Source organism: Flavobacterium sp. M31R6, assembly GCF_013284035.1.
Taxonomy (GTDB): Bacteria; Bacteroidota; Bacteroidia; order Flavobacteriales; family Flavobacteriaceae; genus Flavobacterium.
In genome coordinates, this window is record NZ_CP054141.1 from 2422202 (window position 1) to 2479872 (window position 57671).

Annotated in this window: 37 protein-coding genes (1 of these 37 cut by a window edge); 12 read left to right on the plus strand and 25 right to left on the minus strand. The window is 34.8% G+C overall.

What is annotated here, in order from left to right; genetic code table 11:
* Window positions 1–280 precede the first annotated feature (280 nt).
* The 7 genes from HQN62_RS09920 to HQN62_RS09950 all read left to right on the plus strand — a co-directional run bounded on the left by HQN62_RS09920 (window position 281) and on the right by HQN62_RS09950 (window position 7723).
* Entirely contained in the window at window positions 281–1135 is an 855-nt protein-coding gene (locus tag HQN62_RS09920) for a fumarylacetoacetate hydrolase family protein (protein ID WP_173504245.1), read from the plus strand.
* An 83-nt stretch (window positions 1136–1218) separates the two neighbouring features.
* Window positions 1219–2046 carry an amidohydrolase family protein gene (locus HQN62_RS09925; protein WP_173504246.1) on the plus strand — a complete coding sequence of 276 codons (828 nt, stop codon included), beginning with the start codon at window positions 1219–1221 and terminating at the stop codon, window positions 2044–2046.
* 30 nt (window positions 2047–2076) lie between these two features.
* Window positions 2077–4005, plus strand: coding sequence for a glucosamine-6-phosphate deaminase (gene nagB / locus HQN62_RS09930; RefSeq protein WP_173504247.1), 1929 nt, complete (start codon window positions 2077–2079; stop codon window positions 4003–4005).
* 38 nt (window positions 4006–4043) lie between these two features.
* Window positions 4044–5681, plus strand: coding sequence for a beta-N-acetylhexosaminidase (locus HQN62_RS09935; RefSeq protein WP_173504248.1), 1638 nt, complete (start codon window positions 4044–4046; stop codon window positions 5679–5681).
* A gap of 198 nt (window positions 5682–5879) precedes the next feature.
* Window positions 5880–6509, plus strand: a complete 630-nt coding sequence (locus tag HQN62_RS09940) for an MCP four helix bundle domain-containing protein (protein ID WP_173504249.1) — start codon at window positions 5880–5882, stop codon at window positions 6507–6509.
* Between the two features lie 25 nt (window positions 6510–6534).
* Window positions 6535–7098 (plus strand): DUF6642 family protein, encoded by a 564-nt coding sequence (locus HQN62_RS09945; RefSeq protein WP_173504250.1) that lies wholly within the window; start codon window positions 6535–6537, stop codon window positions 7096–7098.
* Window positions 7099–7162: 64 nt separating this feature from the next.
* Window positions 7163–7723 carry an AraC family transcriptional regulator gene (locus HQN62_RS09950; protein WP_173504251.1) on the plus strand — a complete coding sequence of 187 codons (561 nt, stop codon included), beginning with the start codon at window positions 7163–7165 and terminating at the stop codon, window positions 7721–7723.
* 104 nt (window positions 7724–7827) lie between these two features.
* On the opposite strand, the gene HQN62_RS09955 is transcribed toward HQN62_RS09950, so the two are convergent.
* From HQN62_RS09955 to HQN62_RS10040, 19 genes are all read right to left on the minus strand, one after another.
* A complete protein-coding gene (locus HQN62_RS09955) occupies window positions 7828–8085 on the minus strand; it encodes a DUF6952 family protein (RefSeq protein ID WP_077378508.1) in 258 nt (85 codons plus the stop codon).
* Between the two features lie 75 nt (window positions 8086–8160).
* Window positions 8161–8469: a thioredoxin family protein gene (locus HQN62_RS09960; protein ID WP_173504252.1), complete on the minus strand. Its 309-nt coding sequence runs from the start codon at window positions 8467–8469 to the stop codon at window positions 8161–8163.
* 101 nt (window positions 8470–8570) lie between these two features.
* Window positions 8571–9209, minus strand: coding sequence for a peroxiredoxin (locus HQN62_RS09965; RefSeq protein WP_077378516.1), 639 nt, complete (start codon window positions 9207–9209; stop codon window positions 8571–8573).
* Between the two features lie 115 nt (window positions 9210–9324).
* Window positions 9325–10923: a glycoside hydrolase family 3 protein gene (locus HQN62_RS09970; protein WP_173504253.1), complete on the minus strand. Its 1599-nt coding sequence runs from the start codon at window positions 10921–10923 to the stop codon at window positions 9325–9327.
* Window positions 10924–11060: 137 nt separating this feature from the next.
* Complete coding sequence (locus HQN62_RS09975; RefSeq protein ID WP_173504254.1) at window positions 11061–12323, minus strand: MFS transporter; 1263 nt, start codon at window positions 12321–12323, stop codon at window positions 11061–11063.
* A gap of 98 nt (window positions 12324–12421) precedes the next feature.
* Complete coding sequence (locus HQN62_RS09980) at window positions 12422–13975, minus strand: glycoside hydrolase family 10-like protein (RefSeq protein ID WP_173504255.1); 1554 nt, start codon at window positions 13973–13975, stop codon at window positions 12422–12424.
* A gap of 455 nt (window positions 13976–14430) precedes the next feature.
* Complete coding sequence (locus HQN62_RS09985) at window positions 14431–14874, minus strand: guanylate kinase (protein WP_116795385.1); 444 nt, start codon at window positions 14872–14874, stop codon at window positions 14431–14433.
* A 666-nt stretch (window positions 14875–15540) separates the two neighbouring features.
* Window positions 15541–15771 carry a hypothetical protein gene (locus HQN62_RS09990; RefSeq protein WP_173504256.1) on the minus strand — a complete coding sequence of 77 codons (231 nt, stop codon included), beginning with the start codon at window positions 15769–15771 and terminating at the stop codon, window positions 15541–15543.
* A gap of 173 nt (window positions 15772–15944) precedes the next feature.
* Entirely contained in the window at window positions 15945–16775 is an 831-nt protein-coding gene (locus tag HQN62_RS09995) for a hypothetical protein (protein WP_173504257.1), read from the minus strand.
* Between the two features lie 237 nt (window positions 16776–17012).
* Complete coding sequence (locus HQN62_RS19115) at window positions 17013–17330, minus strand: hypothetical protein (RefSeq protein ID WP_371811602.1); 318 nt, start codon at window positions 17328–17330, stop codon at window positions 17013–17015.
* A 4-nt stretch (window positions 17331–17334) separates the two neighbouring features.
* Window positions 17335–17661: a transposase gene (locus HQN62_RS19120; RefSeq protein ID WP_371811603.1), complete on the minus strand. Its 327-nt coding sequence runs from the start codon at window positions 17659–17661 to the stop codon at window positions 17335–17337.
* A 482-nt stretch (window positions 17662–18143) separates the two neighbouring features.
* Complete coding sequence (locus HQN62_RS10005; RefSeq protein WP_173504258.1) at window positions 18144–18527, minus strand: hypothetical protein; 384 nt, start codon at window positions 18525–18527, stop codon at window positions 18144–18146.
* Between the two features lie 142 nt (window positions 18528–18669).
* Entirely contained in the window at window positions 18670–18918 is a 249-nt protein-coding gene (locus HQN62_RS10010) for a hypothetical protein (protein WP_173504259.1), read from the minus strand.
* Window positions 18905–24829, minus strand: a complete 5925-nt coding sequence (locus HQN62_RS10015) for a deaminase domain-containing protein (RefSeq protein WP_173504260.1) — start codon at window positions 24827–24829, stop codon at window positions 18905–18907. Before HQN62_RS10015 ends, HQN62_RS10010 begins: the two co-directional genes overlap by 14 nt.
* A gap of 171 nt (window positions 24830–25000) precedes the next feature.
* Window positions 25001–27454 carry a hypothetical protein gene (locus tag HQN62_RS10020; RefSeq protein WP_173504261.1) on the minus strand — a complete coding sequence of 818 codons (2454 nt, stop codon included), beginning with the start codon at window positions 27452–27454 and terminating at the stop codon, window positions 25001–25003.
* Window positions 27455–27552: 98 nt separating this feature from the next.
* Window positions 27553–33306, minus strand: coding sequence for a T9SS type A sorting domain-containing protein (locus tag HQN62_RS10025; protein ID WP_173504262.1), 5754 nt, complete (start codon window positions 33304–33306; stop codon window positions 27553–27555).
* A gap of 4 nt (window positions 33307–33310) precedes the next feature.
* The gene (locus HQN62_RS10030) at window positions 33311–35380 is read right to left on the minus strand and encodes a fibronectin type III domain-containing protein (RefSeq protein WP_173504263.1); all 2070 of its coding nucleotides are present in this window, start codon (window positions 35378–35380) and stop codon (window positions 33311–33313) included.
* An 80-nt stretch (window positions 35381–35460) separates the two neighbouring features.
* A complete protein-coding gene (locus HQN62_RS10035; protein WP_173504264.1) occupies window positions 35461–36825 on the minus strand; it encodes an IPT/TIG domain-containing protein in 1365 nt (454 codons plus the stop codon).
* A gap of 92 nt (window positions 36826–36917) precedes the next feature.
* Window positions 36918–41450: a hypothetical protein gene (locus tag HQN62_RS10040; RefSeq protein WP_173504265.1), complete on the minus strand. Its 4533-nt coding sequence runs from the start codon at window positions 41448–41450 to the stop codon at window positions 36918–36920.
* Window positions 41451–42244: 794 nt separating this feature from the next.
* On the opposite strand from HQN62_RS10040, the gene HQN62_RS10045 reads away from it, so the two are divergent.
* The gene (locus HQN62_RS10045) at window positions 42245–44176 is read left to right on the plus strand and encodes an amino acid permease (RefSeq protein WP_116795376.1); all 1932 of its coding nucleotides are present in this window, start codon (window positions 42245–42247) and stop codon (window positions 44174–44176) included.
* Window positions 44177–44632: 456 nt separating this feature from the next.
* Window positions 44633–46036, plus strand: a complete 1404-nt coding sequence (gene lpdA, locus HQN62_RS10050) for a dihydrolipoyl dehydrogenase (protein WP_173504266.1) — start codon at window positions 44633–44635, stop codon at window positions 46034–46036.
* A gap of 509 nt (window positions 46037–46545) precedes the next feature.
* Here the strand turns inward: lpdA and HQN62_RS10055 are convergent.
* Both HQN62_RS10055 and HQN62_RS10060 read right to left on the minus strand, forming a co-directional pair.
* The gene (locus HQN62_RS10055; RefSeq protein ID WP_116795374.1) at window positions 46546–46941 is read right to left on the minus strand and encodes a DoxX family protein; all 396 of its coding nucleotides are present in this window, start codon (window positions 46939–46941) and stop codon (window positions 46546–46548) included.
* A 338-nt stretch (window positions 46942–47279) separates the two neighbouring features.
* Window positions 47280–48170, minus strand: a complete 891-nt coding sequence (locus tag HQN62_RS10060) for a DUF4349 domain-containing protein (protein WP_173504267.1) — start codon at window positions 48168–48170, stop codon at window positions 47280–47282.
* 206 nt (window positions 48171–48376) lie between these two features.
* Between HQN62_RS10060 and HQN62_RS10065 the strand changes: the two genes are divergently transcribed.
* From HQN62_RS10065 to HQN62_RS10075, 3 genes are all read left to right on the plus strand, one after another.
* On the plus strand, window positions 48377–49663 hold the full coding sequence (locus tag HQN62_RS10065; protein ID WP_173504268.1) for an anthranilate synthase component I family protein: 1287 nt from the start codon (window positions 48377–48379) through the stop codon (window positions 49661–49663).
* Window positions 49664–49817: 154 nt separating this feature from the next.
* On the plus strand, window positions 49818–51131 hold the full coding sequence (gene tilS, locus HQN62_RS10070; protein WP_173504269.1) for a tRNA lysidine(34) synthetase TilS: 1314 nt from the start codon (window positions 49818–49820) through the stop codon (window positions 51129–51131).
* A gap of 37 nt (window positions 51132–51168) precedes the next feature.
* Window positions 51169–53199 (plus strand): protein-disulfide reductase DsbD family protein, encoded by a 2031-nt coding sequence (locus tag HQN62_RS10075; protein WP_173504270.1) that lies wholly within the window; start codon window positions 51169–51171, stop codon window positions 53197–53199.
* 77 nt (window positions 53200–53276) lie between these two features.
* Here HQN62_RS10075 and HQN62_RS10080 read toward each other — a convergent pair whose 3' ends face one another.
* The 4 genes from HQN62_RS10080 to HQN62_RS10095 all read right to left on the minus strand — a co-directional run.
* Window positions 53277–54044 carry a slipin family protein gene (locus tag HQN62_RS10080; RefSeq protein WP_116795369.1) on the minus strand — a complete coding sequence of 256 codons (768 nt, stop codon included), beginning with the start codon at window positions 54042–54044 and terminating at the stop codon, window positions 53277–53279.
* Window positions 54045–54119: 75 nt separating this feature from the next.
* Window positions 54120–54965: a class I SAM-dependent methyltransferase gene (locus HQN62_RS10085; RefSeq protein WP_173504271.1), complete on the minus strand. Its 846-nt coding sequence runs from the start codon at window positions 54963–54965 to the stop codon at window positions 54120–54122.
* Window positions 54966–55204: 239 nt separating this feature from the next.
* Entirely contained in the window at window positions 55205–56530 is a 1326-nt protein-coding gene (locus tag HQN62_RS10090) for an ammonium transporter (RefSeq protein WP_116795367.1), read from the minus strand.
* A 614-nt stretch (window positions 56531–57144) separates the two neighbouring features.
* Window positions 57145–57671, minus strand: the end of a protein-coding gene (locus tag HQN62_RS10095) for an ammonium transporter (RefSeq protein ID WP_173504272.1). 790 nt of this gene lie beyond the right edge of the window; the window shows 527 of its 1317 coding nt (coding positions 791–1317); its start codon lies off the right edge, out of view — the gene reads right to left on this strand; it ends in the stop codon at window positions 57145–57147.

A 57671-nucleotide genomic window follows, 5' to 3' on the forward strand; every position in this document is an offset into this window, starting at 1 on the left:
AAGAATAGGTTGAGGTAAAATAGATTCTGCCAGTAGTTTTGATTGAATCGAATTGTTTTTATGCCAATATCCATGTAATTTTAGGAATTATTTTTTAGCCTCAATAATGATGGAAATAAATAGGAAAAGAGAGAGTAAATTTTAAATAATTTTCTAAAACGATTTACTAAAATTTATAGCTTTCAAAATAAAGCTTCTTGATTGAAAGGGCGTATAAAGAGTGATTGATTTACAGTATAATATAGGCAACAACTAAGTATAATATAATAATAGCAAGAAAATGAAACTAATACGTTTTGGAGAAGTCGGAAAGGAAAAACCAGGTATTTTAATCGGTGAAAAAAGATTTGATGTTTCATCAATTGTAACTGATTACAATGAAGCATTTTTTGAAAATGATGGATTGGAAAAATTAAAGAAAGCGTTGGAAAGCAATCCTGTTTTACCGGAAGTAGATGCAGCCGTTCGATTGGGATCTCCGGTAGCCAGACCTTCAAAAATTATATGTATCGGGTTAAACTATGTGGACCATTGCCTTGAAACCAATGCTCCAATTCCGGAAGAACCGATAATTTTCTTTAAATCAACTACTGCTTTGTGTGGTCCAAACGATGATGTTATTATACCAAAAAACAGCGAAAAAACAGATTGGGAAATCGAATTGGCTTTTGTGGTAAGTAAAAAAGCGAGCTATGTGGAAGAAGCCGATGCTTTGGATTATGTGGCTGGATACTGTTTGCATAATGATTACAGTGAAAGAGCTTTTCAAATAGAACGTGGCGGACAATGGGCCAAAGGAAAAGGATGTGACACATTTGCTCCACTTGGACCCTTTTTGGCAACACAAGATGAAATTGCAGATGTCAACAATTTACGAATGTGGTTAACGGTTAATGGAAAAATATTCCAAAGCAGTAATACATCTAATTTGGTTTTTAAAATTCCTTTTTTAGTACATTATTTAAGCCAGTTTATGACTTTGCTTCCAGGCGATGTAATCAGTACGGGAACTCCTCCAGGAGTTGGTTTGGGAATTAAACCAGAGCCTATTTACATCAAAGCAGGAGATGTGATTGAATTAGGAATGGAAGGATTAGGGTCAAGTAAACAATTGGCTGTAGCTTACAGTAAATAAATTACGGTTGTAAAAATACATTCTTGTATTGGAAATTATAGTAGACGCATTTCATATTCATTAAAATATAATTGTAGTTATTTATGAAAATTGACAGTCATCAGCATTTTTGGAAATTTCATCCAGTAAAAGATTCTTGGATTAATGACGATATGAAGATACTTCAACGGGATTTTTTCCCCCCAGATTTGCATTCATTACTAAAAGAGAATAGTATCGATGGCTGTGTGGCTGTTCAGGCAGATCAAAGTGAAGAAGAAACTCATTTTCTGTTGGAATTGGCCTCCGCAAATGATTGGATCAAAGGAGTTGTGGGATGGATTGATCTTAGATCTAAAAATTTAGAAGATCGATTACAATATTTTTCACAATACAAAAAGCTGAAAGGTTTTCGTCATATAGTGCAGGCAGAACCCGAAGATGATTTTTTGTTAAGAGATGATTTTTGTGCGGGAATATCAAAATTGGCACAATATAATTTAACCTATGATTTATTGATTTTTCCCAAGCATTTGCCTTATGCTGTTGAATTGGTAAAACGATTTCCACAACAGTCTTTTGTAATAGACCATTTGGCAAAACCAGATTTTAAGCAATTTGATTTTTCTCTTTGGGAAAAAGGAATTCGTGAAATTGCTAATTGTCCGAATGTGTTTTGTAAGGTATCCGGTTTGGTTACCGAAGCCGATTGGAACAACTGGAAAGAATCGGATTTTACCTATTGTCTGGATGTCGTTACAGAAGCTTTTGTAATGAATCGTTTGCTTTTTGGTAGTGATTGGCCAGTAAGTTTACTTGCGGCATCCTATGAGCAATCTTGTGGTATTTTAGTGCATTATTTTTCGAAATTTTCAACGGAACAACAAGATAAATTCTGGGGAGGAAATGCAATAGAATTTTATAATTTATAAATAAAAAACAGTAACATAATAAATCAAAAAATGTTAAAGAGCAATATAGATAAGTCAACAGGATTTGAAAAAAGATTTGAGAACATCAACACCGTAGTTTTTGATAACTCAACTTCGGCTTCGGTGGCTGTCGCAAAAGAAATAGCAAATCTTATCCAGCTAAAACAGGAAAGCAATGAATCTTGCATATTGGGACTGGCAACGGGTTCTTCCCCAAAAGGGTTGTACGCTGAATTGGTGCGTTTGCACAAAGAAGAAGGCTTGAGTTTCAAAAACGTAATTTCATTCAATTTGGATGAATATTATCCAATGGAACCGGATTCCATAAACAGCTATGTGCGATTTATGAAAGAATTGCTGTTTAACCAGGTTGATATTTTACCTGAAAACGTCCATATTCCCGACGGAACTTTGTCAAAAGAAGAAATCGCGGATTATTGCGCCAATTATGAAGCCAAAATAGAGGCTTTGGGAGGTATTGATTTGCAGATTCTCGGAATTGGTGGTAACGGCCATATTGGATTCAATGAATCGGGATCTTTGCAGAATTCCAAAACAAGATTGGTAGCTTTAGATCATATTACAAGAGTGGCAGCAAGTGGCGATTTCAAAGGGTTAAGCAATACTCCAAGAACAGCAATCACATTAGGTGTTAAAAAAATAATGGAAGCCAAACAGGTTATTCTGATGGCTTGGGGAGAAGGAAAATCGAACATCATAAAAGCCTCTGTAGAAGGTACAGTGACCAATCAAATACCGGCTTCCTTTTTGCAGGAGCACAAAAATGCCCTTTTTGTTTTGGACAAAGAGGCTTCCTCAAAACTGACCAGAATCAACACTCCTTGGTTGGTGGAAAAAATTGTGTGGACCGACAAATTGATTCGAAAAGCAGTTTTAGGATTGGCGCTTCATTTGAAAAAACCAATTTTAATGCTTACCGATGCGGATTATATCGAAAATGGAATGAGCGATTTATTGGCCGATTCAGGTCCGGCTTACGATATTAACATTAAGATATTCAATAAATTACAAAATACGATTACCGGATGGCCTGGAGGGAAACCCAACGCAGATGACTCCAACAGACCCGAAAGAGCAGAACCTTCAAAAAAAAGAGTGCTGATTTTCAGTCCGCATCCAGATGATGACATTATCAGTATGGGAGGTACTTTCATGAGGCTGCAGCAGCAGGGACATGAAGTACATGTAGCTTATCAAACCTCTGGAAATATTGCCGTTGCCGATGATGAAGCCTTGCGATTTGCACGTTTTGTTTGTGATTACAATGAAAAATTTGCAATACAAAGTGCTGAAGCGGAGGACATCTATAAAAAGGCGGAAGCCTTTCTTAAAAACAAAAAAGTCAGTAAAATAGACATTCCAGAAGTTCGATACTTGAAAGGGCTAATCAGAAAAGGAGAAGCCCGAGCAACGGCTCACTTTGTAGGTTTGCCAGACGAACAAATTCATTTTATGGAGCTTCCTTTCTATGAAACGGGAACCATCGAGAAAAAACCTTTGGGAGAAGCAGACATTCAGTTGACGATGGCGCTTATCGAAAAGATAAAACCACATCAAATCTATGCGGCCGGTGATTTGGCGGATCCTCACGGTACCCATAAAGTGTGTTTGGACGCCATTTTTGAAGCCACCAGACGCCTCAAACCAAAAGATTTCATGAAAGATTGCTGGGTTTGGCTATACAGAGGCGCTTGGCAGGAATGGGGAATCGATGAGATCGAGATGGCCGTGCCGATGAGCCCGGATCAGGTATTGGAAAAAAGACAGGGAATATTCAAGCACCAATCCCAAAAAGATGGTGTGGTTTTCCAAGGATCCGATGCTAGGGAATTCTGGCAAAGGGCCGAAGACAGAAATAGAGAGACCGCCATGTTTTATCAACAACTGGGACTTGCCACGTACGCGGCTATGGAGGCCTTTGTTAGATGGGAATATTAGTAAAAATTCAATAGTAATAAATAAATTAAAATATAATCATGGTTAGATCATTTATCGTTTCACTTCTTTTATGCAGCGCATTGTCGTTTGCACAGGAAGTAAATATCATTCCCCAGCCAGTACAAGTTACCAGAAACGCAGGGAATTTTGTAATTAACACTAAAACAAGTTTGGTTGTAACCAGTAAAGAGGATAAATCCACAGCGGCTTTCTTGAATAAATATTTATTGGATTACTATGGTTTTGAATTGCCGATAGTTAAAAAAGCTGATAAAAACTCCATTAAGTTGAAAAGTGGTAAGCACATCGAGGGACTTCAAAGTGAAGGCTATAGCCTAAAATCAGATGATAAAGGTGTTGTAATTAATGGAAATTCGCCAATTGGTACTTTCTATGGAATGCAAACATTGATTCAATTGTTGCCTGTTGAAAAAAGTAATAGCCTTACAATTGCGTCTGTAGATGTGAAAGACGAACCTCGTTTTGTATATAGAGGTGCTATGCTGGATGTTGGGCGTCACTTTTTTCCAGTTGCTTTTGTTAAAAAATACATCGATTATTTGGCTTTGCATAAAATGAATTATTTTCATTGGCATCTAACCGAAGATCAGGGATGGAGAATTGAAATTAAAAAGTATCCTAAACTTACTGAAATAGGTTCCAAAAGAAATGGGTCCATTATTGGGAGATACCCAGGTACAGGAAGTGATAATACTCCAGAAGGAGGATTTTACACTCAGGAAGAAATTAAAGATATTGTAAAGTATGCTTCTGATCGTTTTATTACGGTAATCCCAGAAATCGAAATGCCGGGACACAGTAGCGCTGCCATTGCCGCATATCCACAGTTGAGTTGTTTTCCAGAAGAGAAAACCCAACTCTCAGATAAGATGATTTCGGATAAGAGCAAACAAGAATTGGCAAACGGAAAAACTAAAATTGTTCAGGAAACATGGGGTGTTTTTACGGATGTGTATGCTCCAACTGAATATACATTTAATTTTTTGGAAGATGTTATCGATGAGGTGGTGACATTATTCCCTTCAAAATACATTCATGTGGGCGGAGACGAATCTCCTAAAGATGACTGGAAAAGAAGTGAGTTTTGTCAAAAGATGATAAAAGAAAAAGGATTGAAAGACGAGCATGAACTTCAAAGTTATTTCATCCAAAGAATGGAAAAATATATTAATGGCAAAGGAAGAACATTAATAGGCTGGGATGAGATTTTGGAAGGAGGACTTGCACCAAATGCAATTGTAATGAGTTGGAGAGGAGAAGCTGGCGGAATAACAGCAGCAAGAGATAAACATCAAGTAATTATGACTCCTGGAAGTCACGTTTATTTAGATCACTCGCAAACCAAAAATGAAAAGGAAGTTACTATTGGTGGTTTTACGGACTTAGAAAAAATCTACAGTTATGAGCCAGTTCCAAAGGAATTGAATGAACAAGAAGCTAAGTATGTTTTGGGAGCCCAAGGAAATGTTTGGACAGAATACATGCAAAATCCAGCCAAAGTGGAATATATGATTTTTCCGCGTTTGAGTGCATTAAGCGAAGTTTTGTGGTCTCCAAAAGAAAATAAAAACTGGTCTGAATTCCAGACAAAAATTGAAACACAGAAAAAAAGATACAGTTTGTGGGGAGCAAATTACTTTAAAGAAAAAGAATAATGTTGAATAAATAAAAAAGAGCATTATTTTATAAGTTTGTTAGTTAGAAAAAGGGTTTGACATTTAAAAAGTCAAGCCCTTTTTTGAATTTTGTCATGTAGATAGTTTTTTTATGGACGCAATACTTTTCAGAAATCATTTTCGTTACTGTATTAAATTCAAGCCAATGGTTTATATTGCATACTAAAAAAAAGGGATATGAATGATTTAAAAAAATCCAGCAATAAAACCAAAGCTGCAATTGTTTTGCTGATTGTTATGGTTATTATATTAATTAGCAATTTTATCAGACTGCAAAACTCCCAAAAAGCAAACGAAAATATCAATGCAATCTATAATGACCGATTGGTTGTTGCTCACTATATCTTTCAGTATGACAATGAACTTTATTCCATAAAGGCAAAAGCTTTACAAATTGAACTTAATGACTTGGAAAAAAATGCTGCTATCGCGTCTGCCATGCAACGCATTCATAAAATTGATAAATTATATCTAAATACATTTTTGACTTCCAAAGAAAAAGCATCCTTTGTGTCCTTCTTGGCTTCTTGCTCTGCTATTGAAGTTCAGTCGCGAAACAATAACTGGGACCAAGTAACCGAATCCAGTAATCAAGCGCTGAAAACGTTGAAATTGTTGTCTCAAATCCAGATTAATGAGGCTAAATCCAAAATGGAAAGCTCCAATTCCATTCACAGGGATAACACGACCTGGGGTGAACTTCAAATTGCATTATTGGTGGTTTTAGGCGGTTTCGCGTTATATTTGCTAATTGCAAAGAAAACCAAGATTAAAATTAAAATACCAGAAGCACCAAGCATGAACTAATAGCAACTGAAAAAAACATAATTTCATGGATCGCGACCAATTCATTTTCTGCCTCGAAGCTGTTCCCGATGTAGAGATACGTACCACTACCGAAGTGGTTAAAAATCTGGAACAGTTAGCGATAGAACAAGGTATAGCAAGCATTTATAAAACCTGTGACACCATTGAAGGATTAGAAGACAGTTTGAATGCATTACTTTATCATGACCATAATTTTACCGATTACGAAATCATATATTTGGTAATGCCTGGAAAGGAAAACAGCATTTGCCTTAATAATTATTACTACAGTATAGAAGAAATAGCCGAAATTTTTGAAGGCAAAATGAAAGGCAAAATCATCCATTTTGCCAATGCAAAAATATTGGACTTAGACGCAGAAGAAGCACAATACTTCTTAGATATTACGGGAGCATACGCTGTTTCGGGTTATGGTGCGAAATATAATAAAATAGCTAGTTGCAGTACGATAGACAAGGCTTTCTTTAGTTTATGCCAAGAATATGATGATGTAGTGGAAATTGTGGAAAAATTATATCAAAAGCACTATGCTCTATGTAAGTTGTTGGATTTTAGGCTGTATTATTAGTTAATGACTTCGGAAAAATGAACATCCCTTTTGAAGTATCTTTGTATTATAAACTTCAACAATAATGATTCTTTATATCAAAAATATGGTTTGCAACCGTTGCAAAATGGTTGTCAAAGCAGAATTGGAAAAACTCGGCATAACTCCACTCAATATTGAATTGGGAGAAGTAACCATTGAAAAAGATTTGGATGCCTCAGAAAAAGAACGATTGGATCTTGTACTCAAAGAATTGGGTTTTGAATTAATCGATGATAAAAAAAGCCGATATATTGAAAAAATAAAATCCTTAATCATTGAATTGATCCATGAGCAAAACAATGACTTAAAAATAACTTTATCGGATTACTTGGTGCAAAACGTGTATCACGACTATTTTTATCTTTCCAATCTTTTCTCCGAAATTGAAGGAACAACTATTGAGAAATACTTTATCGCCCAGAAAATCGAAAGAGTAAAAGAATTATTGGCTTATAAAGAATTGTCTTTGGGTGAAATTGCTTTCCAGTTGAATTATTCCAGTGTTGCCCACTTGAGTAATCAATTTAAGAAAGTCACAGGGCTTTCGCCAAGTCATTTTAAAAACATACGATTAGGAGGAAGAAAATCTTTGGATGAAGTTTGATGTTGTTAATGAAAGTTTGCGGCAATTTTTTATTCTAAATGTGTTTTAAACAAAAAAAACGCAGCCCATTACGGAATGCGTTTGTATCAACTTAAGAAACGATTTTATTTATCGATTGACCCGAGAACTCTTTTCATGAAAGTGTTTAGGGCTTCTTTTTTGTCGGTGCCTTGTTGTACCATTTTGTGGACTTCAATGGCGCCATACATGTTTGAAATCAATTCTCCGATGACATCCAATTCTTCATCTTTCAATGATGGAATTTCGGTCATGGCTTCCAATACTTCGATGGTTTCAATGATGTAATCCTGATCGTTTTCCTCGATGAACTGGGTCAGGTGTTTTATTACGGGTAACTTCATTTTTAGATTTTTAGATTGCTGGATTTTTAGATAAAAGATTCAAAAATCTAACGGTCTAAAATTCCAATAATTGATTTAAACAATTTCATTAATCAATTCGATTAAAACTTCTTGTTTGTTGGTTTGGGTTTCGTTTACCAATTTTCCATTTACGAAAGTGGCGAAAGTAGGCAAGTTGCTTACGTTGGCTAGTTTTCTGGATTCTGGAGAATTCTCGGCATCAACCAAAACAAATGAAATTCCATCATTTTCTGAAGCCAATTTTTTGAATTTTGGTTTCATGATTCTGCAATTTCCACACCATGAGGCTGAATATTGAACCACCACTTTTTCGTTTTGTGCTATTAAAGCCCCTAACGTATCTTCGTTTAATTCGATTAACATAGATTTTTATTTTAAGTTGCTAAGATTCTAAGTCTCTAAGTTCCTAAGTTCAAAAAAAACTCAGAATCTTAGCGACTTAGTAGCTTAGTGTCTTTTTTAAATTAGTTAAGGCTTAGGTATTCAGCAGTACTTTTTCTGTCAGCATTCATTGCTTCTTTACCAGCTTCCCAGTTTGCAGGACAAACTTCACCTTTTACTTGAATGTGAGTATAAGCATCAACCATACGTAAATATTCGTTTACGTTACGTCCTAAAGGCATATCATTAACGCTTTCGTGGAAGATTTTTCCAGTCTCGTCAATTAAGTAAGTAGCTCTGTAAGTTACGTTTGATCCTTCGATAATAACTGAATCTGTATCTTCGCTGTAGCTAGTAGATTCGATGTCAAGAATTCCTAAAATGTTAGCTAAGTTTCTGTTTGTATCTGCAAGAATTGGGTAAGTTACACCTTCAATTCCACCGTTGTTTTTTGGAGTATTTAACCAAGCAAAGTGTACTTCGTTAGTATCACAAGAAGCTCCAATTACGATTGTGTTTCTTTTTTCAAATTCCGGTAGCGCCGCTTGGAAAGCGTGTAATTCTGTTGGACATACAAAAGTGAAATCTTTTGGGTACCAAAACAAAAGTACTTTTTTGTTGTTTTTTGTAGCTTCCTCGAAAATGTTGATTTTTAAATTATCACCCATTTCTGAAATAGCGTCTACTGCAATACTTGGGAATTTTTTACCTACTAATGACATTTTTTTAGTTTTAAAGTTATTTTATGCCGCAAATATAATAGATATAAAAAGGTGTTTTAAATAAATTTTGATTATTAATATTTATTTAGTGATAGTGTTTGGTTATTAAGAGTTGTTAAATACCTGTGATTGAAACCGGTAAACTTCCTTTTCCTTTTTTGTCTTCCAATAATTGTTCGGCTGCACTTTCCTGAAATTCCACAAAATCTTGGTACATCTCCACAATTCCGTTGGTGTGTTGCAAATTTGGGATTACTTGTAAAGCATATGGGTTTCCAAAAACATAAAGAATGCATTTTTTGGTTTGAAACAATTGTCCTAAAAATTCCAAAACTGAATCTTCCAGATTGAATTTATTCAAGGGTTTGGCTTTGGGAACAAACAAAGAAATAAGTATGGTGTCAAATGGTTTTAGATCTTCTATGAGTGTTGTGTCAATTAAGTCATTGGCATTTTCAATCGCATATTCAGGGGATGGCAAGATGGGACCTAAGGTTTTAAAAAATGGATTATCGATAGGTTTGTAAACACTCAATTTAGCGAGACGTTCCCTGTTTTTTGCATCAAAAAGAACCACAGAACTGTTGTTGTCCTTGAGGTCGGTAATGCAATAATCGGCTATTTTTCGATTCAGTTCGGAAGTGATTTTAAAGTCAAAATCGGCAGCAGGACTTGGATTTTCTTCGAAAAGACCCGCTTTTTGTTTGCATTTCATAATGCGGTTCAAACTCGCTTCGATTCGCTCCGGACTTGCACTTTTTAATATTTCCTGAATCCCTTCGGCTACATTTTCGGCAAAACAAAGGACGTCGTTTCCTGCGTTGAAAGCTTCCCATTCCAGTTGGCCTTTAACATCATATAGTTTGGAAACACTATGCATATTCAAAGCATCTGAAATAACCAGACCATCATAGCCCAATCGTTCGCGCAAAAGCGACTCGATAATGTTTTTGGATAAAGTGGCAGAGGTTTCCTTTCCGTCGTTCAAAGCGGGAACGGCTAGGTGACCTATCATGATTGAATCAACCTGGTTTTCAATTCCTTTTATGAAAGGAACCAATTCATTTTCGAGTAATTGCTCCAGGTTTTCCTGTAAAACAGGTAATCCCAAATGGGAATCGACATTGGTATTACCGTGACCCGGGAAGTGTTTTAAACACCCTAGAATTCCAACATCTGACATTCCGCGGAGGTATTCCAAAGCATATTGAGCCACTTTTTCTTTGTTGGAACCAAAAGAACGGTATCCAATCACAGGATTGTCAGGGTTGTTATTAATATCGGCCAACGGTGCCAAATTATAATGGATTCCAGCCGATTTTAAGTCTAATGCAATTTGTTTTCCCACTTGGTACACCAAGTCGATTTTCCTTTCGGGCAATGCGCCAAGAGTTATGGCATAAGGGTATTGAGGTGTTTTTTCTACGCGCATGGCCAAGCCCCATTCGGCATCAATACTCATCAATAGGGGAGTGGTGGCACATTTTTGATAACGTACAATCAGGTCTTTCAAACGTTGATAGCTATCGTCATTGAATTCTACTTTTTTCTTGCTCTCATAGTTGGTAGCCGCACTGGCTCTGCTATGAAAAAACGTCAATCCACCAATGTTATGTTCCTTGATTAACCGTTCCGTTTCCTGAATATTCTCTTCCGTGTCGTTGATGAAAACGGCAGGAAAAAAGAATTGTCCTATTTTTTGTTCTAGTGTCATTTTAAAATGAATATGATATTTAGTTTAACCATATACGACATATAAGTTGAAATTTGTATAATTACTAAAGTTAAGTATTTGATAATCATTATTTTAAATAAACTTATTGATTTATATGTTTTCTGAAAAAAATGTGCTTATTTCTCTTCTACTTTCTTACCATACTCATCCGGATAATCCAGGTATTGGGATAAAATCAATCCCGGGATGGTGGCGCAAAATACCCAGATGAAGAAATTGCCATAACCTAAATACTCTTGTATAAAACCACTCGCCATACCAGGAAGCATCATGCCCAATGCCATAAAGCCAGTGGCAATAGCGTAGTGCGAAGTTTTGGATTCACCATCGGCTATGTAAATTAAGTACATCATAAAGGCCGCAAAACCAAAACCGTATCCAAATTGCTCAGCAATAACAGCGGCATAAATATAATAAACCGATGTTGGATGAAAATAAGCCAAGAGCACAAAACCAATTATAGGCAAGTGCATAGCAAGGAACATTCGTAACATCCATTTGCGCAGCCCTTCTTTGGAAATAACGATACCACCCAGAATTCCTCCAATTACAAGGGCAATTACTCCAAAAGTTCCATAAATGATTCCCACATCTTCAGTGGCTAATCCCATGCCTCCTTTTGTTTTGCCATCGATTAAAAAAGGAGTCAGCATTTTTAATAATTGGGATTCACCCAATCTGAAAAGTAAAATAAAAGCAAGTGCAATTCCAATTTGTTTCTTTTGAAAGAAAGAGGTAAAGACTTCGCTGAAACTTGTTTTTTGACTTGCATCGGTTTCGGCGATTTCTTCTACTTTGGGAGTGGAGAAAAAGTTGTAAATGGTAAGGGAAATAGCAATCAAGGCGACAAAAATCATGGTATATGACCACGCTTTGGTATTGTCTCCAAATTTATTTTCCAAAAAGCCTGCAAGAATTACAATTAGTCCATTTCCCGTAAGCATCGAAAGTCTATAAAATGTACTTCGGATCCCTAAGAAAAAAGCCTGTTGTTCTTTGGCCAATGCCAACATATAATAGCCATCGCTTGCCACATCATTGGATGCCGAAGCAAATGCCCCAACCCAAAACAGCGCCAAACTCAATATGAAAAAATGATTAAAAGAGATTGTAATACCCACTATCAGAAAGGTAATTGCAATCAATAATTGCATCGCCAAAAACCATTTTCTTTTGGTGGCATACAAATCAATAAACGGACTCCAGATTGGTTTGATGACCCAAGGTAAGTAGAGTAAACTGGTGTAAAAACCAATGTCTTGGTTGTCAACACCCAAGTCTTTATACATAATAACCGAAACCGAAATAATAATCGCATACGGAAAACCCGATGAAAAATTTAAAAACGGAATCCAATACCAGGGCTTGTTGTCTTTCATTATTTTTTATATTGTTTAATCGTTTGAATCGTTTAAAGGTTTAATTGTTTAAAAGTTTAATTGTTTTAACCAGTTATAAGTTGAACCATTTTAAACTTTTATTTAGTTTGCGTTTCAACTTGTAAATCGATTATGGTCTCAGGACTTTCGTTGGCATAATAATCCACGAAAGTAAAAGCAAAGGCCGTTTTGCCAATCATTTTATAATCGGGCACTTCGATGCTGAAGCCTTCATTTTCTTCTGTGACAGCAATTTTATCCAGAATTTGTGACGCATCATTTATGTTTATTTTAGAAGCATCTTTGGCACCGTACACCACTATATATCTAACTTTTGACAGCAATTTTGGTTTCTGAAAAGAGATATAATAATTGGCTGTGTCCTTTGTGATGGAATTGATAGCGAGTGTTTCTGTGATTGCCTTTTTGAAATTAGGAACCGGCAATGGTAACGCTGGATATTTGTATTCATACTCTTGAAGTACTTTGACCACATCCATATTTTTGTTCATAAACCATTTGGCACTAAAAAAGCCATTTCCTTGTACATTTGGATAGGAGCGGGTAAGGTCAATTTGATTCGGAATTTCGAATTTATTATTCCAGTGTTTATCAGAATCGGCTTTGATTTTGTAGGTGCTGTTCCCGACATACAATGCGGTGTTGCTTGGCACATTTTCAGACCACCATTTCATTAATTTGGCATACGAAGCCGTTTTATGGTCAATGCTCCAGTACAATTGCGGTACGATATAATCAATCCAGTTGTTGTTCATCCAATCAACAGGATCTGCGTATAGGTCGTCATAATTGGTTTGTCCTGAAGATGTATCGGAACCTTTTGGGTCAACCGATTTGTTGCGCCAAACCCCAAACGGGCTAATACCAAATTGTACCCATGGCTTTAGTTTTTTGATGCTGGAAGAAATATTTTTGACAAAAGTAGTCACATTGGAACGTCTCCAATCCGCAAGGGAAAGTCCGTTTCCAAATTTTTGATAGGAAGCAGCGTCATTAAATTCGATTCCTTTTATTTTGTAAGGATAAAAATAATCATCAAAGTGTATGGCGTCAATGTCGTATTTTATCACCACTTCTTCAACAATCGATGTTAGGTGTTGCTGCACTTCGGGTAGGGCAGGGTTGTAATAGTATTTGCCACCATATTCAATCATCCATTCGGGATGTTTGTAATAATCGTGGGTTGGACTTAAGGTTTCGGTTTTCAAGTCGAAAGTGGCGCGATAGGGATTGAGCCAAGCGTGAAATTCGAAACCACGGGCATGGGCTTCAGAAATCATCCATTCGAGTACGTCATAATTTGGAGTAGGTGCTTTTCCTTCTCTTCCAGTCAGGTAACGGGACCAAGGTGCCAAAATTGTTGGATACAGCGCATCACCCACAGAACGAATTTGGACAATTACTGCATTGTAATTGAGTTTTTGATACGTATCCAAAATGTCGATAAAATCAGCCTTTTGTTTCTCAACCGAATCCATACTGCTTTTTGGCCAGTCGATATTGACAACAGTGGCGATCCAAACGGCTCTAAATTCGTTTTTGGGGTGCATCTCTCTTTTTTGGGAATACCCAATGACAGCAAAAAGTAGAAGATATATAGTTGGGAATAGCAGGGACTTCTTTAGAATCATTTTCACTCATTTTATAAAGGAATCAAAAGTAGTTTTTTTAGCTAAGTTTATTAAATTAATTATCAATAAAATTAGTGATACCGTTTTGGTTTTGCATTATTACTAAAAAGTATGCTAATGTGCCTAATCCAGCTATCCGCTATAGCCCTCCATTAGAACGCTTTTTTTACTAGCAACTCCAGGAGCTTCCGCTGGTCGCTCTGTAGTAGCTGTAAAAAATAGTGTTCCAATTCTCGGGGCTATCGTTGCTATCTGGGGCAGGGATTGAGTGTGTTGATGAAGCTTTTTTGTGATGATTTGAAAAAAACTTAATAATAAAGTTAGTCACGGGAAAAGGCGGGAGACATTTGGCATATTTTTATGGTTTTTGATGAACTTTAAAAAGCTACGCAAAGTCATGAGACTTTTCGTAGCTTTTAGAGATATACACTTCGTGGAGCGGGGCGATCAGGGTATTATGTCTCTTTCTTTTTAATAAAAAAAATTGGCTCAACATCAAAAGCAAATCCCTCAATAGGTTTACGTTCTTCCCATATTTCTTCCATTTCATTTTCTTTAGCTTCATAACTGGGATCATATCCGTGATGCGGAAAATCTCTAAAATGCTCTTGAGCTTCTTTTAGCGGTAATAACGTAAAAATGTCTTCAAAAGAATTCTCTATAAAAAAAACAAACCCTTTATATTTGCAATAAGTCGAAACTTGATAAGCCGAAACAATTTCATTAATGTCAAGATCTATATATATCTTTTCTTTAAGTTCTTTTTGAGTATATTTTTTAAATCCTAGGTTTAATAAATTTTGGCTTATGCTTGCCTGTAATCTATAACTATTATCTTTTTCAAAAAACCTATATTCCCCTCCTCTATATTTAGCGTAGCAATCATTTCTAATTTCCATATTCATAAATTATTTACTAACAAATTTATTTAAATCTTTACTATAAATACCTCTTAAGATTTCAGAACCATTATTATATACCTCCCATAATTCGGCTCCATCCTCAAAATAATTATTGTATCCATCCAACAACCATTCTGGTGCACCTAATCTTCCTTTATTACCTGATGAAAATCCATGGTTTGTAAATGGAAATTTATTTTTCTTTACCAGCTATCCGCTATAGCCCTCCATTAGAACCCTTTTTTTACTAGCCACTCCAGGAGCTTCCTCTGGTCGCTCTGTATTGGCTAGTAAAAAAATAGTGCTCTAATTATCGGGGCTGTCGCTGCTATCTGGGGCAGGGATTTGGTGCATTGATAAAAGTTTTTTATAATGATTTGAAACATTCATAAATCTAAAGGCATTTAGGGGGAAGGCGGGAGATTTTTTATCTTATTTATGGTTTTCAAGAGCTTTAAAAAAAACGCAAAGTCAGGAGACTTTGCGGAGCGGGGGGCTATTCTAAACTTTTATCTTGCCTATCTTTATCCTTCTTTTCTTTTTCAATTCTTGCTAAATCTATAGAGTCCCATTCTTGTTGTAAAATATTACCTCTGAATACCTCTGGACCTTCATTTAAGCTGGCTTCTATTTTCCTTTTTTCTTCTTCCTGCTCTTCTTTTGTTAATGAATTCCAACGTTTTTTTTCTTCTTTTTTTGAATTTCACGTATTTTTTCAGAAATCTTAATTTGGTCATCGAAAGATAAAAGATCTAACTGTAACAAAATGTTATATTCAACCGGGGGAGGATATTTAATTGGTGGGGGATAATTTAACTTCATCATAGCCAATATCTCAATATTTTCTCTATTTATTTCAATAGGGAAATCCTCTGGTTTAATAATTTTTTTCATAATAATTTAATGGTTTACCTAATTCAATAAAATCTATATAATCAAAGTATCACCATCAGTAATTCTTTTAGATTGTCGATATACTTTGTGGGCACGGATTGCAAATGCGCGATCGTATGTAGAGATATATCCGCGCGATCGGGAGTAGCTATACTTTGAGTAGTTGTAATTATCTATTTTTCAAAAACTCCATAAATAAAAATACTTTCTGGCATATTACCTCCTTCTAAACAATAGATGACGATTAATTTGTCATTTTCGGAAATTTCTAACTGTCTTGTACTATGATTATCGGTGTAGGCATAAGAAACTCCATTTTCTTCCTTTATTTTTAGATCATATTTTTTTGATATCAACTCAAGTCCTTCTTTATCAAAATATCGAAAAGTAGATAGTACTTTCACATTTTCTTTTATAATGTAAATTCTTTTATTTAGAATTTCTACATATGAGTTACTCCAAATTGAATAGTCAGTAGAACTTAGCCAATCATCGTATTGATTGATAACGTGATGTGATTTTAAGCCATCGAAAAAGGTATATAAAGTGTTTTCTTTATTTTTTTCTAATGATTTCATATCATTTGATATTTTATTTTTTAAGTTCTTTAATGATTCATCCATTTTTATTAGCCAATTTTTTGGAAGAGAATTATTATCAACATTTATCTCAATGATTTTTAGTGAAAAATCGTAGAGAATTTTATCAAATTTATGTTCTTTTAATATTGTTTCATTTGCTATTCCATCATATACATAAATATATATATCGCCGATTTCAATATTAAGATTTTCTTTATCTTCCCAATCCATTTGGTTATAGAACAAAATGCTAGTATTCTCTATTCCAAATCCTCCTGTTGAACTAATAGTTTGGACTATATATTCAGGAAAAGCTATCGTTTTTAAGCTAGAAAAAAACATACTTAATGTACTATTGATAGGATCAAAATTAATTCTTAATTTATTAGGAGAAGATGAGTCTTTAGTTATTATCCAATTCATAAATACATTTTTAATCAAACCAGAAACTTGTTATCTTTTCATTATTACTAGTAAACATAATTTTATAACCTTCAGATGTCAAACCTTCAGATGGATTCCGCTCTGCGAAGTCTCCCGACTTCGAACTTTTTTTAAATGTTCTTGTAAAATGTAAATCTAATAAAAGTCTCCCGACTTTTTCCGTGAACATATGATGAATCCAAAGTATTTTAGGAATTTTAAAAATGAACAATAAAATTAATACAAATTGTATTTGGTAAAAGAATTGAAATTCAAAACGTCAACAATGGGATTGTCTGCTTTTTCTATTTTAAGAAGTCCTGTGTCGTCTACATAATTACTGGCACTTGAGTAAATGTATTGTGATGCTTTCTCAACAATTCCTGCACGTACAGGATTTAGATGAATATAATCCAACTTTGACCACATAAACTTGTTGGTGTAGATTTCTTCTGGATGGTTGCCATATTGCCAAAACTGATAGTTTTTGTTTCTAGAATGGCTTTCGGTTGCCAATTTAAATCGATCCAACATCCATTGGCTATGCCGAACCACTTCGTTAGGTTTCTCTTCGACTTTCGGGTTCGATTTGTATTTTTTCTAAGATTTTGGTTGCTATGAATTTTTTGAAATCACGTATTAAATCCGAAAGTTTACCGTCACTGGATTGAACTATTAAATGAATATGATTGCTCATAATAACATAGCCGTAAAGAACCATTCCTTTGTGCTCAATACAATAATCTAAACACTCGATAACCGTGTCTCTATATGTTTTTCGTGTAAAAATATCGATCCAATCGACAACAGTTGCCGTTATAAAATGTGGCAAAGTTTGATCTCTTATGACGTAGCCTTCTTTGGTCGTTGTGTTATTTTGAATCATTTTGAAAGTTTTTTATCCTATAATTCAAATATAGAAAAAACTACAAAAATTGAGGTTTGTTATTTTGTAGTTTTTTATGATGATTTGAAACGCATATAATTGTAAAGACATTCACGGGAAATGTCGGGAGATTTTTGAGATGTTTTTTGTTTTCAAGAAGATTAAAGAAAAACGCAAAGTCGTGAGACTTTGCGGAGCAGCTACACTTTGCGGAGCGGGGATTCAGTGCATTGATGGAGCTTTTTTGTGATGATTTGAAAAAAACTTAATAATAAAGTTAGTCACGGGAAAAGGCGGTAGACATTTGGCATATTTTTATGGTCTTTGATGAACTTTAAAAAGCTACGCAAAGTCATGAGACTTTGCAGAGCGGGGGGCAGCTACACTTTGCGGAGCGGGGGACTTTTTTAATATTTATGTTTTTTAAGAACATTTTAAAATAAAGACAAAGTCGTGAGACTTTGCCTTTATTTTGCATTAGATTAAGAATGATTAAATTTATTCAAATCTATTTCAAGTATTGCATTTATTTCGCACATATAACGACCATTCTGCCACTCGCCAAGACGGAATATAATTAGATAATCATTATTACATTCTTTTGAATTAAAAAATTGATATTGAAATAATAATGGTGTTTGCTTTTCGAAAATTGATATTGTAGCAACTCCTTTTTTTGATAATGATTCAAAATCAATTTTTCCTTCAGTAACTAAATCATTGAGATATGGGCAATTTGGTGATACAAAAACTTCGTGTTTAAAACCTCCTCCATTGGCACAATAAAATTCTACTGAAACACCATCCATAATTTCTATCCCAGAAAATGATGATTTTCCCAAATGAAGTTTTTGCTTTATAATCATATTGTTTTTTTTTAGATAAATTTTTGAAATACCAATTCGCTGCTATCTTTTGGATTAATCAAAAGTTCTAGGTTTTTTTTAAACTTCTAAAACTTCTATTCTTAAATCTTTCTTATGGATTATTTTAGTCGATTTTTTTATTTCACCAATCTATTTTTCCTTCCTCCCGAAGCTTTTGCTCAAATCGAGCTAGTGTAAATCCTAAATTGAAAATATCAGATGTTTGAAATTTCGTTACTCTAATATCACAGAACATCACTTCATCTTCAATTATTTTAATAATTTCAAAATCAGTTTTAAAAAAGTTGTTATATTTTTCAATTTGTTGATTTAATGTGTCAACTGATGTTACCATTAACCTAAATATGGTTTCTTTGTTATTTTGCTCCATCTATAAGTATTAATTTAATGTTTGGATACATATCATGAAATTGTTGAATAATTCCTGTGCAAGAAGCACAATATGGATTTTCTGAAACTATTTTTAATTCGCCTGTAACGGTTGGATATCTAACTCCTTTAACTGCTTTTAAATCGCTCGCTAATTTATTTAACATTCTATATTCGGAATCAGTTATTCTCAACCAAGTGCCTGATGATCCTTGAGCTTCAATTGCATCAAAAATGTGTATTTCATTTAGTGCATCATTAGTGGAAACACTTCGCCACATTTCGCTATTGCTTGAAATAGCCCCCACACTACCTTCTAAATAACCATAATTTCCACCGGTTAAATTCCCAGTTGTAGTTCGATGATTTTTTATTCGATTTATTGCTTCTAAAATTTCATCTTCAGTAGCTTTATAAATATTTTCATAACCATTCCAAGTGGACCTTATTACTCCAGTAACAATATTTTTCTCTAAAACCTTTCCCGCATAACCATTATATAATTTATTTGGAGAAGATTTCACATTTATTTTTATGTAACCATCATCTATAAGAGATTGTAAGTTTTTGTATTTCGTGTCAAATTTAAGTAAAGTTTGTTTACCATTGCCCACTTGACCAAACCAAGGTATAACATCAGCAGTTGTTCCTGTTATTGGCAAATCTTTTAATACTTCTATTTCATAGTATAATGCATTTTTATTTTCGGTTACGCGCAGTGCTCTTTGTGCATAGCTGTAAGGGCTTTCCTTTATAGGCGCCACATAGCTTCCTCCAACTATTGGTTTTCCATCAGGAGTTGCACCAAACCAGTTTTCTTGATAACGATCAAACTTTTGCCCTTTTAAAATAGATCTATTTTCTACAGTATTATATCCACCATTGGCAGGTGGCCAACCCTCATTAAGTTTGTATTCCTTGAAAATATCTTCAATTTTACTCCAGTTTTGCTGTTTATAATGATTGAAGATTTCTCCTCGAAGTGATTTACTTAGTTTATTATATGCGTCATAAGTTTCACCTAAAGCATTTGCATTTTTAAAGAAATTTACGGGAACAATTACATCTTTATTTTTAGCAATTCTTTGGTAAATTAATTCTAACTCTTCTTCTGTAGCAGTAGCTATTTTACCTGTAAACTGATTTATTCCAGTTTCGTAATTAATGATTGTCAATTCAGGATTTGTTTTCCCAACTACATTTTTTGCATATCCAATAATTATTTCATTATCTGTCGCTTTAATAAAAACATCAGCTTCTGATGCAGCTTTTGGTAACAAATATTCAATAGCGGTTGAGCTATTCTTAATTTCTAAATTAATTAAATTTTTTATAGCTACTTCGTCTAAACCTTTGGCTATTTGTAATGACAGCTTACTGCTTAAATAAAAGTTTGTGGTAAATCGAGCACTTTTTTGAGATATTATGGCAATTTTATTAAATGTTTCTCCCAAGATAGGGCCAATTAAGTAGCCAGCTACGTACATTATTGCCATATCAGATTGACCTGTTGAAGCATAGTAGACTACAGCTAGACCATCTATAACAATAGCCACATTACCAAAAGGTGCAGTAGCAATTCCTGCGACTAAAAAGGCTTTGTCAATAACCTCTCCTGTACAAGATTGATTTAGAGTAAATTTACAATCCAAAATAACAATTTTCATCCTTATTTCTCCTGCAGGATTATTTACGTCTATATCTTTATAATGAAGCTTCCAACCCGCAAATGTTTCCGCATAAACCAAGGCTAAATTTAGTCCTTGTTCTGAAACAAATTCTTCTTTAAGCTCTTTTATGTTTTTTGTTTCATTTAGTTCTTTAGTAATATTAGTTTCTGTGTCTTTGAAATAAAATTTAGCTTTTATTGCATTGCCAATTTGATTATCAATCGTAATAACCTTTCCATTTATATTTTTTGTTAAAAACTTATACTCAAACTCTTGAGGATTATTTTTTTCAGCATCTGTAGCCAGTTCTATCTCATAAATATATTGGATTTGTTTTTTTGGAACAATTTTATAGAATTCAATTAACGATTGCCCAAAAGATTTAAATTTGTTGTCTCCATTTATCGTCAATAAATTGTTTGCATTGGTTTTTATCGCTTCACTTATGTCTGAACCATATGCAAAATAGGTTTTCCATTCTAAAACATTTTGTGCATTTAAGTTTCTTACTATTAATGCATAAACTCCTTTAGTTTTTGAAATTAGACTATTTTCAAAAATATCTTTTGCAAATTTATCACCTTCTTTTTGAGTAAAAGTACAAGTTGTTTCTATAAAATTAATATGCAGCTGAACTCCTGAACTAACCTCTAAATAAGCTAATTTATTATTTAATTCATCAATATATTTCGGCTCAAATATTGGATTGCCATTATATTGCTGAGAAGAATTTATATATTTTAAACCGCCTAAATTTATAGAATTTAGATTATCACCAAATTTATTTTTCTTGTTTTCATTTAAATTATGATTGAGGAATTGTACATTCACCTCGCCCCATGTTGCTATATCATTGTTGTAAGTAAATAATGATTTTTGTATATATGCATCAGTTCCACAATCTCTTATAATTTGAACATTTTGATTGGTTACATCAACAATATTTTGTTTTGTTCCATCACTGTTACAATTACTACAAGCAATATACCCCCAATAGGTGTCTCTTTTTTCATCAGTTTGCTTATAGTTCGAAATTGTGGCATATTTATCTATAAATGCACTTAAATTTTTAGGTAATTTAGTTCCAAGTACATTTTGTAGTTCTTTATTATAAACAGTTCGTAAATATTTGTTGCTATTTATAGGTTTGTCATTATCAAAAAATAACCATATGATACTTTTATTTAATGTCAGAATTGATTTTTGATTTTCTAGTGGAATATTATTATCACCAATATATTTGTTGTTTTCCCATCTATAAATAACTTTTTTACCGTTCTTAATGGACATAAAGCCTCCCAAAAAGCCTTTTGAAGCTAAATTTAGGTTTGCTACTGTAGATTCGTCACCATTACTCACAAAACTCCAATCTGGAGCAATTGCAAAACCTCCTTTTAATTCCCCCGCACTACTCCCCTGAGTAAACTGATACAACTGCAACCCAGGTGCGTGTATTATTTCCCAATCATTATGGCTAAAAGCTGTACCAGTTCCGTAATCCATTAATAAATCAGTAGTAACGGTGGTAGTGTATTCTGTGAACGGATGTTGCAACCCAAAAACACCATGTCCAAGCTCGTGTGCAATAGTCTTATTAGTGTTACCACCACCTTCTTCGGTTGCGCTTGTACCATTAAATATAAATCCAAACTGGCGTTTTAAAGGCATAAAACCACCTAGAGATCGGCTTGGTTTTATAGTAGAGAAAAACAAATAATAGGTGTCATTCTTGTAATCTGATCCTACATGGGATTGAAAGTCTGCAATTAATTTGATTTGTTCATCGGTATAGGTTTCAAAAACACCGCTGTTACCACATTGAAGGTTAGTTGGCCAGTTAAGGGTTTGATTGATAACATTTACTTCAAAAGTGATACCTGCTTTACCATAAATAGCGTTTAGCATGGGTTCAGCTTCTTCTTTGGTAGGTGTTTTATAGCCATCTACGCTTACAAATGTTACGTTTACTTTTTTGCCGGTTACATGCCACATATTCAGTGCACCCGCAATGTCATATTTTGCAGTTACTTTAACGCTGTCTTTTTGTACGGGAGGTTTTACGGTTGCCAGTATTGATTCTTTGGCAAAATCCAAAGTTCTTTTTAATGGAAGCGTTGCCACATTGCCGGACCAGGTAGGTTTAATTTCGGTACCGTTTTCGGTTTTGAATACGACGTCAGCTATTGTCTTTCCATTACTGAATGTCGCTTTAGCAGTAACATAGTCTTCTGCATTCGGAGCATCCGAGATGACTTTATAATTTACATAATAGTTGGTACCATCCTTTTTAGGAATTACATCATAGGTTTTGTTAAGCTTAGTGTTATCCTTTAGTTTAGCATCCTGGTTTGGATTTTCATCTAAGGCATAGAAACCCGTTCCTGCGGTAAAGGTTATGTTAACATCTGGAGATGAGATTTGGGTAATATTGCCTCCAGAACCCATACCATTGGTGTTTTGGGGAGTAGGTACACCACCTGGAGCCGCTTTTCCTGTTTGTTTGATATCACCTGCAGGCGCATTGGGAGAAACGGCGTATTGTTTTCCTTCCCTGTCGATAATGATTAGGTCGTTTGCCGTTTTAGGTTGTTGGAAGACTGCCCCATTTGTACCTGTTATAGTAAGAGTTCCGTCTGCATTTTTTACAACACTTTTAATCTCAAACTGTACTTCTAGAGGAATAACAGTTCCCGTATCCCCCATAACGTAATTAACGAGTTTATCACCGTCGACCATTCCTCCCCAATTCGGGTCATAACTCGCAACAATTTCCCCTGAAATTAACTTGAAATCGGTATTTACCCCAATATTGTTGAAGGTAATACGAATACGGGTGTATTTGCCAATATTAGATTTATCATTTCCTCCCTCATCTTTGCCAGCCAAGGCTGTTGCAGCATCGATTAGTTCTCTAAATTTCTCCAAAAACGGTAAAGTCACATAACCTTCACCGGAGAAAGTACCATTACTTCCTGTGGATTTAAGCACTACAATAGGGAAATCACCAGCTGTTACCACATCATTTGGGAACAATGCTGGTAATGGAGTTTTATTGGACAGGGCTGCTGGATCTGGCTTGATTCCACAACCAACAAAGGCGATTTCGTCTTGTGCCAGTGTAGTAAACTCTTGTATGTTACTGTCGGTGTATTCGCCTGGATCGCAGGCAGCGCCTACGGTGTATTCGTAGGTAGTTTTGGGTTTTAGGTTACTGATGGTGATGTACTCTCTTGGTGTTACGAGTTTGTACCACTTGGAATACGCATTTTTTTCTCTATAATTTACTTGGTAATCATAATTATCGACTTCCCCGCTCCAAGCTACTTTGGCTTGATCCTGACTTACATCGGTGGTAGTAATGGCCAATGGTGCTTTACAAAACGTGAGGTATTTAAAAGAAAAAATCTCACTGTAACCGTTGTTTTTGAAAACGCCAATTTCTTCGGCGCCAACCAGGGCTTTGGCTTTTACACGCCACGCATAGGTTTTTCCTGGAATAAGTTGGGGTTCCGCAATACTGTATTGTACTGTGGTATTTCTGGTAGTGATGGTATATAGCGGTGGCGAGTAGGCAAAGGCATTTTGAATAGGCGTATTGGTGTTCCAAATCTCCACCAAGGAGAATTCGTATTCTACATTACTCACATTGATGCTTCGTGATGTCCAGCTAAATATGACATTCTGAATGTTCTGTTCTACAATACCAGCTTTGTTTACAGGCAGGTTTAAGAGCGGCGGTTCGTTTTGGAAAATAACTGTGGTTACACTCGATTTTTTGGACAGTTTTTTGTTGGTTGCAAAGTCATACACTTCAAATGATATCGTATATATTCCCTCGGGCAATGGCTTTGCATATTGATTGGGATTAATGCCTTGGAGGTTTTGGAATTCGAAATAATGTCCCAGTTCAACATTGGTCAATAGTGTTGGAAATCCGCCTTCGAGGTAGATTGGTGTTGCTCCCACCACAAAATCATTGGTAACAAAAGACACCGCTCCCTGAAAATAGCATTTCAAACGCACTTGTCTGTTCATAATAGTCAAATCGTTAAGGATCAATTGTACTTTTATAGGACTATTGATGCTCGCAGTATTGGCATAATTACTCAGGTAAATAGGCGAGGGCTGCGTAAGTTGTGTGCTTATAGTAACTGGGTAGGTTTGGGCAAAAGCCCCCCAGCCCCCAAAAGGGGAGCATTGCAGGAGTAAAAGGGTAACAAGGATGTATAGTTTTTTTTGCATTTGGGTAATTATATTTTTGACTACTTAGATTATTTGACTATTAGATTATTTGACTATTAGATTATTAGATTTTTTTAAATCAACAAAAACACACCCCCAACCCCTCTTGAGAGGGGAGTTCGGACGGGAATAGATTTTGGTTGTTAATTTCAATTTTTCAATCTTTTTAAATTACTTCTGAATGTATTTCAACTCAACTTCCTCATTCATTCCATTTGCCAGTGCCAGTTCGTGGTAAAACGGAATTAGATTTTGTTCCAGCTGGGCGATGATTTCGGCATCTGTTTTTTTGTCGGTGATCAATTTATAGACTTCTTCAATTTCTTTTTTGTTATAGCTTAGGAGGTAATCATTTTGTTCCATTTCTTTGGTATCTGCTTTTGAAAGTTTCAAAAACTCGGTTTGCATAAAACGATGTGCCTGTAGTTTCTGCTTTGCTTTGTCACTTCTTTCTATCAATTTCAGATACGAATTATAGCCAACTTTATCGGTTATTTCGCTTGGATTAACTCCATGCAGTTTATGGCTATTCACGCGGCTAATGGCTGTGGTGTATGTTTTTTCAAAACTTTCGTCTTTGTTACTGATTTCTTGTGCTACTTTTTGAACAGCCTGGCCAATCAGTTTGTTGTATTTTTTTATTACTTCGGATGCTGCTTGGTATTCTTCCAAATAATCAATCACTTTGTCTTTGAAGCTTGCTTCATCCGGTGTTAAAGTGGCAAGTGTCAAGAGATGTTCCAATTTGCTTGCTTCTTCATTTGGTAAAGGTTGTAATTGTTGCTGTAAATCCTTTAATTGTTGCGTAATTTGCGCTAGAGTTCCTTCCAGTTTATAGTCTTTGAAATTTATTTTCAGAATATTATCTCCCAATTGTTTTTCGTCTTTTTTCTGTTCTTTTGGAGTTGGTCTTAATTTTATTTTATCGAATGAATAAGCATACGTCAAAGTTGCGGTAAGGTCGTTGTTTCTGTTGCTGGTGGTTTTGCCAAATAAGTAGATAACCCCCAAATTGAAGCTATGTTTTTCTAAATACAAGTAAGAACTTGTAAGCCTTATATTGAAAATGTCGTTTTGTTTGTTACCATTGCTAAAAGTGGTGTTGTAGCTTGTAGAAAAAGAAGAGTTTAATTTACGTTCCATAAATAACTTGGTTACGCCAAGTGTAGGCCCGATGATTAAACTGTTGCCTGTTTCCATTAGGCTGTATGTATTATTGATAGAACCCAGAAAGTTTAAATCTTTTGTGGGATAGCCTTGGACATAGGAAATGGCAGAGTTATAAAAAGTTGTTTTGCCACCAGCGACAGTTTGGCCCTGTTGCTGATTGACCGATTCCTGCATGGAAAAATTGGCATTAATAGATTTCTTTAATTGTTTGTCATTTTTGAGGAGATAGTTTGCCGTTAATCCTAAATTTTGGTTGACTTGCCTAAAGTTCAACGTATCGATGTATACTAAACTTGGATCTTGATTGATGTAATCAAATTGGTTGCGACTGTTGGTAAAGGATTGAAAATTGGAGTAATTTAAATTCAGATTCAATTTTTGACTGGCTTTATAATCTGCTGTAAGCGAGGAAACCAATCTTTTGGACTGACTCACTTTTTGTTTTTCTAAATTATCTTTTTGCATCCCTAAGCTTAAGGCCAACGATACTTTATCTTTGAAAACCTGTTGGGACGCATTTACAGTAATATTCTCCAAATCATTATTAAAGTAGTAACTCCCCAAGGTTCTGTAATTTGGGTCAATGCGCTCGTAGCCCAATCCTAAAGTTCCTTTTCCGGCAGGATATACCAATTGTGCCTTAATCGCTTTTTGGGAAGTTGTTGTTACATTTGGATTTAAAAACAGAGATGCAATTCCTTTTCCTTTAGCTGAGCCGCTAACACTAATGTCTTCGGTTATGCTGCTGTTGGCATATTCGGTCATGACTTGCAGTTTTTTGAATAATTTAAAACTGGTTTCAAAACTAAGTGCAACGTTTTCTTTTGGTGTAAACCCTAATTCAAATGGGACTGGATTGGATAACGAGCTCGCTATATCAGTTGCTTTAAAAAAGATGATTCCTAAATTTACTTTTTCGAAAGCATATGCTGTTTTGAATCCGTATCCATAGCGTTTGTAGGTTGGAATTGCAGCAGGAAAATTGACGTCATACTCATTACTTTTCAATAGACGTCCATACATAGCACTCACCTTGAATTTGCCGGGTGGAGTAAGATCAACGCCAAAACCGGTAAACAAATGTCCGTTTAAAGTATAGGGTGAGAAAGTCATGCTCACATCCCCGATATGGGTTGTTATCCATTTATAAGAGGGATGAATGCTTAACGTTTTTATGGCAACGGGTTTGGTGTACCCAAATTTTTGAGTAGAGTAGGAGAAGGAAAAGGGTAAGTTGTACAATCCTGCCACGTTGATGTTGATATTTCCATTTAAAAAATAGGAGAAAGGTTCCCTAGTTGCATTGCCCGAATACATAATTGCACTTGCCGACGCACCACCCGAAACATTAATCAGTTTGGTCTTTGTCAATTGTTCTACATTGAAGCTTTGTGAATAGCCAAGGGTAGTCGCAAAAAACAATACAATAAAAAATAGTATTCTGTTTAAAATCATTTTAATGTTGGTATAAAAAGGGTAGAAAAAATATGTTTCTCTTTTGGCCTTTTTATGGGTTATTTTTTTAAGTCTAAAAATTTATGAACCTAACTGGTCTATTCGATAATTATTTTTCTTAGCTGATTTCCTTGTTGTGACTCTACTAAAACAAAATAAACACCAGCTGTTAGTCCGTTCAAACTAAAGTTGAATTTATAAGTGTCTTTTCCTTCTTCATATTTAGAGTCGATTATCATATTATTGGTCAAATTAAAGACTTTGATGTGAGCCGGCATTACTTTATCAAGGGTCACATCAACTGTAAAAATTCCGTGTGAAGGATTTGGATAAATCTTTAGATCAAATTTTTTCTTTAAATCAGTATTGTCTGGATTTATGTACTCGCCTTCGACTACTACAATTTTTTTGGTTTGGGTAGCCGTACAGTTTTCTTTTTTGGTGTTTAATGTTAGTTCGTATTCTCCTACTTTGCTAAAACTCAATTCGGCAAAATCTTTGTTTTTTGAAACTACTGTAGCTTCGGGTGGTAAGATCCATTCGATACTGTCGGCAATAGGATTACTAATATCTACAATAATGAATTTTTCGTTCATAAAAACTTGTGAAGAAACCGCAAATTCAGCGCTAATTGCGGTGTCTTGCTTGGATATTTTTAATTTATCGGTGGCTTTACAACCTAATTTATTCGTTACAACAAGCGTATAATCAGCCGCTTCCGAAACAGTAATAATGGGTTTGTCACTTGTAAAACCTTTTGTCGATATCCAAGAATATTTGGCTTTATCATCGGCAATAGTCGAATTAATTGTTAGTGATTGGTCGAAACAAAGAGTAACATCATCACCTAGATTAATAACGTCTTTTGGTGGGTTTTCGATGGTATAGGTTTTGTCAATCACACAACCTTTGAAATCGGTTACAGCAACGGAATACCCTTTTGCGGAAGCATTTCTCAAAACATTCGATTGCTCACCAGTATTCCATAAATAAGTATAAGGGCCTTGTCCTCCGGATGAGGTTAGTACAATTGTAGCATCCGATCCTTCAAAACAAGTTGGTTTTGTAATGGTTTCGGCTGTAGCCAAATGAGGTGGAGCAGTGATTGTGATGCTTTTCGTTATGGTACATCCGTGATTATCGGTTACCAATACTGAATAACTCCCCGGTGTAACATCCTGTAAATTTGCTGTTCGCACACCTGTATTCCACAAATAGGAGTAGGGTGCTGTTCCTCCAGTTGGCGCAGTTGTAATTGTCCAATCCTTAGCATCTCCACAACGTGTGTATTGTGATGTCAAAGTGTTAGTTAATGGCGTAGGCTCAGTAATTGTAATGTTTTCGCTTTGTTTTGTCAATCCAAAAGAATCCGAAAGCACTACATAATAGGTGCCTGCGTTTGCATTTATCAAAGTTTCGGCTAGTCCAACAGCGTTTAATGGGTCGGTTGTTTTATACCATTTGTAATAATAAATTGGAGTCCCGCCCGAAGCAGAAGCTTTGATACTGGCTGTAGCATCTCCATTACATTTTACTATGTTGATTTGATTTATAGAAAGAACCAAGGGGTCGATTTTGTCTAAATCTTTTTCGATAATAGCACAGCCATTGGCATCTTTTACTGTAACGAAGTATTGCCCTGCATAAATATTATTGATGCTCGTGTTAGACGGTTGGTTTAGATCCGAATAGATTAAATCTTTACTGCCATTGTACCATAAATAATTATAATTTGGAGTACCGCCCGTTACTTGGATTTCGATACTACCATCCTGTAATCCTAAAGCGGAAGGAGGATTTTTGGTTATTTTACTCACGTATAAAATGTCAGGTTCTGTGATTGTTATAGTTTCAGAAGTTTGACATTGATTTTGGTCAGTAATGGTTACTGAATAACTTCCAGCAAAAAGATTATTTATGGTAGTAGCGTTCTCTCCTGTGCTCCAGTTTATGGTTGGTACGCCTGTTCCGCCTGAAGTTGAAATCGTTATGGAACCATCATTTCCGTTTTTGCAGGAAACATTTTTCGGGGTAGAATTAATTTTCAAAAGAAGTGGTTCACTGATTGGATTGCTTTTCAAAGAGAAAGTATTACCATTTGCATCTGTCACTTTCAATTCATAAGTTCCTGCTATCAATGTTTCGGATGGATTGATAGTAGATGCGGTAATGGTTGGCGTAAGAACATTGTGCCAATTGTAAGTGTAAGGAAGCACACCACCCGTTATAGTCGCCTCTAATATTCCAAATTTATCTCCATAACACTTAATGGTTGAGCTTGGAGTTTGAGAAATATCCGTAATTAATAATTTGTCGGGTTGAGTAATACTGTAGTTATTAGAAGTTGAACAACCATTTGCATCTGTAATCGTCAGTGTATAAGAACCTATTGGGAGATTGTCTAATAGTAATTCACTTCCAACAATAGAAACATTGGATTGGCTACCAAAGCTATATTTATATGGGCTCGTTCCACCTGTTATTGCTACTTTAATACTACCGTTTAAGGTTTCAAAACCAGTTAGGTTTTTTATGACTAAATCATTTATTGCTAAAGGAGCAGTAGGTTGGGTAATAATTATAGGGTTTAGCAGTGTTGCAGTACAATTATGACCAACGGCATCTGTAACAATAACTTGATAGGTGCCAGCACCTAGGTCAATTAAATTTTTATTAGTTGAATAATTTACAACGTCTTTTGTCCATTGTTGTGTATATGGCGCAGTTCCTCCGTTTATAGTGATTCCAATAGTACCTGTACTAGCGTGATGGCATAAAACATTGGTTTGTGATGTAGCGGTTACAGTTAATAAATTAGGTTGTTTTAAAGTAAATATAGTTGCTGTTTTTGTGGCACCAACAAAATCGGTTACTATGACCTTATAATCTCCAAATTCCAGTCCTTTTTGTTCAAATGAGTTGTCACCAAAAGCTAATCCATTTTTGAACCATTGATAATTGTAGGTAGCAACACCACCACTAACTACCGCCTGCAGTTCACCATTGAAATTTCCATTACATTTTATAGCAGAAGATTCTTTTATACTGATTTGTAACAAAGGTGATTCTGTTATTTCGAAAGTTTTGGAAACAGAACATTGATTACTATCTTTTATTTCAAGAGTATAAAAACCTGCTTTTAACCCTGAAATATTTTTTATGGTTTTTGGAGTAAAAGAGGTATCAGTACTTGAAGTCCAATTATAGGTATAGCCACCATTACCTCCTGTTGGTTCTTGTGCAAAAGTTATAGCTCCCGTACTTTGACCGTTGATTAAGACAGGAGAGATTGATTCTTGAGGGAGGGTAATGGCTAAAGGTTGAGTTATTTCAATATCGGATGAGGTGTTTGTGCAACCAATAGCGTCTGTTACTGTAACAGAATATGTTCCTGCGATTAATCCTGAAAGATCTTTTGTTGTATCTGAATTACTCCATTTATAAGTGTATCCAGGTGTTCCACCAGAAACAGTTATTTCTATTGCTCCATCTATTCCATTACTACATTTTACAGGTGTAATTGTAAAAGGATTAATCACAATTGCTGGATTAGTTGATTTAAGTAAATCTTTAGTATCATTTATCGTATAGTCTCCATCGAATACTTCTACTTTATAGTTACCTTTCGTAACATCAATTCCTGTCAGGATTTTACTAGTTCCAACTATTGTTGAAGAACCATCTTTATACCAACTATAATTGTAATTTCTAGTTCCACCTTCAGCCACTGCTTCTAAAGTTCCCGAATCTCCAATGCATTTTATAGGTTTAGTTATTTTTATTTTTACATTTAATGCTTGTAAAGTAATTGGATCACTTGTAATAGGACATCCAGAAGAAGAGGTAACTGTAATCAGATAAGTACCGTTACTTAATGCTGTAATCGGGTTAGTTCTTGCTATGTTATCAAATTTTGGTTCATCTGTTTTTGATAATAAATAAGAATAAATATCAGAGCCACCTTGAAGTACACCTCCACTTGGATTAATCTGAATTTGCCCGTCTGTAAGGATTGTTGGGGAGGGTTGAGTAATAGTTGATGTGATTTCTAAAGACGAAGTTGGTTGTTTAATTGTAATAGCACTGCCATTATATGTGGCTACTGGAGTGTCGTTGTCTGAAATGGAATAAGTGTATGCACCCATCTTAAAACCTGTTGCGATATAGTTATAGATAACGTTGTCTGTAGTTGTAATTGGAGTTGAGGTTACTGTATAAGGTTTATTGTCGCTATCTTTCCAAGTCACATTGTAATTTTTAGTACCTCCTTGTATTTTTAATGTTATAATTCCATCAGTACCTCCGTTGCATTTTACATCTGTTTTAGTTGTAATGCAAGTTATTTTTTGTTTGACTTCTATTATTGTATCTTTTGAGCAATTATTACTGTCAACTATTTTTATTGTATAAGAACCTGCAATAAGTTGGCTTAAGTTTGGCGCTTCAGTGGTGCCCAAAAATATTTTATAAGCAGGTGTACCCCCTGATATATTATTAAGTTCTATAGAGCCGTCGGCAATATTAGGGCCTGATGAAGGAAAAGTTTTTCCTTTTATTGATATGGGTTTAAGAGGAGCACTTAATGAATCTGCTTGCTTAGTTGTACATCCTTTTATGTCTTTTACTGTTATTTGATAAGTTCCAGCTGCTAGACTTGAAAAAGTTTTGTTGTCTTGGAAGTTTGTTCCGTCTTTGCTGTATGTGTAACCACCATTACCTCCTTGTGGGTTTATTATAGAAATACTTCCTGTATTCTCTCCATTACATAAAATATCAATTTGTGAAGTTTGAAAGGTTATTGGGTCTATTTCTTCGTGTTTAAAATCTAGAATTGAGGGTGATATTAATGTTCCTTTATTTATTTTTTTTGAAATGTCATTTGGATCATTAATTTGTACTTGATATTCTATATTGTAATTATGCCCATTTTCTAATTTTGAAAAGTTTTCTAAGTTAGTATATACATATGTATTAGTATTCTCTGGATAGGTTTGGTCAATAACCTGCATCAGAGCAGTTGTATTAATAGGTAAGGGATTGCTAATAGTGTTTTTTACTGAAATGAGTGATAAAATTTCCCCTTTTGTATCATCTAATTTTCTATCAAAAACAATATTAAGTTTGGTTATTGGATCTCCTTGACATTGTGGTTTTTCATAAATAATTTTAGTAATAATTGGGGCACAGGGTTTAAAAGTTATTCCTAATGGAGTTGTAAACTGTTTGTTTTGACCATAACCCAACCGGAAATAAATAATTTTGTCAAAATAGTTGTGAATATTACTCCCTAGAAAATCATTAATACTAAATTTAGTCGAAGGACTGTTGTTTTTTGTAGCAGGAACATCATACCAATATGTCTTATTGTCTAAGGAATATTGCCAGTGGTAAACTTCGCTTGGAAAAATATTTGTGCTATTTGCATCTAATTCTAATTGCTCTCCAGAACATACTTCAGTTGTTGAATTTCTATTTTTAATTGTTATTCCATTTGGAATAAGGCTATAAGGGTAAAAATTCCCAGCATAACCACTTCCAGTCGAACAGGATTGTAATGTGAAATTATCCCTTAATAATTCCAATAATGATTTTGTTACACTCAAATTTTGTGAGCATGATCCTGAGTTAGTAGTAAGGCTGAACGTAAAAGAATTACCTTTAATAGTTGTTAAATTGGGATAGTCCTGACTTCCATAATTGTTTGGGTTGGTAAAAGTATAGACATTACCTCCAACATTTGAATTAACAGAAGCATCCCCTTTTGTCACATAAACATGTAAATTTAACGTATATGTTTGTCCATATCCTTTTATGGCTAAAATTAGAATCATTAACAAAAATATCTTCCTCATAATCTTAAAATTTTATATCATAAAAAGCCATTTTTGAAATCCTTCCGTCCGCAAAAAGGGCTCTTATGGCATATTTATAGGTTGTATTTATCGTAATGCTAGGGTCGGATATTTTTTTTGTTTGAGCTGTGACCATTTGCATCAATTGCATGGGTTCGTCTGCTGTGGCTTTGTAAATTTCAAAACTTTCGACACCCGTTGCTCTGTATTCCCAAGATAAATCAATGCTGTTGGTGGTAGTATTAGCTTGTGCATAAAATCCTTTTACAACTGGCATAACTGAGGCGAGAGGAATAAAAACAACTATTTCTGGTGATGGATTTGAAACCAAATTATTTTCGTCTTTAGCATATAGGGCATACCGATAAGTACCGCCTTCTATAATGCTTTTATCTACGTAGGATTCTGGTTTGTCTTTGGTATCCAAAATCAATTGCCAGTCTTTTTGTTCATTTTCTTTACGATAGAGTTGATGCGAGGCTACATCTTCACTTTGGCTATTAATCCATTCTAAAGATACCATTCCGTCTTTTATCTCATAATTGGTAAAAATTGGTGAAGTAGGAGGAATGACATCTGGTTTTTTGACAATCAATACTTCTGAAAAGAGTGACATGTTATAATGGGTGTCGACCGCTATTATTTTGTAATAGACTTTACTGTTCAAACTTTTAACGGTGACACTGTCTTGGTATTTGTTAGATTCGCTTGGGCTCACCGTCAATTGACTAAATTCTTCGTTCGGATTGTAGGCTTTGTAAATGCGGTAGCCCATTAAATCCTTTTCTTTATTGGGATCCCAGTATATGTTAACTACTCCCAAACTATCAATAGCTCCTTTTAAGTTTACAGGCTTAGCTGGAGGAATAGAATCCACAGGTTGCACCAGCATCGGGAAAGATGTTCTATTGCTGCCTTGTTTGCCTATGGCAGTTATGGTAAAATAATTGGTTGAGGCTAGTTTGTTGTAGGTTACTGTTCTGTTTTTAGGAGCAATTTTTTTTATGACGGGGATGTATTTATCATCATCAGCATCAGAACGATTGAGTTCAAATCCAGTGATTTCCGAATCGCCTGCCTCATCAAATTCCCAAGTTAGTGTTACAGTCTTATCATCTTTGAAATCTTTTATGGTAAGATGTGGTACATATTTTAGGATTGATTTACCAGTCCCTGAAACCACTTCAGAGTAAGGACCTAATTCTCCAAAAGCAGAAATTCCCTGAATTCGATAACTGTATTGTAGGTTATTAGCAATTGAATCAACATAAAAAATACGATTATTATTTTCATTTTCTTGATTCATACTGGTGTAGGGCTTATTGGTAATTCGCTCAAAATGAATTTTGTCTTGGGAACGTTCTACATAATAGCTGCCATAAGCATGAGCTAATATCTTAAAGTTCCAACTCAGCATCGTACTTTTGTCTGTAAAATGGGCGGAAAAATCCATAGGTTTGGGTAAATCTTCATATTCTTTTAAGCCCACAAATACGCCTCCGTATTTTATTACTAGCTCTTCTTCGGGCACATTGGATGAAACTCTATAGATGTATTTTTCATTTTTCTGTGCGGTTATATCTTCAAAACCTAATCCTGCTTTTTTTGCCATTTGAAAATCCTTGTCGGCTGCAAATAGTGCAAAAGTGAAACGTTGTTCGCTTTCCTCGGATATATTAACGATAGATTGTAATTGATTTACACCAGTTACTCCAAAACTTTCTCCATAAAGCGCTTGTGCAATGATGGCTCCATTATCGTTGTCTGCTATTGTTTTTTCCCAATTTTCAAGTGGTTCTGGTTTTAGTTCTTTTGCTAAAATTATTTTTTCAGGATTTGCCAATGTTTTGTTATCTCTTGTTACGGTATAGCGTTCGAGTTGATACCCATATTTATTTAATTTTTTCCATGCAAGTGCATCGCTAGGTGCCCAACGCAAAAGAATTTTATCTTTTTGAACTCTTACGATTACTTGAATAGTTGATTCTTTTTTAGGCTTTTCAATTTTTTTTACTTGAGAATAGCCTTTGAAAAGAACAATAAAAATTAATGCAACCAAAAATGTATGCTTCATGCGAATTATTTTGTTGAGAATAATAGAGGGTACAAAAACGAATTGAAGCAGTATGTGAATTATCACATACTGCTATGAAATTACAGATTTCGTTTTAAAATTTTAGTTTTTGAGAAAGCCCAAATAACATTATCCTTGTAGGCTATTTTTAAAATATCTTCATTATGGTTGTACTCGATAGACCAGGAAGCTCCTCCATCGGTTGTTTTATAAATAACATTTTTTAATGTTGCCCAACCAGTAGTAGCATCTTTAAATACAAAGTTTGAAAAATTTTCACCATTATATATTGAAATCCAATTGTCTCCTCCATTGTTACTCTTATAAATTTTAGAAGAAGAAGGTCCTACAAGCAGCAGCAGTCCTGAGTCAGCATCAAAAAACTGTATTTCTCTAATATATGTTTCATTTGGTTCATCCGTAAAGAATTTTTCTTTCCAACCAGCAGAACTGGTATTTTTATAAATCATAAAAGGCTTCAAAGTGTAACTTGAATTTACAGTTATTCCTTTGTATCCCGTTACCCAAATGTGGTTATTGTCTAAAGCAAAGGATGCAAGACCTAATCCTACATAAGTATCGGTATTGCTTGTATATACGTTGGAAAAATTGATTCCGTCATTTGTGTCGTAAACAGTTCCATTATATGTAACAATTGTTCCTGCGGTCAAATTTTCGTTTGCGGTTACCACCCCAATCGTTGATGTGCCTTTAAAAACAAGATCTCCCCTCGTTCCACTAGAAGCGAGCGTCTTATATAAGTTTGCACTGCCGTATAAAGACCACCCTTCATCATTTGTTGTAGCAGAAAATGGAAATCTAGAATCCGATTGCGTATCTATCCAGATTCCCCATGTTTTTCCTTCATCAAAAGATCTATAAACATAAAAATAAGAAATACTACTTCCTCCAGAAAGGGTGGTTTTACTCTCCGTATGGTAATATATAGCTCTGTTATCCAAGATTTGAACATTGCTTACTGATGCATTTATAGAAGGGCTGTTCATAACAATCCAAGGACTAGGGCTCCTGTTTCCTAAAATTGCAATATTGCCATTGTAACAATTCTTAACTAAATTTGTTACTTTTGAATTCGTGATAATAAGTGTTAATATTGGTATTTGCGTGTCCATCGTATCCGGTATCTTAAATTTTATTTCCGTGGAGGTGGCTGAAATAATCTTTGCTGGGATGCCGTCAAAAACCAAACTAATATCTTCGATTTTGTCTGTAAAATTTTCTCCATAGATTGTAATTATATCATCCTTACGACCATAGTTTTTAGAATACGAATTTATTTTAACTTCTACCAAAGGCACTGGAGTTGGTTTTGGTTCTGGTACAGTAGTATCTACTTTAACCGCTTCTACTTCTGAATCTTTGCTGCAGTTGCCGAATAATAATACAAATGGCAACACCATTAATAATCTGATTTGTTTTTTCATTTTTTTTGTGTATTTTATTTATTGTTTTACCCACTATTCTTGTCTTTTATTTATAAAATTTCATTTTATCTTTTAAGATTTTTTTCTTTCATTTAATTTGATTTGTTGAATGTGAAAATAGAACCCGAACTCGTACCAACTTGTCCACCAGGAAGAATGTAGTTCAACTTTATCTTGTAAGTTCCTTGTTTTATATATGGGAATTCTCCATTTATGAGGTAATCGTATTTTTGAATCATTGTTTGATTTGATGAGTTTATGTATTTATTGGCTACTTTGTATCTAAGATCTTTGAAATCAGTTTTATAATAAAATGGAAGGTTGTATCTAAATGGTAGATATTCTTTTAGCATAAAGCAGGAAGGACTGTTTATGATGTAATCCTGATACCAAGCCAAAACTTCAACAGCTCTCACAGGAGGAGAACCCAATACAGAAGTATCTCTATCTAATTTTATTTCATTTTCCAAAGGATAGCCTTTGTAGATAAGAGGGTATATTTCGTTTAAATAATAGCTGTCATCTAATACGGCTTCAACACTAATTAAAGGTTTATTTAATGTTTTTGAATTTCCTATTATTTCTATTTCGTCAAATGGTTCAGTAGACTCATTTAAGGATTGTAAAGCATGTACATCTGTATAAATAATCTCTACTAATGTTTGTTTCGGTTTCTTAGCTTCCATTTTTTCTTTGAAACTAAAGTATTGACTAGTGTTGAATTTGTATTGCAATATTTCTGTTCCTTCTCCACCAATTGCCGTTTCATTGAGTTTATTGCTTTTTATCTCAACATTAACATCAGTTGCAAGTTCTTTTTTCTCATAGTTTTGAGACAAGTTATTGGTTACATCCGTTTTTGTTTCAAGAGTCATTAAGGATAATGAATAAGGTTTTGACGTTTTTAATAGTGGTAGTTCGATATTCACTCTTTTGTTACTGACATCGTAACTTATTTTACCCGTACCGGTATTATCGGTTGTCTTATAAAAAGCTTTTTGGGATTGACCGGGTTTTAAATCAAATAGATAAGGTTGACCTTGTTTTAAAACTACATAGGCCTGCTTACTTTCGTTTTGATACACATATTTTTGGTCAAAAACAGGGTAACAATAGGCAATATTTGTAGTTGGAATATTGTTTGGAGCTGTCCCAGTTGTAAAGTTTCGAACTTCTGTTTCGGTAGCAATTTGACCTTTATCATACACGGTAACCGAAGAACCATTTACATTTTCTTGAAAACTGACTTTTACTGTAAGGATTAGTTTTGAATTTTGCGGTAATACGTCCGTAGCGTTAAAACTCACTAAATCTTTAGTATTGTTCCAACTTACAGTTCCTGCTATTGGCACGCCTTCTTTCTTTATAGTATATTCTTCCAATTTAAGTCTATATGTTTTTGTGCCTCCATCGCCATCAATTACAAAATTTTTCTCAATAGGCATATTAAAACCAACTTGAGGTATAGTAAATACGTTAATTTCTTTGCTCGCTTCGGTAGGGTTAATGTCTGCTATTGTTTTAAGTCCTTCCAAAGGATTACTGCTTATAAATTCACATTGTGAACCAAATTCTAGTTTAAATCTGAAACTTCCTTTTACAGCTCCTCCCAATAAATCATAATATCCGCCAAGATATCCGCGGATCCAAACCGGATTAGGAAGTTTGGCCTGTAAAATAACCGCTCCGCCACCTTTTATAATAGAGATTTTTTTACGAATCATAAATAGTTTTACATCTATTCCCATTTCACCTTGTAAATAAGCATAAGATTGTCCATTGGCATACCAACCATTTATACCTATTTGCCCAGTTCCTTTGCACATGGCTTCTCCGTAATCTTTTACCATGACATCAAATCCTAGTCCAGCTTCGAAATTGGCATAGAATACTAGAAAGTTCATATTTCCTGTTTTTAGGCTAAAGTCGGAGCCAAAAGCAAAACCCTTTCCAGAACCTAAAGTGCTTGCATTTTCAGATCGCATATAATCTAATGAACCTACATCCAATTTTAGTATTTGCGCTACAATTGCAGGAGGTGGTGGACTAGCAGGAATATCATCTCCCAACATAAAATAACCACCAGCTTCAACTTCTATAGATCCAATAGCCATTTTTAAACCTAGCCTGTCTGTTGGAGTACCCATTCGGATGTACCATTTATTTGGGGCAAAATGAAGTACAGCCCAACCAGCTCTGTTTTGGGAAGCTCTTCCTTTCAATAATCCTGCTGCGGCATCTACATACAAATCAAATGAGCCATGAAGTGTTTTGGCAACAAAATCATACTCAATGGCTGCAAAAGCATTTATCCCTACTTTTCCTGAAACTTCATCAGGATATACAGTTTTTGCAGCTTCAGTAAGATTGCTTTCTTTTAATTTATCCAAAGTTGCAGTGACAATTTTACTTTCGGCTGTGACAATTTTTTCTAAGTTTTTAGTTAAGGAATTTGCTGGGATTTTAAAACCAAAATCTTGCATTACATGACCTTCTCCATAAATACTAATTCTACGAATGCCACCGGTTTTTAAAAAAGCAATTTCGAAACCGGCTCCACCCCAAAAAGCATCAGGTTTCGCCGCATTAGCAAAATGAATCATTGCTTTTATTCCCAAACCGGATTCTACATCGGGAACGTAATTTGCACCAGAAGCAGTAAAACTAGAACTGAAACCATCTTTTTTCATGTTATAATAGGCTCCACCTCCAAAACCTTTGATTACAAAGGCACTGCACGGAATGTTTAGACCATCAACCATAGCGTCAACATACCAATATCTAAAATCATCTTTTTTTCCAAAAATTGCATTGGCCTCAACTATTATTCCCGTTTTGAACTCCGCTTTTAGTCCTCCTTTAAATCCATCTCCATAGACGGGATCTTTATCCATTAAAACAATATATCCGTCAAACTTGGCACCACCAATGTCTGCTTTTAGGCTAATTTGTTCAAATTTTAAATGATCAAATTTCCATTTTTGAATGCCATCATTTTGGTCGAATTTTCCAACGATATTAAATTTAGTCCGTCCATTGAATTGATCTTTCATCAAATTAATTGATAAATCTATTTTTAGAGTGGCCGATACATCGTCTGCAACAATAGCAATTCCATGAATGGTTATAGGGAAATTGGCAACTTCGGAAGATTTTGGATCATTCTCGGTTTCATTTTTATATCCAAAATAGTCTGCTTTAAATACAGGAGTAACTGTTTGCAGTTGAAGGTTTTGAAATGTTATCCCTTCAAACGCTACTGTTTCTTTTTTGGCCGGTTCTTCAGGTTTGTCGGTTTTAGGTGTAGTAGTTGTAGATTCTTTTGGCTGGTCGCTATTAATGAAATTTGTTGTTGGAACATTTGTGTTTCCAGCTGTTTTTGGAACTTCAGCATCAGGGGTTGGTGTGTTGCTTCCTTTTATAGCAAGACTTCCGTTTAAAAATGCTTTTGGTAAAAATTTCCCGTCTTTGACTTTCAATGTAATATAGGAACCCTTATCAATTTGTGCAGTAGCTTTAAATACTTGAAAACAAAGGTTGCTATTGACTTCGGCTTTTAATAGGTATTCATTGTCTATCGGGTTGATTATTGCTGTGTATCCAATTTCACCTTGTGAGTTGGAAGCGCATTTCTTAGATTTATCTGAAACAGGTAAAACAATTGCACCGCCAAATCCTCCGGCAACTAAAGCATTAGCTCTAAATTTTAGATTAATATTGTTTACAGAAAATGCCCAACCACCTGCAGATCCTTGATCAATGTTCAATATGTTATTTCCTGTAAAATTACCCGAAACTCCCATTCTGTCGATTAGTAAATTTGTTGCTTGGAAGGTAACTCTGCCTTTGCTGGAATTAAATTTAAACTGTTCGGGAAGTGTAATCAATAAGGATTTTACATACAATCCTCTCCACAAATTTTCGCTTCCAGGAACCAAATAATCTTTGGCGTAATTATCTGGCCAAGATATATTGTCTGAATTCCGTAAATCACTTAAGTCTATGACTGCATTGTTGAGTTCGAAGCAAGTTCCTTTAAAGGAGGTTAATTGAAATTTAGGCAAGGAAATATCAATTAATATGTCATTCCAATTGGTGATTTTTGTTTGAAAAGTGCCTTTAACTCTAGTTACAGAATCAATTACTTTATTATAGGCATTAACGGGTTCTATTATTTTTCTTGAGAATTCAACGTCGGCAGTAATACCTAAATCTTTAAAACCATTGCAATCAATAGTTACATAAGTTAGGTTGTCAACAACTCTTGTATTCATATTCATGCCTCCTTTTAAAACTAAAAGAGCTTTATCTCCACATATTTTTAAAGGAAAATCTCCAAGTAAAACTAGTTTAGTATCTCCAATCAGGCCGCCTTTATGGGAAAGCTTGATGTTGTTTGCTCCAAAAAATATTTCTCTGGACTTACCAAGTGAATCTATTTGTGGGATAATTATTCTGACAAATGCTGTTAATTCAGTATACTCTGGGGTGAATTTTGCATTACTTATCCCCAACATGTATTGGGTTTTATGAATAGTCTTTTTGATGCCAATTGGCAGCATCGAAAGGGATTTATTCTCTAATAGTTCTGTATTGTTATTTGTACTGTCAATTTTTTGGAACACAGCCTTAGCTGTTTTTAAATCTTCACTTGTACTCTCTGATGTAGGGAATTTTTTCTTGATAAAACTCTCAGTAAATTCACTTCTGATAGGAGATGTGTTTATTTGTTGAGCAGCAGTTTTTATGTAACTATTTTTTGGAGTTACATTTAAAATTAGTTTTGACCTGTTTTTTTTAGAACTATTTAGGGAATCTTTAAATGTATTGGAGTGGCAATTTAAATTTATAAATAACAACAAAAGTATTAAAGAGTATAGGTTTGGGGTGTTTTGGTTCAATTTATCACAAATTATAGGTTACTTTAAAATTACAGAATATATGTATTTTTTATTAAAAAATAGATTTAAAAGGATTACAAATATAATAAATTATATTTTTTTTAACAAGAAAAAATTCCATTTATAATTTAATTATTGTTATAAAAAAAAATATAAAAATTAAACTATTTTGGCTCTTTTCGTTCAGGGAACTATTATAATTTTGGAGAATTATAATACGTTAAATTACTATATTATGTCAATAATCTTCAATATTACAGTTTTTGCTATTTTAAACTTTTTAAAATAAAAATTGAATTATATTTTGTTTTAATATATCTTTTTAGTGTATATTTGACTTTTTTTAAGAATAAAAAGAGAAATATTGTTTTAATATCCCAATATTATAAAAAATCAGAATCATGACTTTAAAGAATGAATATGTTTTTTATATTTGGCCTTTACTATTTTTTCTTTTTTACTAAAACACTATTGCAAAAAATATAAAATATTAATTTTTTAACGGTAACATATATAACATGGCATTAAAAGGGCTTTTTAGAAAAAAAACGGTTCAAGATATCTTAAAGCAGGTCGAAAAAAACAATATGGAAGGGCATGAAGCGCTTGGAAAACATTTGACAGCCAAAGATTTAACCGCTTTTGGAATTGCAGCCATTGTTGGTGCTGGAATTTTTAGTACTATCGGGAAAGCCAGTTTTGATGGAGGTCCAGCTGTAATTTTCTTGTTTTTGTTTACTGCGGTTGCCTGTAGTTTTGCCGCTTTTGCTTATGCCGAATTTGCTTCAATGGTGCCTGTTTCGGGAAGCGCTTATACCTATTCCTATGTAGCTTTTGGTGAATTAATTGCCTGGATTATTGGCTGGGCTTTGATTATGGAATATTCTGTTGGGAATATAACGGTCGCCATATCGTGGAGTGATTACTTTACGGGGCTGCTCTCCAGTGGCGGAATCGATTTACCGCAATGGGTACAAATGGATTATTTAACAGCTTCTAATGGTTTTAAAGACGCCACTGCCTTGATGGAAGGAGGGAAGACTTTTGAGAACTTGAGTTCTGGATTGCAAAATGCTTATACCGCCTGGACGACGTCTCCTGTAATTGGTTCTTTTCATTTAGTAGCCGATTTGCCTGCGCTCTTGATTATTGTCTTGATTACAGCCTTGATTTATAGAGGAATGAAAGAATCTCGTAATGCGAGTAATATCATGGTTGTTGTTAAATTGTGTATTGTTCTTTTGGTTATTGCTGTCGGTATCTTTTATGTGGATACTACGAATTGGCATCCTTTTGCTCCGAATGGAGTTTCAGGGGTTTTAAAAGGAGTGTCAGCAGTGTTCTTTGCTTATATCGGTTTTGACGCTATTTCGACTACAGCTGAAGAGTGTAAAGATCCACAACGTGACTTGCCAAGAGGGATGATGTGGGCGATTATTATATGTACACTTTTATATATTGCCATTGCATTGGTTTTGACAGGGATGGTGAGTTATAATACCTTGAATGTTGGGGATCCATTGGCTTTTGTATTTGATCAATTGCATTTGAAATGGATGTCAGGAATCATTGCGGTAAGCGCTGTGGTTGCCATGGCTAGTGTATTGTTGGTTTTCCAAATGGGACAACCGCGTATTTGGATGAGTATGAGTCGTGATGGTTTGTTGCCAAAGAAATTCTCTACTGTGCATCCAAAGTTTAAAACACCTTCTTTTGCCACAATTGTAGTTGGTTTTGTTGTTGCTGTTCCAGCTTTGTTTATGAATTTAACTATGGTTACTGATTTATGCAGTATTGGAACATTGTTTGCCTTTGTTTTGGTTTGTGCGGGTGTTTTGGCTTTGCAAAACAGAACCGATATTCCAAGAGGGAAATTCAAAACGCCTTATGTTAATTCCAAATACATATTTCCATTATTGATTATTATTGCTTTGGTAATTTCTTTTACCTACAATAAAAAAGCAACAATGGGTTTCATTACCAATGAGACCAAAATTAACAATTCGGAATTTATTATTACTTCATTAAATAAAGAGGAGACACAAAAAGTATATGATTATTTAGTTAAGATTGAAGGGAAAACGAATGCAACTGAGAAACTGGATGTAGAGCATTTGTTGAGTCAGTATCAGGAAGATGATGCTAAATATGAAACAGTAGTTGCTGGATTGCCAATTTCGGATTCCATAAAATACGAAAGTGGATTTGATTTATTCAAACACAAAATACCGATGTGGATTTTTTTAATCGTAATTGTTGGATTGGTTTATTGGTCCTTCAAAGAAAATTTGTCTTTGATTCCGCTTTTGGGTTTAATCTGTTGTCTGTATATGATGGCAGAGCTAAGCGTTTGGAATTGGATTTACTTTACTATTTGGTTGCTGTTAGGATTGGTGATTTACTTTGGCTTCAGTCGTAAAAATAGTAAGCTGAATTTGGAAAAAGAATAGTTTTTTTAAAATTGTGAGTTGTGAATTGCGAAAGCGATTCCTGAAAACGGAATAATTATAAATAGTATAACGTCTTGAGCCATTATGGTTCAGGACGTTTTTTTTTTGAGAGTGATGCTTTTGAAAATTTCTTATAAAAAGCAAAATGTATGGAGCCCCGATTACTCCACTATATTTCTATTTTTATCAGAGTTCAGTGAACTTCGTTTGGAATGATAGTGGGAGAAATGTTGTTAAGGAATGTGTTTTTTCTGCTCCTAAATTTATAGACTAAACTGCTTATAGAATTTGTTGTAATGAATCAAAAGGGATTTGGGTTTTACTTGAGGTATTTAAAAGGTTTGTCTGTAATTCTTGATGAAATCGTTATAATTCGAACAAAAAACCTCTAGAATTAAACTTTAAACAAAACTTTATTCCTTAATTTTGCATCACTAAAAATAAAAATCACATACTATGAGTTCATTTGACGTAGTCATTATAGGTTCTGGTCCAGGCGGATATGTTTCGGCTATTCGTTGTGCACAATTGGGTTTCAAAACAGCAATTATAGAAAAATATTCCACTTTGGGTGGGACTTGCCTAAATGTAGGTTGTATTCCATCGAAAGCATTATTGTCTTCTTCACATCATTATGCAGAAATTAAACATTTTGCCGATCACGGAATTGAAGTTTCAGGTGATGTAAAAGTGAATTTGGAGAAAATGATTGCCCGTAAACAAGCAGTTGTTGATCAAACATCAGGAGGAGTAAATTTCTTGATGGAAAAAAATAAAATCACTGTTTTTAATGGTTTGGGTTCTTTTGTTGATGCGACTCACGTTGCAATTGCAAAAGCTGATGGAACTTCGGAAACAATTGAAGCCAAAAATATCATTATTGCCACGGGATCAAAACCGTCTTCTTTGCCTTTTATCAAAATCGACAAAGAAAAAATCATCACTTCGACTGAAGCTTTGGCTCTTAAGGAAGTACCAAAACACCTTGTGATTATTGGTGGTGGTGTGATTGGTATCGAGTTAGGTCAAGTGTATTTACGATTGGGAGCGCAAGTTTCGGTTGTGGAATTTATGGACAGAATTATTCCTGGAATGGATGGCGCTTTGTCTAAAGAATTGACCAAAGTGTTGAAAAAACAAGGAATGAAATTTTATGTTTCGCATAAAGTGAAATCGGTAGAAAGAAATGGTGATGCCGTGATTGTTCAAGCTGAAAATGCAAAAGGTGAGACGATTACTTTAGAGGGTGATTATTCTCTTGTATCTGTTGGTCGTCGTCCGTATACAGATGGATTGAATGCCGACAAAGCTGGAGTGAAAATTTCTGATAGAGGAATGGTAGAAGTAAATGACCATTTACAAACTAACATTTCTAATATTTATGCAATTGGTGATGTGGTTCGTGGCGCTATGTTGGCTCACAAAGCGGAAGAGGAAGGAACAATGGTTGCCGAAATTTTGGCGGGTCAAAAACCGCATATTGATTATAACCTGATTCCAGGAGTGGTTTATACTTGGCCTGAGGTTGCTGCTGTTGGACAAACAGAGGAGCAATTGAAAGCGTCTGGTGCTGAATATAAAGTGGGAAGTTTTCCTTTCAAAGCTTTAGGTCGTGCTCGTGCGAGTGGAGATTTGGATGGATTTGTAAAAATTCTTGCCGATGCCAAAACGGATGAAGTCCTAGGTGTTCATATGATTGGCGCCAGAACAGCTGATTTGATTGCTGAGGCAGTTACAGCAATGGAATTTAAGGCTTCTGCCGAAGATATTTCCAGAATGTCACATGCGCATCCAACATTTGCGGAAGCGATAAAAGAAGCGGCATTGGCAGCAACGGATAACAGAGCTTTACACGTATAGTTTAAGCTTTTAAAAATAAAAAACCCCGTCTCGTTATATAAATGAGACGGGGTTTTGGTTTATAAAGGTTTTAGCTTATGCGGTAAATAAGCCTTTGTAACTGTCCCATTTGGTATAAAGAAGGAATAGGTTTCCTAGCAATAAAAAGCTAGCCACAGGAATGCCTTATGGAGCAAGGAATAGATGTGTGCAAAGGATATTCACGGAAATAGGCATTAATAGAATGAAAGTTATTTTGTTGAATTTTCCAGTTATAAAAGATAATCCTCAAAGCTGTTCTACTGTATTTACGAGTGGCATTAAATATCCTGAAGCTTTGATTCCATCATTGAAGAGTTTCATGTTTCCAGTCAAAGGGGGATCGGGAAATAAATGTAAAAAATAGCTGAAAGAAGCAAATAATAGTAATAATCCAATTAGTGAACGAAGATGATTGTTACAATTTTCATGTTTTTGTAGGTTGTGATTTGCTGACGTTTATGTCTTTTTTCTTTTCAAATATATTTTTTTTAATCAAAATGCATAACTGATTTTCTGTGAAACAGGTTTTTATAACTTTTTCGATGGACGTAGATTAAAAATAAATTCCCTAAAAAAATAAATAAAGCGAGAGGTAGTCCATTTGGATTTAAAAAGAAATCGATGAATAATATATTTGTGCTTACCGGTAAAATAATGATATTGGATAACACTACGTATTGACCAGTGAGGTATGAAATTCCACACAATAAAACGATTGTCTTAATTAATGGCATTAGATAAACGGAAGAAATCAATCCTACATTGAAAGCTTTGAAATTTTCTGTGCTTTCTAGTTCAGGCATTAAGTTAAAAAAATAGGCTATTGCTATACAAATTAATAATAAGCCAATTATTGTGCGAATAAAGAAAGTTGCAGTTTTCATATTTCGAGTATTTAAGAAGTTAAATGTTTAAGCGATAATATGTGATCACAAGGGTAATCATCTTTTCATCCATTTACTTACATTGATAGCTTTCGGAGGCTGAAAACTAAGTCCATTTCACTAACAAATTTAGTTAAATTTTTTCTTATTTATTATGTTTTTAATTATTTTATTAGTGATATTTTCCTAGTATTGAGTTGTTTGTGAATTTTTATTATCTGATGATGGTGCTTCAAGCAATTCGAGCGAAACCCTAAACTTTTTAGTTTTGGCTTCGCTCGATATGAGGATGGACGATTAGAATTGGATTTTCTCTTATTTAGGACAGTTTGTGTCCTTTATTGTTTTTTGCGATATTTTTTGTAAAGAAAGAATCCGCCAATGACGATAAATAACAACCACCAAATTTCTATAATAAAAACGATAACGTCTTGTAGTACGTACCAACCCGTTTTTAAAGAATCGATGATGCGGATTCCAATATTGGGTTTGTAGTAGTTGTAATCCTTAGTATTTGCAATCATTTCTTGTTTCACTGATTCATGTTGGTATATTTGAATGGTCAGTGTACTAAAGTCTATTTGGTCTTGGATGGATAAATTTTCAAGTTTGGAATTATCGTTTTGTTCTTTTTGGGCAGCCAAATTATTTTCGGCCTCCATAATATCGTTGATTTTTTTTCCTCTATTGTCAATGGCTTTTTCCACTCTTTTTTCAGTAATGCTGCTTCTTTTTTGAGAAAGTTGGTTTGAAAGCATTTTTAAGGAAACATCATCCGCTTTTATAATTCGGTAATCGAGAAAATCAATTTGTTTGGCAATGGATTTTATAACTGTGTCAAGACGTTTGTTGGGAACTCTTATAGTGATATTGTTCTCTACAATGTAGCGGGTCGTTTCGAGCGTGCTGTCCTGACTTATTTTGGTTTCAAACTTATCGATAATACTGCTTTGTAAATTGGTGTAGGTAACAAAACCATCAAATTTATTGGTGATGTTTTCAATTGTATAAGTAGATTGGGTAACATTTTTAACTTTGAATTTCAGGTCGGCAGTACGAATGAATTTTCGAGTGCTTCCTTCTTTTTCAACAGCTGCGGAGGAGGAAATGCTGTCAGCAGATATTGCGATGTCTGAAGATGATTCTTCGCTGGCATCACTCTTTTTGCAGCTGATAATTAGAGTAATAATGGCTAAAGAAATTAGGCCTTGCTTCACAATTTTGTTCATAGATTTGGTTTTTAAGGATTGATGATTGTTTTCTATTGTTCGATTGTTTTTAAATTTTTAAGCTTGAATTTTGTATCAAATATATAATGTTTTAACAAGTAAAAACTTTTTTAATATTTATTTAACTACGGTTTAGTTTTATGATATTTCTACTTGAGAAGCGATTTTTTTTGTTGTAATTTTGAGGTCCATAAACAGATTAATTTTTGAGAACTTCCATTTATAAATTTATTGAAGAACCATTGCAGTTCAAGCAGCAGCTTGTTGCTTGGGGACAACAATTTCGAGAAATAACTTTTCTGGACAGTAATTCTTTTTCAGACGAATATTCCAGCTTCGATTGCGTATTGGCTGTTGATGCTTTTACGTCCATGAAAACGGATTACCACAATGCTTTTGAGGATTTAAAACAATACCAGCAAACCACTAAAGATTGGCTGTTTGGTTATTTGTCCTATGATTTGAAAAATGATGTGGAGCATTTACAGTCCAATAATTTTGATGGACTTGACTTTCCTGATTTGTTCTTTTTTCAGCCTAAAAAGTTGTTTTTGCTAAAAGGAAATCAGCTTGAGATTAAATATCTTAATATGTGTGATGATGAAGTTGTAGATGATTTTACTGAGATAGCCAAAAGTCAAAAGTTAAAAGTTGTAAGTGAGGATAAAATAATAATTAATCAACGGATCTCAAAAGACAGCTATATTCATAAAGTTTCGGAATTATTGAAACATATTCATCACGGGGATTTGTATGAGGCTAATTTTTGCATGGAGTTTTTTGCTCAGAATGCCATTATCAATCCTCTGGAAAAATTCCTTAGGCTTAATGAAATTTCTCAGGCTCCATTAACTGTTTTTTTTAAGAACAACAAGCAATTTTTGCTTTCGGCATCACCAGAGCGTTATTTGAAAAAAGAAGGAGTAAATCTAATTTCGCAACCCATAAAAGGAACTTCCAAACGATTTGCAGATCCATTGGAGGATGAAAAATCTAAAAATACTTTGGCTGAAGATCCTAAAGAAAGAGCCGAAAATATTATGATAACCGATTTGGTTCGCAATGATTTGTCTCGAACCGCCCAAAAAGCATCAGTAGAAGTTAAAGAACTATGTGGGATTTATTCTTTCCTGCAGGTACACCAAATGATTTCGACCATAACATCCAAAATCGATCCCCAATATACAGCAGTGGATGCAATTAGAACTACATTTCCTATGGGAAGTATGACGGGAGCTCCTAAGTATGCCGTCATGAAAATTATTGAGGAATTGGAGGAAACCAAGCGAGGATTGTACAGTGGGGCAGTGGGCTATTTTTTGCCCAATGGTGACTTCGATTTTAATGTTGTTATTCGAAGTATATTGTATAATCAAGAAAATGAGTATATATCGTTCTCCGTTGGAAGTGCCATAACTTCTTTGTCAATTCCCGAAAAGGAATATGAGGAATGTTTGCTTAAAGCAAAAGCAATGCATGAAGTTTTGCTGTAATTGAATTCATTTTGGATTAAATAATAATCAGTATTTTTGATAAATGAAATCGCAATGATTCAAAAATGATGATTGGAATGAAGAATGGCGACCCGAGCGATAGCGAACAGGCAAAGCATACCATGTTCCTAAAAAAAAACAATATTAACTTCGCATGAAAAATATACTTCAAAATCATATCGATAAAAAAATCCCATATTTGAAGCAAAAAAAACTGCTTCTTGCCGTAAGTGGTGGTTTGGACAGTATGGTTTTATTGCATTTATTTCAGGAATTAAACTGTGATATTGCCATTGCCCATTGCAATTTTCAGCTTCGGGGAGTAGAGAGTTTTGGAGATCAAAAATTTGTACAAGACTATGCAGAGGCTAATGAGATTCCAATTTTTGTGACTCAGTTTGATACTGAGGCATTCGCCAAAGATTATAAATTATCAACTCAGGTTGCTGCCAGAGAACTACGATACAATTGGTTTTATGAGTTATTGGAAACCGAAAAATTTGATTATATACTGACAGCTCATCATGCCGATGACAATCTGGAAACCTTTTTAATCAATCTCACACGAGGAACAGGATTAGAAGGATTGACAGGGATTCCGGTGCAAAATGACAGAGTAATTCGACCTTTACTCTTTTTATCCCGTCAAGAAATTGAAAATTATGCCAAGGTAAATAATATTCAATGGAGAGAAGACAGCAGTAATGCATCTGATAAATATGTGCGGAACAAAATACGGCATCATTTGATTCCTGTTTTGAAGGAATTGAATCCGCATTTTATGACCTCATTTTTGAAGACCGAAGGTTATTTACAGGAATCGTTGGCGATGGTTGAAGATGCTGCAATTATGATTTATCAGCAAGTAGCCAGTGAAGTGGAAAACCAAATTCATTTTGATTTGAATAAATTACTGCAATTACCCAATTATCAATCCTATTTGTACCAATGGCTAAAAGAATATGGTTTTACCGCTTGGGAAGATATTTACGATTTGGTTGACAGCCAATCCGGAAAACAGGTTTTTGCTGTTGATTTTCGTTTATTAAAAGACAGGGATTCCCTGATTTTATCTCCTATTGAGGATATAGCGGATGAGATAGAATTTTTAGTTAATGAAAATGAAACAGAAGTTAAGATTCCCTTAAATATGACATTTTGTAAAGTAGCCGACATATCTGTTGCCTCAAATAAAACTATATTTGTCGATGCTGATCAATTGGTTTTTCCATTGGTGATACGCAAGTGGAAAACGGGAGATGTTTTTCTGCCTTTTGGTATGGATGGAAAGTCAAAAAAGGTGAGTAAACTTTTTAAGGATGAAAAATTATCATTGATAGAAAAAGAAAACACTTGGCTTTTATGTTCCGAAAATCGAGTAGTTTGGGTCATTGGAATAAGAGCTGATCATCGATTTAGATCCTCAAATACGACCAAAAACATACTTAAAATAGAATTTGAGAATTAGAAAATAGAATAAAGAGTTAGAAAATAGAAAATAAAAAATGAAAAAAATAATAGTTATACTTCTTGTTTTTTTGGCTTTCGCCAAAGGGAATACTCAAGTTTTAGATCCTGTAAAATGGACTACTAAAATCGAAAAAAAATCGGAGACCAAATATATTTTGACTTTTAGTGGTGTGATCGAAAAAGATTGGCATCTGTATTCACAATTCACCCCAGATGGTGGTCCACTGCCTTTGGAAGTTGTTTTTAAAGATCAAAACGGGAATTTTGATTTAGTAGGCAAAGCTAAAGAAAGTAAAACGACTACCGCTTTTAATGACGTTTTTGGAGTGAACGAAACTTTTTTTCATGATAAAGCTCAAATTCAGCAGGAAATAACTTTATTAAATCCAAAGATTACTTCAATTAAAGCGGAATTGAATTATCAAGTGTGCAAAGAGGTTTGTATTAATCTAGAAAAGAAATTCACTTTCAAAATTCCAATGGTTGAATCAGCGGCTGCTGTGGCAACTACTCCAGTTGCTACCGTAAAAATGGATACAGTCAAAGTTGATACGGCAAATACATTTACTGTGGTGACTAAAGAAACTGCGGTTGCAGCAGTTGAAAAGAAAATAATTGAACAACCGAAGCCGACTTCGGAAAGAGGGTTGTGGTCAATTTTCTTTATCGCATTTTTCTCCGGTTTTGCTGCTTTGCTGACCCCTTGCGTGTTCCCAATGATTCCGATGACGGTTAGTTTTTTTACCAAACAGAGTAAAAATAAAGCGGCTGGAATCAGAAATGCCATTATTTATGGGATTTCGATTATTCTGATTTATGTATTATTAGGATTTTTGGTAACCTGGATTTTTGGTGCCGATGCGCTGAATGCTTTGTCAACCAATGTTTGGTTTAACATCTTATTCTTTATTTTATTAGTGGTGTTTGCTACTTCATTTCTTGGAGCTTTTGAAATCATGTTGCCTAATTCATGGGCAAATAAAGTAGACAATCAGGCCGATAGAGGTGGAATTGTAGGGATATTGTTCATGGCTTTGGCCTTGGCTATTGTTTCGTTCTCTTGTACTGGACCTATTGTGGGAACACTTCTGGTGGACGCAGCTTCTAAAGGGGGAATCGCCCCTATAATTGGAATGTTTGGGTTTTCATTGGCTTTGGCTTTGCCATTTATGCTTTTTGCAATGTTTCCGGGATGGTTGCAATCTCTACCAAAATCGGGTGGATGGTTGAATACCGTTAAAGTTGTTTTAGGATTTTTGGAATTGGCTTTGGCTTTCAAATTTTTATCAAATGCCGATTTGGTTTTACAATTGCATTTGTTGGAAAGAGAAGTGTTCTTGGTGATTTGGATTGCAATTTTTGGAACCTTGGCTTTTTATTTGTTTGGAAAAATCACGTTGCCACATGATAGCCCAATATCACATATTTCAGTGGGAAGATTGTCTTTAGGTTTGTTGGTTTTGTCTTTTACAATTTATTTAATACCAGGGCTTTGGGGTGCTCCACTTAAATTGATAAGTGCATTTCCTCCTCCAATGGAATATAGTGAAAGTCCTTTGGGTGTAGGCGGTTCGAATGTTGGAAATGCTTCGTCGGTTGTTTTGCCAGAAGGAGCAAAATTAGGTCCAAACCAAATTGTTGTTTTTGATGATTATGATAAAGGACTGGCTTATGCCAAAGCAGTGAACAAACCTATAATGCTTGATTTCACAGGGCATGCTTGTGTGAATTGCCGAAAAATGGAAAACAATGTCTGGTCGGATGAAAATGTGCTTCCAATTCTTAAAAATGAAGTTGTAGTAATTTCATTGTATGTGGATGACAAAAGACCATTACCAGAAGGCGAACAGTTTATTTCCAAATCAACTGGATCTGAAATTGAAACGATAGGCGATAAATGGACAGATTTTATGATTTCCAAATACAACACCAATACACAGCCTTTGTATGTTTTAACCGATTTGCAAGGGAATAATCTGAATGAAAAGCAACCTACTATAAGCTATGTAACTGTTGAAGAATATTTGCCTTGGTTGAAATTAGGTATTTCAAAATTTAAAAAATAGTGATTTTTAATAGCTATTGCTATTTTTTAAAAGGAAATCCCAATCGTAACAGATTGGGATTTCTTTTGTCTTATAATTTACGAATCCGATTTGTCATTGACCAGTTTTGTTAAACTTTTTGCAGCATTTGTAAAGTCTGATGGTATAAGGATTACGGTAGTGGTATTATTGTCGATACCTATTTCAGCTAGCATTTGCATACGTCTTAATTCTAATGCAATTGGGCTTTCTTCCATTTTTTTTGCTCCTTGGGTTAGTTTTATGGATGCTTCCAGTTCGGCTTCCGCTTTTACAATTCTCGCTCTTTTTTCTCTTATAGCTTCTGCTTCGCGTGCCATGGCTCTTTGCATTGCTTCTGGAATTTCGACATCTTTCATTTCGACCATTTCTATTTTAATTCCCCATGGTTCGGTTGCCGAGTCTACAATTTTTTGAAGAGTTCCGTTGATCTGTTCTCTTTCTCTTAATACTTCGTCAAGGGAATGTTGTCCGATAATATTTCGTAATGCAGTAACAGAAAACTGATAAACTGCCTTATTGTAGTCTGCCACTTTGATAATTGCATTTTCGGGGCTCGTTATTTTGAACCACAGTACGGCATTTACCTTAATCGTTACACTGTCTTTCGTAATGGTTTCCTGTTGTTCCAAATCGACGGTTTTTGTCCGAATGTCCACGCGTTGTTGTCTTTCAATGAAAGGGATAATCCAATAAATCCCAGGACCTTTTATGTTTTTGAAGCGACCAAGTCTAAATACTACTGCTCGTTGATATTCTTGTGCGATACGAATACCTGCTATAAGGAAAATAACGAGTATGGTTACGATAATTTGTAATGGTGTCATGTTTGCTTTTTTAAGCGTTGTTTTTGTTTGTGATTTGTTGTTTTAAGAGTTGTAGATTTAATTTAGAATTTGTTATTATTTCTCACCATAAATTACAAGGGCGCTGGAGTCAATAATGACGTTGTTGTCAGGGTATTTTTGATTTATTAATGAATAGACTTCTTCTTTTATTTTTTGTCTCATAGAGTTGTCCGCTTTGCTGAGGGCGGCTACAACGGGGGCGGCAACATCATTCATCATGCTCCAGTACACATCTGTTGTTTTACTGTTTAATTTTCCTGTAACTTCATTTTCTGAAATGTTTTTGAGACCTGCTTGCGAAAATAAATCAGACATGAATCCGCTTTTTGAACAGCGAAACATTCCTGGTGCTCCGGGTGGAGGGGGAGGTATCTCAATATTTTTGCTGATGGTTCCCATGGTAGCGGTTATCCAGAAATTTTTTTCAGGAATGTTCCAAACGGCGGTTGCGATTTTGCCTCCGGGTTTGAGGACTCGTGTCATTTCTTTTATGGCCAATAGCATGTCAGGGAAAAACATAAATCCAAAGCGACAACTAATGGCATCGAATGTGTTATCTGCAAAGGGGAGTTCGCTAACGTCACACACTATGGTTTCAAAATTTTTGATTCCTCTGTTTTTTGCATTTTCTTGGGCTACTTCGAGCATTCCCTCGGCGAAGTCTGTAGAGATTACTTTTCCTCCATTTAAATGAGATGCAATAGTTAGGCCTGGTTCTCCAGTACCTGCGGCGACATCCAGAACGATAGCGTCGTTTTTTAAATTGAGAAGTTTGATGATTTCATCTCCCATGGGTTTTAGGAAATCCATTGTGAGTTCATCCCATTTTTTCCAACCGGAAGAAAACTTGTTCCAGGTTTCTTTCTGTTGGTCCCTGATTTGTTCGATTTCTAGTTCCATAATAGTATAATTTATTGTTGTTAATTATATTGTGGATGCACGACTTTGTAGGGAAAGAAAAGCTGGAGATTTAAGGGGGATGTTTTTGTGAAATGGAGTGTAAATTTAAGAATATAATATGTCTGCTTGTGTTAAAGGCGTCATATATTTTTATAGTAAATAGGAGGGTAATTAATATAAAAAAAAAACACTCTAAAATGAATTCTAGAGTGTTTTTTGAGGTGTTAGAAAATTGAGTCTTATAAGAATTCTCCGTGTTGAGAAATGTCTAATCCCAGTTCTTCTTTTTCTTCAGTAACTCTTAAAGGAGTAATTTTATTTACAATGAAGAACAAGAAATAAGAAACACTGAAAGCAAAGATAGAAACAAGAACCAAGGCTTTCAATTGAATTAAAAATAAAGTTGGATCTCCAAAAATTAAACCTTGGTTATCACCAACAATTGGGTTTATGGCTTTTGATGCAAAGACACCTGTTAAAAGCATACCTACCATACCACCAACACCGTGACAAGCAAATACATCCAAAGCATCGTCAATTTTTCCTTTAGGAAATTTGCTTACAACAAGGTTACTTACAATACTGGCGATAATACCAATTGCCATAGCGTGAGGAATGCTTACGAATCCTGCAGCAGGCGTAATGGCAACTAATCCTACTACAGCACCGATAGAAGCTCCCATTGCTGAAAGTTTGTGCCCCATGATTTTATCAAGGAATACCCATCCCATTGCGGCAGCAGCGGCAGCTACAGTTGTAGTTCCTAATGCTTGAGCAGCAAGACTACCAGCTCCAGCTGCAGATCCAGCGTTGAAACCGAACCAACCAAACCATAATAAACCAGTTCCTAGTAATACATAAGTGATACGAGCAGGGTTTGCTTTTTGCACTTTTCTTTTTCCTAAGAACATTGCACCTGCAAGAGCTGCCCAACCAGCACTCATGTGTACTACGGTTCCTCCAGCAAAATCCAATACTCCCCATCCGAAGAATAATCCATCAGGATGCCAAGTCATATGACATAATGGTGCATATACAAATAATATGAACAATACCATAAATAATAAGTAAGCCCAAAAACGTACTCTCTCAGCAAAAGCTCCAGTGATTAAAGCAGGAGTAATGATTGCGAATTTTGCTTGAAATAAGGCAAACAGAATAAAAGGAATTGTTGGGGCTAATTCCCAGGCAGTATTAGCACTTACTCCGCTAAAAAACAGATTTGAGGTTGGATCGCCAATAAAACCTCCAATTGAAGGACCAAAACAAAGACCAAAACCAACTACAACCCATAATATGGTTACTATAACCATAGCCATGTAGCTTTGTAACATGGTGCTTATAACATTCTTTTTACCTACCATTCCACCATAAAAGAATCCAAGTCCTGGTGTCATTAATAATACAAGGGCTGTGGCTACAATCATCCAAGCCGTGTCTCCAGTGTCTAATTTTAGTTCAACAACGTGTGCCCCTAGTTTTGATGATTCATTCAGTAAATGAATTGAAAAAATGGATAATACCAGAATGGTGATTAGTATCACACTTAAAATAATTTTTCGCATAGTTTTTCGGTTTTTAATTTTTTATAAATGTATCAAATGATTTTATACCCTCCAAAAAATATGGGTCAACACGGGTATTTTTACGGATATTATATTTCACACCCCTATATTTTGACGGGTATTTAATTTTTGAAGTAAAAAAATAGAATGTGTTAATGGAATTTTAAGTTTTTTTTAAGGTTTGGTCTTGTATTAACTGATTATTCGTGAAATTATCGCTGATTTTGGTAATTAAGCGAACTTTTTGTTAATGATAACTTAAAATTGTTTTCTCTGCGATGAGTTTTAGCAGGGATTTATTTTTAATTATTTACGTCGGTTTGGGTGGCAGTAAATGGTGTTTTGAATACTTTTTTGTTTTTATCATTGTAGTCAAATTTGTTAAATTTATTAAAAATATGTTTACTATTTATAAATAATATGATGATTTATTTGTTTTGAGTGAATTTACTGAGTTGTTTGTTAAGGCTTTAGTCTCGAAAAAAGTATGGTCATTGTTTGGGAGTGATTTGCTTTATGCAATGAATAGGGTGAATTTGTTGGTGACTGAAATTGAGTAAAAAAAAACACCCTAATTTCTTAGAGTGTTTTGGTTTTATGATTGAAAATAGAAATTATAAATATTCTCCGTGTTGTGAAATATCCAATCCTAATTGTTCTTTTTCTTCGGAAACTCTCAGAGGTGTTATTTTGTTGACTATATAAAAGAGGAAATAAGACATTGTGAAAGCAAATATGGAAACACCTACTAAGGCAATCATTTGATGAGTGAATAATTTGGTTTCGCCAAAAGCAAGTCCTTGATTGATAACGGCAGGGTTGATGTCTTTGGAAGCAAAAACTCCTGTTAATACCATTCCGACCATTCCGCCAACACCGTGACAAGCAAATACGTCCAAAGCATCATCGATTTTTCCTTTTGGAAATTTACTGACCATAATATTACTTACAAGGCTGCCCAGAATTCCGATTGTGATTGCGTGTGGTATGCTAACATATCCAGCGGCTGGAGTAATAGTTACCAGTCCTACTACAGCACCAATACAAGCGCCCATAGCTGAAAGTTTATGTCCCATAATTTTATCAAGGAATACCCAAGCCATTGAGGCTGATGCGGCAGCCACAGTTGTTGTTCCCAGTG

What these genes read in the sequence shown, in the direction of transcription:
- HQN62_RS09920 (WP_173504245.1), top strand. Translation starts at nt 281, where the DNA reads ATGAAACTAATACGTTTTGGAGAAGTCGGAAAGGAAAAACCAGGTATT.
- HQN62_RS09925 (WP_173504246.1), top strand. Translation starts at nt 1,219, where the DNA reads ATGAAAATTGACAGTCATCAGCATTTTTGGAAATTTCATCCAGTAAAA.
- nagB (WP_173504247.1), top strand. Translation starts at nt 2,077, where the DNA reads ATGTTAAAGAGCAATATAGATAAGTCAACAGGATTTGAAAAAAGATTT.
- HQN62_RS09935 (WP_173504248.1), top strand. Translation starts at nt 4,044, where the DNA reads ATGGTTAGATCATTTATCGTTTCACTTCTTTTATGCAGCGCATTGTCG.
- HQN62_RS09940 (WP_173504249.1), top strand. Translation starts at nt 5,880, where the DNA reads ATGAATGATTTAAAAAAATCCAGCAATAAAACCAAAGCTGCAATTGTT.
- HQN62_RS09945 (WP_173504250.1), top strand. Translation starts at nt 6,535, where the DNA reads ATGGATCGCGACCAATTCATTTTCTGCCTCGAAGCTGTTCCCGATGTA.
- HQN62_RS09950 (WP_173504251.1), top strand. Translation starts at nt 7,163, where the DNA reads ATGATTCTTTATATCAAAAATATGGTTTGCAACCGTTGCAAAATGGTT.
- HQN62_RS09955 (WP_077378508.1), bottom strand. Translation starts at nt 8,085, where the DNA reads ATGAAGTTACCCGTAATAAAACACCTGACCCAGTTCATCGAGGAAAAC.
- HQN62_RS09960 (WP_173504252.1), bottom strand. Translation starts at nt 8,469, where the DNA reads ATGTTAATCGAATTAAACGAAGATACGTTAGGGGCTTTAATAGCACAA.
- HQN62_RS09965 (WP_077378516.1), bottom strand. Translation starts at nt 9,209, where the DNA reads ATGTCATTAGTAGGTAAAAAATTCCCAAGTATTGCAGTAGACGCTATT.
- HQN62_RS09970 (WP_173504253.1), bottom strand. Translation starts at nt 10,923, where the DNA reads ATGACACTAGAACAAAAAATAGGACAATTCTTTTTTCCTGCCGTTTTC.
- HQN62_RS09975 (WP_173504254.1), bottom strand. Translation starts at nt 12,323, where the DNA reads ATGAAAGACAACAAGCCCTGGTATTGGATTCCGTTTTTAAATTTTTCA.
- HQN62_RS09980 (WP_173504255.1), bottom strand. Translation starts at nt 13,975, where the DNA reads ATGATTCTAAAGAAGTCCCTGCTATTCCCAACTATATATCTTCTACTT.
- HQN62_RS09985 (WP_116795385.1), bottom strand. Translation starts at nt 14,874, where the DNA reads ATGGAAATTAGAAATGATTGCTACGCTAAATATAGAGGAGGGGAATAT.
- HQN62_RS09990 (WP_173504256.1), bottom strand. Translation starts at nt 15,771, where the DNA reads ATGAAAAAAATTATTAAACCAGAGGATTTCCCTATTGAAATAAATAGA.
- HQN62_RS09995 (WP_173504257.1), bottom strand. Translation starts at nt 16,775, where the DNA reads ATGAATTGGATAATAACTAAAGACTCATCTTCTCCTAATAAATTAAGA.
- HQN62_RS19120 (WP_371811603.1), bottom strand. Translation starts at nt 17,661, where the DNA reads ATGATTCAAAATAACACAACGACCAAAGAAGGCTACGTCATAAGAGAT.
- HQN62_RS10005 (WP_173504258.1), bottom strand. Translation starts at nt 18,527, where the DNA reads ATGATTATAAAGCAAAAACTTCATTTGGGAAAATCATCATTTTCTGGG.
- HQN62_RS10010 (WP_173504259.1), bottom strand. Translation starts at nt 18,918, where the DNA reads ATGGAGCAAAATAACAAAGAAACCATATTTAGGTTAATGGTAACATCA.
- HQN62_RS10015 (WP_173504260.1), bottom strand. Translation starts at nt 24,829, where the DNA reads ATGCAAAAAAAACTATACATCCTTGTTACCCTTTTACTCCTGCAATGC.
- HQN62_RS10020 (WP_173504261.1), bottom strand. Translation starts at nt 27,454, where the DNA reads ATGATTTTAAACAGAATACTATTTTTTATTGTATTGTTTTTTGCGACT.
- HQN62_RS10025 (WP_173504262.1), bottom strand. Translation starts at nt 33,306, where the DNA reads ATGAGGAAGATATTTTTGTTAATGATTCTAATTTTAGCCATAAAAGGA.
- HQN62_RS10030 (WP_173504263.1), bottom strand. Translation starts at nt 35,380, where the DNA reads ATGAAGCATACATTTTTGGTTGCATTAATTTTTATTGTTCTTTTCAAA.
- HQN62_RS10035 (WP_173504264.1), bottom strand. Translation starts at nt 36,825, where the DNA reads ATGAAAAAACAAATCAGATTATTAATGGTGTTGCCATTTGTATTATTA.
- HQN62_RS10045 (WP_116795376.1), top strand. Translation starts at nt 42,245, where the DNA reads ATGGCATTAAAAGGGCTTTTTAGAAAAAAAACGGTTCAAGATATCTTA.
- lpdA (WP_173504266.1), top strand. Translation starts at nt 44,633, where the DNA reads ATGAGTTCATTTGACGTAGTCATTATAGGTTCTGGTCCAGGCGGATAT.
- HQN62_RS10055 (WP_116795374.1), bottom strand. Translation starts at nt 46,941, where the DNA reads ATGAAAACTGCAACTTTCTTTATTCGCACAATAATTGGCTTATTATTA.
- HQN62_RS10060 (WP_173504267.1), bottom strand. Translation starts at nt 48,170, where the DNA reads ATGAACAAAATTGTGAAGCAAGGCCTAATTTCTTTAGCCATTATTACT.
- tilS (WP_173504269.1), top strand. Translation starts at nt 49,818, where the DNA reads ATGAAAAATATACTTCAAAATCATATCGATAAAAAAATCCCATATTTG.
- HQN62_RS10075 (WP_173504270.1), top strand. Translation starts at nt 51,169, where the DNA reads ATGAAAAAAATAATAGTTATACTTCTTGTTTTTTTGGCTTTCGCCAAA.
- HQN62_RS10080 (WP_116795369.1), bottom strand. Translation starts at nt 54,044, where the DNA reads ATGACACCATTACAAATTATCGTAACCATACTCGTTATTTTCCTTATA.
- HQN62_RS10085 (WP_173504271.1), bottom strand. Translation starts at nt 54,965, where the DNA reads ATGGAACTAGAAATCGAACAAATCAGGGACCAACAGAAAGAAACCTGG.
- HQN62_RS10090 (WP_116795367.1), bottom strand. Translation starts at nt 56,530, where the DNA reads ATGCGAAAAATTATTTTAAGTGTGATACTAATCACCATTCTGGTATTA.